This window comes from Aporhodopirellula rubra (assembly GCF_014192335.1).
GTDB classification, from domain to species: domain Bacteria; phylum Planctomycetota; class Planctomycetia; order Pirellulales; family Pirellulaceae; genus Rhodopirellula; species Rhodopirellula rubra.
In genome coordinates, this window is the sequence record NZ_JACHXU010000011.1 from 115343 (window position 1) to 173013 (window position 57671).

Below are 57671 nucleotides of genomic sequence, written 5' to 3' on the forward strand. Positions count from 1 at the left end.
GTGAGAGCTATCTGACGTACGCGATGAGCGTCATCGTCAGCCGTGCACTCCCCGACGTGCGTGACGGGCTGAAGCCTTCACAGCGTCGGATTTTGGTCGCGATGAATGACCTGAACTTGGGCCCAGGCAGTAAACGCGTTAAATGCGCGAAAATCTCCGGTGATACGTCTGGTAACTATCACCCGCACGGTGAAAGTGTGATCTATCCGACGCTCGTTCGGATGGCACAAGAATGGAACATGCGGGCCCTGCTGATCGACAAGCAGGGGAACTTCGGTAGCGTCGCCGGTCTTCCTCCCGCTGCGATGCGATATACCGAAGCACGCATGTCGGCCGTTGCGGCGCAGATGCTCGAGGATATCAAGCTCGACACCGTCGATTTCGTCCCCACGTATGATGAAGCTCGTACCGAACCGACGGTTTTGCCGAGCAAATTCCCGAACCTGTTGATCAACGGTTCCGGTGGTATCGCCGTCGGGATGGCAACCAGTATTCCGCCGCACAACCCGACCGAGGTTTGCGACGCGTTGATCAAATTGGTCGACGAGCCGGATACGAGCATCGACGAATTATGCGAGATCATCCCCGGTCCTGACTTCCCGACCGGCGGTATCATTTGCGGTCGCGCCGGAATTCGTCGCGGCTACAAGACCGGCCGTAGTACGATGGTGGTGCGGGCGAAGTGCCAAATCGAAGAGATGCGTGGCAATCGCAGCCGCATCGTCATCACCGAAATCCCTTATCAGCAGTACCGTGACCGCATTATCGAAAAGATTGCGGCGCTGGTTAACGGCGAACGCATCAAAGGCATTTCCGGAATTCGCGACGAAAGCGATTTGAAGGAACCGGTTCGACTGGTTGTTGAGCTCAAGCGTGGGGAAGACCCCGACGTCATTCTCAATCAGCTCTATCAGTTCTCGCCGCTGCAGGACACGTTCTCGCTGATCTTCTTGGCGCTGGTCGACGGCAAGCCGCGTGAGTTGACGCTGAAGGAAATGTTGGCGGAATTCCTTCGTCACCGAAACACGGTCATCCGGCGCCGGACGCAGTTCTTGCTCGCCCGTGCCCGACGTCGCAAACACACCGTCGAAGGCCTGTTGCTCGCACTGGCTAACATTGACGAAATCATTCAAACGATCCGCACCTCGCGAACGCAGCCCGAGGCAAAAGAACGCTTGATGGCGATCCAATGTCCTGCCGCGATGCTCGAACGGGCACTCGGCGACGACGGATTCAAGCAGTTTCAATCCGAACGCGGCAAAGCGGAAAGCTATTCCCTGACGAGCGTTCAGACGGACGAGATTCTTCGCATGCGGTTGGGCCAGTTGGTCAACCTTGAGCAAGAAAAACTCTCGGGCGAACACGCAGAGTTGTTGAAGGAAATCATCGATTACCTCGATATCCTAGCCAACCCGCAACGCGTCAGCAACATCATCAAGGATGACCTTGAAGAGATGAAACGTCGCTTCGGCGATAAGCGACGCACCGAAATCAGCCACGAAGAACTCGGTAACATCGATCTCGAAGACCTGATCACCGAAGAGCCCATGGTCGTTTCGATCAGTCACCGAGGCTACATCAAACGGACACCGACCAGCGTTTACAACACACAGCGCCGTGGCGGTAAGGGCCTCAAGGGTGCGAAAAGCGATGACGAAGATCCGATCGAACACTTGTTCGTCGCCAGCACGCACGCGTATTTGTTGTTCCTGACGACGACGGGCAAAGTCCGTTGGCAAAAGGTTTACGACATCCCGCAATTGGCGCGTGACGCTAAGGGGCGGGCGATCGTGAACTTGTTGCAGATGGAACCTGATGAGCAGATTGCGCAGTGCCTCGCGGTTCGCGATTTCAATCAACCCGGTCACTACGTTGCCATGGCAACCCGTAGCGGCCTGGTGAAGAAAACGCCTTTGGAACAGTACAGCCGGCCGAAGCGTGGCGGGATTATCGCGATCAAATTGCGTGAAGGCGATGAACTCGTCGATGCGGCCGTTGTCGGACCGAACGACGAAATGCTGTTGGTCACCGCGGACGGCATGGCGATTCGTTTCCGTGAATCCGATTCGCGTCCGATGGGCCGGAATACATCGGGCGTTAAAGGCATTTCGTTGATGGGCGATGACCGTCTCGTCGGCATGGTCGTTACCGACCCCAACGCAACGCTGTTGACCGTGTGTAAAAACGGCTACGGCAAACGGACTCCGTTTGGCCCGAACGCCGCCGATGCGCCTGAGAACGATGACGAAAACGGTGCCGAAAACGCCGCGGACACGTCCACTGACAGTGATGACGAATCGGCATCGACGAACGGTTCGGCACGTTACCGGACGCAAAAACGTGGCGGGAAAGGTCTTCGTGATATCAAGACCAGTGAACGCAATGGCAAGGTAATCGGTATCGCCCGAGTCACGGACGAGGACGAGTTGTTCATGATGACCGCGAAGGGCAAGTTGCAGCGGATCTCGGCCGCTGACATCAATGTCATCGGTCGGAACACGCAAGGTGTCCGCATCATGAGCGTTGACAAAGACGACGAGTTGATTGCCGTTGTCCGTGTTCCCGCCGAAGAGAAATCGGACGAGCCTGCTGCTGAAGCAGCACCAACTCCATCGGAGTAGGCACGTCGATGACGTTATCTAGAGAGAGGTAACCACCGTCGCAACGCGGTGGGCCACTCTCGCGCCAACGCGACCAACCTTGGGAACACATGCGACTTGTGGAAACGCCCAAGGCGACCCGTTGCGAGTGTCATTGCCGCGGTGTTGGGACGCTCAGCGGCGGTTGCCGCCTGACAATCGGCTGGCTTGATCCAGTCGACCAGTCATCCATTGCAGGTAGTTTCGCCAGTCGTCGCGGCTGAACCTTGTCATCTCGTCAAAGCGGTCGTCCCACTGTTCGCCGATGCGATCGAGTACGACGGCCGCTTGGCTGATCAGCATGTCGGCTTCGCGGTCGCGTCCGAGTATGCGGGCCATGCGAGATTGCCCGAGCAAGGCTTCGAGGGCGGGAGGTTCGTTCATGTATCGCAGCGACATGTCTCGGTACGCATCAGCGGCTTCGGCGTAGCGACGCATCGACTTGAGCGTGTCGGCTTGACCTAGCAACGAGTTGCGTAGGATCGCGTTTTGTTTTTCGCTGAGGTCGTCATCACGCTCGGCCATGTCCATGAATCGCACCATTGCGGTGAATCGATCGAGGGCGGATTGGCGGTACCGGTTTGCTTTCTGGCGGAGGTCGCGTTGGGCCGCGTCCAGCAAGTTCTCGCTTTCGAGTTCGGCTTCGGGCAGACGTGACGCGAGCAATTGCCCCCGAGCGAGTTCATAGGCGGCGGCTTGAGCACGCGGCAAGGGCCAGTATCGGTCGACGGCTTCGTTGAGTCGACGCAGTGCTTCGTTAAGATCGGGTTCGATCTCACGGAGCTTTTCGATCTTTTCATCCAGCGGCAACGCCAGTGCGGCGAGCGTTGCGAGATCGCTCTCCGCGTACAGCAACTCACCGAGAGTGAACAGTGAATCTCGCCAGACCGGGCTTTGTGGCGTGAGTTGACCGTCGCTGAGGTTTTCGACGAGAAGACGTTTGGCTTCCTCGTTGTTGTGCGAATCGGCAGCGGCCTGCGCCGCGAGCAGCCGGGCTTCGTAGCGCATGGGGTCACGCGTGAACTCGATAATACATGTTTGCAGCGAATCCATCGCTTCGTCAGGCCGGCCCTCGGCTAACAACGCGCGGCCATGCGCAACGAGGCCGGCGGGTTGTTTCAAGCGTTCTTCGTAGCGGAGGAAATTTTCGAGTAACGGGATGCTCTTGGAAAAGTGTCGGCCACGTTGGTAGGAGTCGATCGCTTGCCAGAGCGTGGGCACATACTCGATCGTGTCGAATTGTTTTTCCGCCGCGCTAGCGAACGCGTCTCCGGCGCCACGGAATCGTGCTCGCGCGGTCGCGAACGCATCGCGTGAGACTTCATCACCGCGTCCGCGCCCTGCCTTCAACGTGGCGTCGCCCCAGTCGCGATATGCGATCGCTTTTTCGATCAACGCGGGCGCTTCACCGAAGAGAGATGGGATCGATTCGGCGATTTCCACCACGGCGGCGTATTCACCGGACTCTCGCAGGACAGCGAGTATTTCGGTGATGCGCGAGCGGAACTCGGCTTCCTTCTTTTGAGTGAAGTTGAGGTGCCGGCTTTGTTGCATCTCTCGAACGAGATATTTTGCAGTTTGCACCGACTCGGCACCTTGGCCGTGGTTGGCGAGCAATTCCATTTCTGACAAACCACCTTCGAGACCGTCTTCGCGGAAAGGCCGTTGTTGTCGGAGTTGAGTCAGTTCGGCGAGAGCGAGATCGGGTTCACCAGCGAGTAGGAATGCCTGCGCCGCGGTCAAACGAGATCGCGACGCGAGAGCAGGTTCGGCTTCGCGTTGCAGCACGGCGAGCTCTTTGAGGATTTTCATCAATGTCTCGCGCTGGGCTTCGCTGATCTGCTCGTTCGCCTTGGCGGGAATGTCAGCGATCAGCCGTTCGCCATGAGCGCGTTGGACGGATGAGAGATATTTTTTGATGACGAGTTCAGCGTCTTTGAGCGAGAGTTCATCGCGGGCGGCGAGTGACCAGCGTGCATGTTTTTGAAGTGCCGGCGCGATGATTTTGTACGACAGTTTGATCGTTGATTCGGCTTCCTTGAATCGCCGCAAACGGATCAACCAATCGATCTTCATCAGGTACGCTTCGATTTGGTGTTCAGCATCGAGGGATTCGCCGTTGAGGTATTCGTCGATCGCAAGAATCGCTTCGTTTAGGTTTTCGTGCGGTCGACGGGCCCGTGCGACCGCGAGCACGGGGACCAATTCGCCACGGAGCGTCAGGTCGACGTCGATCGCGGCTTGCAGGTGTTTGGCGGCGGCTTCGTAATCGCCGACTTGTTGAAACGCGAGACCCAGCATGCGGTGGCCGTCGGCGGATCGGCCTTCGGGGAATCCGGCCTGCTCGGCGCGCAGCAACGGTGGGATGGCGAGTTGCAGTTCTTCCCGTCGGGCGCGAGGCGAATCCAATAGCATCGCCTTTTCGAATTGCCCTGCCCCGAGGAGGAAGGAATGCAGTGGGAGCCATTCCTGCTCCGTCTCGCTTTCTTCGTCGATGACGATAGTGTCAGCTAATTCGCCCGCGACGATTGCGTTGCCAGCGACGTATTGGGCCGATGCGATTTTGAGGGTTTGTTCTGGCGAGATATCACCGCTGCTAGCCCACAGCGAAAATAGGTAGGCAAACCCGGTCATTGTCGCGACGACGGCGGTTCCCGCAGTGGCGACAGACAACGAAAGCCCCGACGATCCGGCATCGGATTCGGCGGCGTCGGAATTCGGTTTATCAGAATCGGGCACAGGCTACTCTCTCGCGTTGTCGTGCCGATATCAAATCCGACCGACTCGTTGCAAGACGTTGCCTCGGTCGAGTCCGTCCTACTGCATCGCGTGAAGTCTGGTAGATTTGGGCGTTTCCGGCGTCGATTGGCCACGAATTCAACCTTCTCGAGCAGACTCATCCTGATGAACGATACGTCCAAACGCAGAAAAATCTTGATCACCGGGGGGGCCGGAAACGTCGGTGGCTCGCTCGCCTGCCGCCTCGTACAAACGCCAACGAACGAAGTGGTCGTTGTCGACAACTTGATCACCGGCGACGTGTCGAAGCTGCCGTCAGTGGATCTGCCTAATTTTCGGTTTATCAAAGCCGACGTGAACGACCTCACGGATCTGTCGCCGATCATGACGGCGCACCAGTTCGATGCCGTTTTTCACTACGCCGCGTTGGTCGGTGTGCAGCGAACGCTCGCCAATCCGGTGGCGGTGCTGCGCGATATCGATGGGATCCGAAACGTGCTTTCGTTATCGAAAAACACGGGCGTCCGTCGCGTTTTCTACGCCAGTAGCAGCGAGGTCTACGGCGAGCCGGTGGAACTGCCTCAGCACGAGATGACCACGCCGCTGAACTCGCGGTTGCCGTACGCGATTATCAAGAATCTCGGCGAGTCGTATTTTCGGTCGTATCACCAGGAGTTCGGCCTCGATTTCAACGTTTTTCGCTTCTTCAACACCTACGGGCCTAAGCAGACGACGGATTTTGTCGTGCCGAAATTTATCGAAGCGGCTCGGGCTGGCCGCGATATCACGATTTACGGCGACGGAAAGCAGACCCGCACGTTTTGCTACGTGGACGACAATCTCGACACGACCGAGAGCGTTCTCAACGACGAATCGTTGTCAGGCGAAATCATCAATATCGGCAGTGATATCGAGGTCACTGTGCTCGAATTGGCGGAGATGATTATCGAGAAAGTCGGCAGCCAATCGAAAGTTGTCCATCTTCCACCATTGCCCGAGGGTGACATGACCCGTCGTTGTCCCGATATCACCAAAATGAGGAAAATCCTCGGTCGCGACCTCACCCCGCTCAGTGACGGGCTCGACAAGATGATTTAAACCCAGTGATCTGAGCCCAGTGATCTAGCTCCAGTGCCGAGAGCTCAGCATCCCGGCCGTTTGGAGCGTCGTCGGCGGCGTATCCGGCGGACATTGCCTCGATTTTCCCGCACGATATGATTATCTCGTGCGTATAATGCGTTTCCCCCCCAACGACGCGGCGTTCTCACCCGCCCCCGCCCGGCCGTCTCCCACCTGCCAAGGCTGTATTTTTGCCGAAAAAGACCACCCCACCCGCACGACGAGGCCCCCTGTCCGCGCACGTCGCCAGAGCCAGTAACCGCCGCGAATTTTTCACTCGCAGCACGATGGCGTTCGGCAGCACGGTGGCGTTGGGTGGCTCGGCTGCGGTCACGGCCGGAGAATCGCTTCTCGCAGGAGCGTCGACCTCACCGCCGTCGTTTCATGTCGGCGGCAGCGATACCCTTCGGATTGGTTTGATTGGTTGCGGATCCCGAGGCCGAGGAGCGGCGATCGAAGCGATTCAGGCGTCGACGGTTTGCCAACGTGGTGGGGAAAACGCGTCGCGAGGGCAAGTCAAACTCGTTGCGATGGCGGACGTGTTCGCCAACCATTTGCAGACCGCGTATCGGACGATCAATGGCCGGCATCGCACGAATGTGGATGTCGGCAACCGCCGCTTTGTTGGCATCGACGGATGGAAGGGTGTGTTGGCCGCGGACGTCGATCTGGTGATTCTCGCGACGCCACCCGCATTCCGCCCGCTGCATTTCGCGGCCGCTATTGAAGCCGGCAAACACGTTTTCATGGAAAGTCCGGTTGCGACGGACATGCCAGGGGTTCGCCGGATCATTGCCGCCGGCAACGTTGCTCGCCAAAAAGGTCTCGCGGTCGCCGTGGGACTGCAACGACGTTATGAAGCGAGAACCCGGGACTGTGTTGCTCGGATCCAAGACGGCGCGATCGGTAAACTCTTGTCCGGTTATGCGACGTCGAGTGGTTTTGCGATCAGTGAAACGTTGGCGAGTGGAACGACTACAAGGCAATCGCGAGACTCGCGGGCACAACCCGATTTAGAAGATCAAATTCGGAACTGGCATGAGTTCGCGTGGGCGAGCGGTGGATTGACCGATGAGCGGCATCTGCACAGTCTCGATGCCTTTCACTGGGTTCTCGGCCAAACCCCGATCTCGGCAACCCGGGACCAGCGCGATGCAAGTCGATGCGCCGGAGTTGGAGCATCGACCGGGACCGAACGTGTTCCGGCCGTCGAATTTCAGTACTCCGATGGATTTCGCGTCGTCTGCGAGCATCGAAACGGACGGAGCACCGATCGCCAACACGGCGAACTGCTCATAGGAGAAAAGGGAACCTGTGATCTTACGCGAGCGATGATCCGAAACCCCGATGGCAAAGTCGTTTGGCAGAGCGACGCCAAGGAAATCCCCGGCAAAGGGTGGCAGCAACAATTCAACGAGTTGATCGCGGGCATGCGTAACGGGCAAACGGCGAACGACTTGAACCTCGGGGTTGCCTGCACGTCGACCGCGATCTTAGAACGAATGGTCACCCAATCTGGCCGATCGATGGGATGGGATCAATTGATGGCGTGCGACCAATCGTTTGCCCATCCGCAGTGCACGCTGTAGTTCGCGTCGAGACCGTAAAGACACTGTGAATTCGGATTCGCGCTGAGACGAGGTGGTGTCAGAGGCGTTGCTCGCGGGGACTTATTCGCGTTGCCCCGCCATCGTCGGCGTGAATCGAGTTATATTGGGGACGTGCCGGTCTGGGATCGGCCGATCACGCACGAACCGTCTGCGAAACTCCACTCCCCCGTCTGCACGTGATGTCTGAATCAGCTTCTCCGTCCGATGATTCGCCCCCGCAGTCAGCCAATGCGAATCCGGCCGACGCCTCGTCCGGCGACGTCAAATCGAATGCGGGCAGTACGGCCGAAACGAACTCTAACGGCGAAAAAAACAGCGAACCGGCGGGCCCGAATCGACGCCAAGAACTCGAGCATCGACTCAAGGACGCGAGGACGGATCGCGAGGCCTACCTCGAACTCGGAGCGATCTACCGAGCCGAGAATCGTCCGATGCACGCGGCCAAAATTCTCAAACAGGGACACGAAGTCTTTCCCGATGACGCGGTGATGTTGTGGGAACTCGAAGAGGCCCAACTCGCTCGATCGATCCAGCAACTCGCTGAGATGCAAGCGATCGTTGCGAAAATGAAAAGCCCGCTCGCTGATCAAGACCTCGAACGCAGCACCGCGGATTGGGCCAACTGCCGAATCAAGGTTTGTAGGGCACGATTGGACCGAGACCCGTCGCTGCATCATCTTCGCCTCGTCCTCGGGGAAGCACTCCATGATCTTGAGCAGCATGAAGACGCGATCAAGACGCTCGAACCGTTGATGTCCAACGACACGCATAGTTCCGCCGCGGCGCTGTTGATCGGACGTTGTCACCTGATTCTCGGTCGTGATATCGAGGCCATGCGTTGGTTGCGGATGGCGTCCCTGCGACGAAGTGTCACGTCGCCGGCGAAAGTTCGTGTTGCCGCGTTGAAGTTGCTCGTTGATTTAGCCGACCGGCATGGATTGACGGCGACGCTCGAGCAGTATCAGACGACGTTGAATTCGGTGTTAGAAGCTGCCAAGCAACACCAAGCGTCCCCGGCCACTTCTTCTGCCTCGACTTCGTAGTTCCTTTTCCCGAGACTATCCCGATGAATCAAGCGATTGGTGACCCCGATCAGATCCGCCAGTTTGCCGCGCAGTTGGCCCAGTTTACGGAAGAATTACGTCAGCGTGGCGGTTCGCTCGCGGCGCAGATGAATCAACTCGAACAAACGTGGCGAGACGAACAGCAACGCAAATTCAGCCAAGAGTTTCAGGATCAACTCAGGCAATTGCAACGACTCATTCAGGCCACCGATCAGCACGTGCCGTATCTGATGCGGAAGGCCGAACAGCTCGATTCGTATCTCGGTCGTTGATTCCGTTTTGGATTGTGAGTCACGACATGAATGCAGCGTGTCTACTTGCAATCTGTGGAGAGAGAAGCCACCTTGTTGGACGTCGAAGGCGGCGTCGGCTTCCCTCGCAAGAGACAGCGTTGTGCCCGCTCCCCGGCATCAAACTGCCTAGATTCGAAACGGTCTAGGTAGGTAGTGTTCCGCGTCGCCGATTACGGCTCCTACCTGCTTCGTAACTCTCCAACGGTCTTCATTCGATGAGCCAGCACCCCAACACCTATCCCAAATTGCATAACGCCGCCTGGCCGGGCGTCGTCGGTAAAGGCGATGACGATGCCAACCCCGTCATTCCGCTCGAAGAGATGCTCGATCTCACCGCGGCGGCTGAAGTGGACGGTCGCAAGTTTGACGGTGTCGACATCTTTCTTTCGACGCCTCACATTTCGATCGACGCCACCGATGAGGAACTCGAACAGGTCGCCGAGCAGGTGAAGAGCCGGAACCTGGATATCGGAACCGTGGTAGCGCCGGTTTGGGAACCGACCGGCGGCGGCAGTGCGGCAGGCGATTCGGATGCGGTCGAGGCATTTCTGAAGCAAGTCCGAAAGGGATGCGAGATCGGCCGTAAGCTACGCCAACTCGGTGTCCGGCCCAACGGTGTCATTCGTATCGACAGCGCCACGCCGACGGCCCAGTGGTATGAAGATCCTGCAACAAATCAGAGCCGGATCGCGGATACTTTCAAAGCCGCTTGTGACATCGCCGAAGAGTACGACGAGCGACTCGCCGCCGAAGGTGAGATTTGCTGGGGTGGTATGCACTCGTGGCGTTCGATGGTTGATTTGCTCGAACGTGTAGGACACCCAGAACGACTCGGTTTCCAAGCCGACATGGCGCACACGCTGTTGTACCTGTTGGGTTACAACGCACCCGAAGACGCGATCCTGCCTGAGGATTTTGATTGGCAGGACAAGGAAAAGAAATCCGCAGCCCTGCACGAGTTGACGCACGCGCTGCGTCCATGGACGATCGATTTCCATGTCGCGCAAAACGATGCCACCGTTCACGGAACGGGCAGCCATGACAAAACCGGACGCCACTGTTTGCCAAATGATCCCAATGGCAAACTCGATATCGCGGTCGATGCCGGTCATTGGCTTCGCGACGAGCACGGTGATGTTTTGCAGGTTTGCAAACACATCTGCTGGGACGGATGCATGTTCCCTAACGACGTGATGCACAAACCGCAAACATGGAACGACATCCTCGCCGCGATGCTCAGTGTTCAGGACGCTCACGGTTGGAACGAGTCCGAAGCGTAGCGTTCGCTTCACTGATTGTTCGGCTGCTGTTCTTGACGAGCGTTTCGAAACGTTCGTCGCGTGAGGTCGCGTTATCGTGGCGGTTCGTTGTTCTTGCCGAGCAACAGCCAATGATGCGATCCCGATCCCACGGGCAGCCGTTTGTTTTGCCCTCCCCAAATCCCTCCTTTTTTAACTCGACAGGAATACAACGTGAAACCGCTTAACATCGGAATGATTGGCTATGGCTTTATGGGCCGTACTCACAGCAACGGGTACCGACAGGCGAACCGGTTTTTTGACTTGGAATACCACCCCGTTCTCAAAGCGGTCTGTGCTCGTAACGAAGACAAAGCGAAAGCGTTTGCCGAGCAACAAGGTTACGAATCGATCGAAACCGATTGGCGAAAACTGATCGCTCGCGACGATATCGATGCGATCGACGTTTGCACGCCCAACAACCTGCATAAAGAAATTTCGATCGCCGCCGCTGAGGCCGGCAAAATGGTGTTGTGCGAAAAACCGCTCGCCATGAATGTCGCCGAGGGCGAGGAAATGTGCGAAGCGGTCGAAAAGGCCGGCGTCGCCAACATGGTCTGGTATAACTACCGACGCGTCCCTGCCGTCTCGCTCGCAAAACAGTTGATCGACGAAGGACGTCTCGGAAAGATCTTCCACTACCGTGCGAACTTCCTGCAGGACTGGACTATCAACGCCGACGTGCCTCAAGGCGGTGCGGCGACATGGCGTCTCGATGCCGAGGCAGCAGGCAGCGGCGTGACCGGTGACTTGCTCGCCCATTGCATCGATACCGCACTATGGCTCAATGGCAGCATCGAAGACGTGTCAGCGATGACGGAGACGTTCGTCAAAGAACGTGTGCACGCCGAAACCGGTGCGAAGCAGCCTGTCACGATTGATGACGCGTGCATGTTTCACTGCCACTTCAAAAACGGCTCACTCGGATTGTTCGAGTCAACCCGATACGCACGCGGTCACAAAGCCCTTTACACGCTCGAAGTGAACGGCGAGCACGCGTCGTTGCGTTGGGACCTGCATGACCTACACCGCCTCGAATACTTCGACCACGCCGACGATTCGATTGTCCGCGGTTGGCGGAGTATCCACGTGTCCGATGGCGACCAGCCATACATGGGCAATTGGTGGGTTCCAGGATTGCAGATCGGCTACGAGCACACGTTTATCCACCAAGTCGCTGACTTCCTGAAGTCATTGGAGACGGGCGAAGCCGCTCACCCGAATTTCCGCGACGCATTGGAAACGCAAAAGGTCTGCGATGCAGTCCTCGCGAGTGCGAAAGAACGTAGCTGGAAAAACATCTAGAGCATTCCCAGCTCTTCTGTATCCACCGTCGCCCGGCGGTGGACTGAATTCTGGATTCTTGGATAGCCACGCAGCTCGGACTCTCGGGACGTGCATCGAATTCCTGACGGAATTCGATGCAAACACGCCCGCAACACTTGTATCCGCAACAGGCCCGGAGGGCCGATAGAACCTTTGCCGGGGCTGTTAAGCCCCGGTTAATGCATCAAGCCAAAATGAAAGGCCTGAAGGGCCGGCACAAAAAACGGTTTCCGCTGCAAATCACTAAAGGTTGTGTCGGCCCTCCGGGCCTATCTGCTTCCTTGACATGGTTCCGGGGGTTGGCACCCCCGGCAGTGGTTGTGTCGGCACTCCGTGCCTTTCGGTGTGCGTGCTTTTCGGTGCGCGTGCTTTTCGGTGCGCGTGCTCAACGGGAGCGAAGTAGCGTGCGACGCTTCCGAGTTCATCCGCAAAGCCTCGCTGCAACTCGCGTGGTGATCCCGGGAACGTGAACTGTATTCCTGACGGAAGTCATTGCAAACAGACTCGCAACGCTTATTGCGGTAACAGGCCCGGAGGGCCGACAGAACCCATGCCGGGGCTGTTAAGCCCCGGTTAATGCATCAAGCCAAAATGAAAAGCCTGAAGGGCCGACACAAAAAACGGTTTCCGCTGCAAATCACTAAAGGTTGTATCGGCCGTCCGGGCCTATCTGCTTCCTTGACATGGTTCCGGGGGTTGGCACCCCCGGCATTTGTTGTGCCGGCACTCCGTGCCTTTCGGTGTGCGTGCCTTTCGGTGTGCTGGCCTTTCGGTGTGCTGGCCTTTCGGTGTGCGTGCTCAACGGGAGCGAAGTAGCGTGCGACGCTTCCGAGTTCATCCGCAAAGCCTCGCTGTGACTCACGCAGTGATCTCCGGTAACAGGCCCGGAGGGCCGACAGAACCTTCGCCGGGGCTGTTAAGCCCCGGTTAATGCATCAAGACAAAAGGGAAAGGCCTGAAGGGCCGACACAACCAAGGGCTTTGCAGCAGATCGCTATAGGTCGAGCCGACACTGCGTACCTAGCCGGTTCCGTATATCGCGTTTATACCGCGGACGATTCGCGTACGAGCATTTGGTCGACCTCGTTGCTGACGATCACGCCGTAGTTGATCGCGCCGAGCCAGCCGCTCATGATGATCCCCACGCTGCCCGCGTGGTACATGCCGTTGACCTGTTGCGACAACGCGCGACTCACTGCCAGTCCTTCGAATTTGGTGCCGAAGCTCGCGCCCGATTCGTGCATCGTGTAATGTTTGAACGTGCGTGGCGTGGCTGCTTCGGCTCGATCGATTTTATCGCGCACGCCAGGTATGTATTTCTCCAGCGCATCGATCGTGGTCTCCACCAAATCCTGTTTGCTGGCGTTGTATTCCTCGGGGCTGAGGTCAGCCCAGTCCGACCAGTTCGCGTTCGTGCTGCTGACGATTGCGTATCGTTCTTTCTTGGTTGGCCGAGTTCGCGGGTAGTAAAAGCTAAACGTTCGTGAAGTGATATCGCGGCTGAGCAACAGGTCCGTCCGGAACTCTTTCGCCGTGCTGGTGAAGAACAGATCGCCGCTCGATTCGTCGATCTCCTCGCCCGGTTTCAGTGCCATGTAAACCTGAGTGCTGGAGTTGTTCAGTCGGACGGCCTCGGTTTGTTCGACAAAACCGCGATCGAGTTTTTCGGTGCCGATCATTTTCAAGATTGTCGTCCGCAGGTTCGCGTTGCTGACGACGGCCCGACACGGGATCCGGCGGCCACGAACGTGTACTCCCGAAACGCGGGTTCCCTGCAGCGGGCTGTCGGAGACTTCGATTTCGTCGACCGGGCAATTGATCCGGATGTCGACTCCGTTGCTGATCAACTCCTTTTTCATCCGAGCGATCAGGTCGTCGGTGCCGCCTTCGTAGATGAACACGCCCTTGCTCATGAAGTTACTGAAAACGATGCCGTACGTGATCGCGGGGTCTTCGAGCGTTGAGCCGTTGGCGTAGGTGATCGGTTCCATCAGCAATCGCACCACGTCGTCGCGACCGGGGAAAAACCGGTCGAACAGTTGACGTGTGGTCGTGGATTGGTCGTCGTAAAAATTCATCCCCCGAGCGGTGTCGAAAAATTCTCGGACAGTCGGTTCGGCGATCCCAAATTTGGACGTCAGCAATCGGGTGAAGTCGTCCCGGTTAAACGTCGTTGTGAGCGAAAACTGTGGGTTATCGAATCGGATGTTCTTCAGTTGAACGATCCGGTCGGCGATATCGCGACTCCAATATCGACGGCACGATTTCACCATCCCGTGTGGGAACCCGTGCAGCGAGATGTCGAACGTGTGCCCACCGGGACGCAAGAACCAGGTTGCCAATCCGCCGAGCTTGTAGTGCTGCTCGAGCAACAGGACGCGGTGCCCGGCACGGCCGAGAATGTTGGCAGAGGTCATTCCGGCCAAACCACTGCCGATCACGACGACGTCGTACTCGTCGGCAATCCCTTTGAGAAAATCCTTGGCCATGTGTTTGCTGAGTCGATCGTGGGTTTGAACTGGGGGTGGTGAGGGCCGCCCTGGATGGGGAAAGGCCGCACGAGGTGTTAATCGCCGCACCGTTTGGCTGTTCGCAGATCGGATGGGATCCACTTCGGCCGGGGCTGAGGTCGGGTAACCGCCATCAACGCGAGCTCGGCAACAACGACGATTGCCCCAGGGCACCGATGTCCTTGGGCATTTACTGTCCTCGGGCATCTACGTCTGGATTACGGAACTCGTCGGGGCGTCGAACTCGACAGCGAGCCGATTTTTGACCGGTGGGCGAACTCGCCTGGCAAATCATTCGGCTGACCATCAGCGGCCGACACTCTTACGGCCAACACAGTGTAGGGATTTTTCGTTCAGCGTCTTGGGTATTGACGAAAAGAGGTCCGAGATTCGCTGGATCTCGCGGTGCGGGGCGTTGAGTGTTTGGACGTCAAACGCTACGTTTTGAGGCTTAATTCATCACCACTCTTGGTTAAATAACACGTGATCGCACCCAATTTGGCATCGAAGCTTCCCGACGAACAGCGGATTGTCATCACGGGCATCGGATTGACGGCCCCCAACGGGAACGACTGGCAGTCGTTTCGTCAGGCGTTGTTGGAGAAACGCAGCGGTGTCCAACCGTACGAGATTCGCTATTTCGGTGAAACTCTGGCGGGTATCTGCGATTTCGACGACAAAAAATATCAGTCGAAAAAAGACATCCGGCGTGGCACCCGAGCGGGCAGCGTCGGCGTTTATACGGCCAACGAAGCGATCGCCCATTCGGGCCTGGATTGGGAAAACGTCGATAAATCACGCGTCGGCATCTACGTCGGCGTCACCGAGCACGGCAACGTCGAAACCGAAAACGAAATCTTCGTGATCAAGGGATTTGATTACGACACGAGTTGTTGGTCGCACCACCACAATCCTCGTACGGTCGCGAACAACCCGGCCGGTGAGATCGCGTTGAACCTGGGCATCACAGGGCCGCACTACACGATCGGCGCCGCCTGTGCGGCCGGAAACGCGGGCATCATCCAGGGGGCTCAAATGCTGCGTTTGGGTGAATGTGACGTTGCGATCGCCGGTGGTACCAGCGAGAGCATCCACACGTTCGGCATCTTCGCTAGTTTTAACAGCCAAAACGCACTGGCCACTCATGCGGACCCGGCCTCCGCGTCACGCCCGTTTGACAAGAAACGCAACGGAATCGTCGTCGCTGAAGGCGGCTGCCTGTACACGCTCGAACGGTTCAGTGACGCGAAAGCACGCGGAGCTCAAATTTACGGCGAATTGGTCGGATACGCGATGAACACCGACGCGACCGATTTTGTTTTGCCCAATCCCGAACGACAGGCGCAGTGCGTCCAGATGGCGTTGGACAAAGCGGGCCTGGAAGCCGACCAAATCGACATTCTCAGCACGCACGCCACCGGTACCATGAGTGGCGATTCGCAAGAGTGCAAAGCGCTCCGGAGTGTGTTTGGAGAGTCCAGCAACGTCCGTATCAACAACACCAAGAGCTACATCGGTCACGCCATGGGCGCCGCCGGTGCGTTGGAGTTGGCGGGCAACTTGGCTGCGTTCAGTGACGGTGTTGTCCATCCGACGATCAACGTCGACGAACTCGATCCCGATTGCGATCTTCCTGGACTCGTTTTGAACGAACCTGAAGAGCGACCACGAATTAACTACATTCTCAACAACTCGTTCGGAATGTTGGGTATTAATTCGGTCGTCATCATCGGTCGGATTTAACCTCCGACGCCGAACCGCGGGGTACCGGAGATTGGCTCCTCGCGGCCTCCGGGGCGACCGTTCGCACGGCTATGGCCTTGTGCGTTTCTGTTTTGGCACCGAAACTATTGTCTTCATGGGATACTGTCCCACATTTTCGCGGGTTTTCGCCCGAATCCTACGTCCACCTGAACCTTCCGTTTTCCTCACCCCCAACCGCGTCCATGACCCCCGCTGAAATCCGCGACGAAATCATTGATATCCTCGAAGACATCTCACCTGATGAAGACCTCGACGGACTCGATGACCAAAAACCTTTTCGGGACCAACTCGAACTCGATTCGATGGATTTCCTCGATATCGTGATGGAACTTCGCAAACGCCACCGGGTTCAAATTCCAGAGGAAGATTACGGCAACCTGGCCAGCATGCATTCGACGGTGACTTACCTCGAACCCAAGATGAAGGATATCTGAGCGAGAGGATAAAAGGTCATCGGTCTCCGGCGCCGGGTGTTTCATTCAAACGCTTCGGCGACCGCGTTACCCTACGCCTGCAACCTTTAACCTCCTTTCCTCATGTACGATACGATCATCATTGGCGCGGGCATGAGCGGGTTGGCGGCCGGGATCCGGTTGGCCCACTTCGATCAACGCGTCTGCATTCTCGAACGACATTACACCATCGGCGGGCTCAATTCGTTCTACCGAATGGGCGGTCGTGACTATGACGTCGGTTTGCACGCGATGACCAACTTCGCCCGCAAAGGCGACAAACGCGGACCGCTGGCCAAATTGATCCGGCAATTGCGATTCGGTTGGGAGGACTTCAAACTCGCCGAGCAAATCGGTTCATCGATCCGGTTCCCCGGCGTCTCTCTCGATTTCAACAACGATATCGAGATGCTCGAAAGCGAGATTGCCTCGCGGTTTCCCGACCAAATCGATGGCTTTCGTACGCTCTGTGGTTCCTTGCTCGATTACTCGGACATGGACGGCGGATCGCCCGAGTTCATGAGAAGTGCCCGCGAGGTGCTCGCCGAACATCTCTCCGAACCGTTGTTGATCGAGATGTTGCTCTGTCCGCTGATGTGGTACGGCAATGCTCGCGAAGATGACATGGACTTCGGTCAGTTCTGCATCATGTTTCGAGCCTGTTATCTCGAGGGGTTCGGCCGGCCGTACAAAGGCGTGCGAGTCATCCTGAAGAACCTGGTACGCAAATTCCGTGGTCTCGGTGGCGAACTCAAACTCCGCCATGGTGTCTCGCGAATCCATGTCGAAGATGGCAAGGCCGTCGGCGTTGTGCTCGATGACGGTACCGAAATCGAAGGCAAACGCATTCTATCGTCAGCGGGCAACATCGAAACGATGCGGATGTGTGACGACATCACGACCCCCGAGGTTGCTCGGGCGGGGAAACTGTCGTTCATCGAGTCGATCAGTATTCTCGATCGCGATCCCAAAGCTCTCGGTTTTGACCGAACGATCGTGTTCTACAACGATTCGGAAAAGTTCCATTGGAGGCGTCCGGACGACGGTCTTTGCGATGCACGCACGGGTGTGATCTGCAGCCCGAACAACTACATCTACGATTCCGACGAAGGCACGCTGCCCGATGGCGTCGTGCGAATCACGACTCTTGCTGACCATGATCGTTGGTGCGAGTTGCCCGAACAAAAGTACTTGGCCGAGAAGGTCACGCAGTACGATGCGGCGGTGGCATCAGCGGTTCGTTTCATGCCGGACTTCCGGTCCAACGTGATCGCCACGGACGTGTTCACGCCCAAGACGATTCGCCGGTTCACGTTCCACGACAACGGTGCCGTTTACGGGGCGCCGGACAAGCAACTCGATGGTTGCACCCATTTGCCGAACCTGTACCTATGCGGTACCGATCAAGGGTTCGTTGGTATCGTCGGAGCGATCGTCAGCGGCATCAGCATGGCGAACCGCCATTGCCTGATGAGTGATTAAAGCCTGATGAGCGATCGAAGAACGTCTCGCGATTACTTTCGCCGCAGTACGTAGACGACATCTTCAGTCGATGAGTCGACTTCGATCGGTTCATCGACGACGTAGCTAAAGTCATGAGTGGCAACGCATTCCCATTTGCCGCTCGCGTCGATCAAACGTTGCATCTGCACGGGCGTGTAACTCCGCAGACGCAGTTCATCGTTGATACGAAAACTGTCGCTCGGTGTGTGCACGTCAAATCGAATGCCGAACCGCTCCAATCGCTTTTTCTTGTCGCGGTCGACCGTCCACATATGCGTGTTGATCGCGAGTTGTCCCCGACGTGCCGACCAGCTTTCGGTTTCGCTTGGAGGAACGGAGGTGGGCGTTAAATGAACGCCGAGCAGGTACAGCCCACGGGGACGCACGATGTCCGCCATGCACTCGAAATGCGCTTTGGCTTCCTTTTCGCTGCCGACGTGCCGGAAGCTGTTGATCGTGTTGAACGCGACCGCGACCGGTCCCGCTTTCTTGCGTGATTTCGGAATGATTCCGGCGAAGTCCGCGCGAGAGAAATCGCACATGTCTTTGCAGATCGCGGACTCGACGTAACCTTTGCGTTTCATCCGGTCATTGCAGAAATTCACGGCCTTAGGATTAAGGTCCAAACCGCAAACATCGAGTCCCTTGCGTGCCAGGGCAAACATCAACCGCCCGGTGCCGCATGCCGGTTCGAAATACCATCCCGGTTCACCACTGCCGAACATGTGCTCGCAGGCGAGGATGTATTTGGTCTCGGCAGCAACATCGGCGCCGAATACGAGGTCGTAGTACTTGGGGTGATCGTAGATCGATTCTTCGATTACCCGCAGACCGTCTTCGATGATTTCGCCGTCGTTGGTTTTCTCGTCAGGAGACGGTTTGACAGTTTGCTTTTTCATCGTACCGACTCCAATCCGAGATGGCGGCGAGTCACGCCGATTTGACCCGCATGAATCGATTCATGCATCGGGCAAAACAGGATCGCACCGAGTTTGCAAGGATAAACCGCGTAAGGCATGTCGACTTCGTCGAGCAATGAATTCGGGTCCAGCGACGCGATCTCATCCATCGCCGTGCGATGCACCAGTTCCAACTTGGCGAGCAACTCCTCGGGGGTTGGTTGGCCGTCGGATGACAAAGGAGGTTTGCCTCCGCGTCCGTACGTTTTGCGGAACCGGCCTGGGATGAGGTCGAGATCCTCGGGACGTCGACCACGGATTCGAAACATCATCAACCCGTATTGGCTGACGGCGAGGTGGCCGACTTGCCAAGCGATGTGGGTGACGCTGCCGTTTGGAATTTCGAACCACCGATCTTGCGGCGTCGCGGCCAGCAATTCGAGCGTGTACTGTCTCGCGAATTGGATTTGTCCAATCGCTGCCTGCAACATCACGGTCGCAGTTTCGACATCAGGAAGGGACGGTCCCGAATCACCGGAAAGAGTATTTGCGTTCATAGCCCATGTTTTAATGGGCTCGCGAGTCACTGTCGACGGAGTGTCCGGCAATGCATCGCAAACGCGTTCGAGAGTTCCTCAGGCTTGGAGCCAATCACTTGTCGAAATGGATCGAGCAGGCGTCCGAGTCGCACGTGTTTCGGGGGCCAAAAAATTTGCGAGAGATCCAATAACGATTGCGTGCGACAATGCTGTACATCCACCGGGACAGTCTCGCGGTTCCGGGGATGTGCATCATCGGGGCGAAGGCCCACAGAATCGGCAACCGACGCGTGAGATATCGAACCGCGTCGGCGCCGCCATGCCGGTTCCCCTCGGTATCGACCACATACATCTGAGCCATCAGGTCGTCGTACGTAAGGTCGGAATACCTCTGCGTCACCCGAGGATCGTGTAGCGACAGGAATGCGAGTCGATCCTTGCCGAAATCCATCTGATGCAGACGTTTCGCCGCTAATGCACACGCATTGCATTGACCATCAAAGATGACAACATCGCGACCGGGGTTCTCATCAGCCCCAGGAAGATCCCTCGCATGAGCCGACGTGGGCATCGCGGGCGACGTGGTTGTCGACGTTGCCGAGGTGACCGTTTCAGCGGTCTGCGTTTCAGCGTCGGGTGTTTCGACGCCGGGGGATACGGGAATGGGCGGCTGGACGGACATTGGATTCAAATTTCGAAATGTGATCGGGCGTGAATCACCCTTATATTAACCGTTCAAGTGCGACGTTAGTTAACACGCCCGTCCGTGGATGATGGAATTGCAGTTTCATTGCGACCAACGCGATCGTGTCGAACGTCCAGTCGTCGCGTTTTGGCGGCGTGCAGTTCGTCGAACCGTAGATCGGATCGCTCAAGATCGCATGCCCTCGCGCGGCGGTCTGGAGTCGCAATTGGTGCATTCGACCGGTGAGAGGTGACAACTCAATGAGAGAGCAATCCGCATTCCCATCGTACTCGAGAACGGACACATCCGTTTCGGCGAGTTTTGCCCCTGCGTCTTCCGCCCGGCAAATCTCGCCTTTGGCAACGTCTGGAATTTTTCGCAGATAATCCGTCCAACGCTGAGTCGTTCTCTCCGAAGACGGGGATTCGGCCGACGCATCGATATCGACTCGTCCCTGCACCCAGGCATGATAAGTTTTGCGTACTTTGCGGATCGCAAATTGTTCCGAGAGCAATCGGGCTGTTTTCTTGGTCAACGCGACCAAGACCACGCCGCTGACGTCTCGGTCGAGTCGATGCACGGCGGCCAGGAATCCGCGTTCCGCTGCGAGTTGATCGCGCAGTCGAAATTCCAGCGAATCAGTGCCCGGCGGTGACGTTGTGCTCAATCCCGCGGGTTTGTCTACCGCCACCGCGGAGTCGCACTGCCAAAGGATTCGAATCAATGTCTCAAGTTCACCGAACCGCCCCAGCCGAGTTTTTCACGCAGGGTGCGATAGTCGTTTTGCCCCGGCACGCGGAGCATTCGGAACGATACCGGGGCACGGTTCACACGCACCCGGTCACCGTCTTCGAGTTTGCCGAGAATCCGACCGTCGACCAGGATGCAGGTCGTTTCTTGCGGTTCCGTCACGGTGAATTCGAGCGAAGTGTCGGCCGATTCGACGACCGGACGGTACGTCAGCGTGTGGGGGCTGATGGGAGAAATGACGATCGCTTGCAATTGCCGGCGAACGATCGGTCCGCCCGCCGACAAACTGTGCGCGGTGGACCCGACGGGGGTTGCGATAATCAGACCGTCGCAGCGGTACTGCGTGGCGAGTTCGCCGTCGGTATAGAAATCAATGTCGAGAATTTGAAACGGCGGCCCCGACAGCACAGCGGCTTCGTTGAGGGCGAGTTGTTCGGCAATCACCGTTTCGCCACGCACGATCTCGACCTGCAACATCAGGTGATCGATGACGGCGAAGTCACCACTGCAAACTTTCGGCCATGCGTCGAGGAAATCTTCGGGGGACAATGCCGCGAGAAAGCCGAGACGGCCACAATTGATTCCCAGCACCGGAATTTGGTGTGACCCCATTTGCCGTGCTGACTGCAAAATCGATCCGTCGCCTCCGAGGACGATGACGAGGTCCGCGTCATCGCCGGTGAATTGATAATCGAAGGCAAAGTCTTCCGCGATGAGCGTTGCACTGCCCGAGACGACCGGACGCAATCGACGCCATGCGGATTGGACACGTTGTCGTTCGGGCGTACCGATGACGATGATCCGAGGCGGTTTCCCGCACTTGCACCAGTCCAGATTATTTTGGGTCACGTTCGTTCGATTCCCGTGGTCGGAGTTGGGCTGGCCGATTCGATCATTGCTGACTTGATTTGCATCCGTCGGGCCGTCGTCAGCATCATTATCGTTTCGGGCGGCCTTGGTCATCCCACGCTCACGTTGGATGCGGCGTTGCGACAGACGTTCGCGATTCCCTCGGCTGACAAAGACGAGTCCGCCAACAAGTCCGAACGATCGCCGTGTTCCACGAAGACATCCGGCAGAGCCAAACGATGGATCTGACGCGTATCGAGACGTTGGTCGGCAGCCGATTCCAGGAATGCCGATCCGAATCCACCGACAATGGTGCCTTCTTCGAGCGTCACGACGAATCGGCCGTCGGCCATTGATTTCTCGACCATCTCGTGATCGATCGGTTTAACGAATCTCGCGTTGACGACGCCCACGCTGAGTTCGCCTTCGAGTTTTTCGGCTGCCTCGATCGCTTGTTCGAGCATTGCACCGTAGGCCACGATCGTTCCGTCGTCGCCTTCGCGAATCCACTCGGCTTTGCCCATCTCGATCGGAGCGGGGGTGTGAGTGGCTTCCAACGCGGACGCTTTCGGGTAGCGGATACCGGTGGGGTGATCGTGAGCAAGACACGCGTCGAGCATCATTGGTAACTCGGCCGCGTAACCAGGAGCCATCAGGACCAAGTTCGGGAACAACCGCATGTAGCCGATGTCATAAACGCCGTGGTGCGTCGGTCCATCTGGGCCGGTCAGTCCGGCACGGTCCATCATGAACACAACCGGTAGATCTTGGAGAACGACCTCCTGGAAGATTTGATCGTAGCTGCGTTGCAAGAACGTGCTGTAGATGTCGACGATCGGACGCATTCCCGTTTTGCATTGCCCGGCGGCAAACGCGACGGCGTGCGACTCGCAAATTCCGACGTCGAAGAACCGTTCGGGAAATTGCTCACGCACGGGTTCGAGTTTGTTGCCTTGGCACATCGCCGCAGTGATGACCGTGACCCGATCGTCACGCTTCATCGCTTCGCCGATCGCATCACGGGCGTGCGTTGTGTACGGTGGGCATCCGTCGCTGCCGCGGGTGACCGGCGTTCCGCCACGATCTTCAAACGCGGGTGGCGTGTGGAAGAAAACGGGGTCCTCGGCTGCGGGTTTATAGCCGTGTCCCTTTTCGGTGACGACGTGCAGTAGCACCGGACCTTCGATTTCCTTGCACAGGTTCATGTACTTGCGAAGCAGTGCGATGTTGTGTCCGTCGATCGGGCCGATGTATCGGATGTCGAGCTCTTCGAACAACATGCCGCCGAGCAAACCGGCTTTGACGCCTTCTTTCATCTGCGCCAGCAACCGTTCGGCCGGATCGCCAAACATCGGCACGTGGTCGAGCAGGCGAACGACTTCGTGTTTCAGGCCGGTGTAGAACGGGTTGTTTCTCAAACGATCGAGATAACTCGCGACCGCACCCGTGCGATGACAGATCGACATTTTGTTGTCGTTGAGAACGACGGTCAGGTCCTCTTTCGACGCACCCGCGTTATTGAGTGCTTCGAAGACAATTCCGCTCGGAAAGGCGCCGTCGCCGATCACGGCAACGGTGCGGCGATCGGGGTGACCAGTGAGGATATCGCCGCTGCGGAGTCCGACGGCGGTGCTGACACTGCTGCCTGCGTGCCCGGTCATGAACAGATCGTAGGGGCTCTCCGCCGGATTCGGATAACCCATCAATCCGCCGCGTGTGCGGATCGATTCGAATTGGCTGTAGCGACCGGTGACCAATTTGTGCGGGTAGATTTGGTGTCCGGTGTCCCAAATCAATCGATCGTTCTGGAAATCGAACTCGGCATGAAGTGCCAGGCAAAGCTCCACAACGCCGAGGTTGGATGCGAAGTGGGCGGTCCGGGTGGCCAGCAGGTTGCATAAGACGTCGCGAATCTCCACGCCCATCTTATTGAGTGTTTCAGACGGCATTCCCGCCAACGGTCTGGCATCGGGCAAAGCAGCGAGCAACGGGTGCCGGGGCCCGCCGGATTGCTGTTGAGGTTCGGTGTTCGTCATGATGTTCGCTCCAAAATGTAGTCCGCCATCCGTGCTAACCGCTGTCCAGACGCTCCGAATAACTCGAGCGACTGGTGAGCGGACCGGATCAACGCCGCTGCATGCTGTTGTGCCATTTCGATTCCGACGCCGACCTGCGTGGTGGTCGCGACCTTGGAATCGTCAAATCCGGCATTTCCAGACTTAGGATCGGCATCGTGGGGGATCTCCGCCAGCCCTAATTCTAATCGAGAAACATCGTCACGCTGAGCGGCCATCAGATCGGGGAACGTAAATTTCCCGCGTCCGCTGTCCTTTCCGGTGCGTTTGCCGAGCTCTTCAGCGTTCGATGTGAAATCCAGGACATCGTCAGTGATTTGAAAAGCGAGACCGAAGGCGTCGGCGAATCGCCCCAGTGCATCGACTTGCTCCTCGTTGCCGCCAGCGGCAATGGCTCCCATTTTCGCACAAGCAATGAACAACGCACCGGTTTTCCTACGGTGAATCGATTCGAGATGCTGCTGAGCGAGAAACGGAGATTCAAACGAATCCAAATCGATCTTTTCGGCCGCTAAATCGTCTTCTTGACCACCGACTAGTCCCGCCGGGCCCGATGCGATCGCCAGCTCGCCCATCAATCGCGCTGCCAAAGCGGGGTCAGCAATTTGGGTATAAAGATGAGCGTAGGCTTGGGCCTGCAACGCATCACCGGCGAGAATCGCGGTCGCCTGCCCAAAGGTGATATGTGTCGTCGGCCGGCCGCGACGCAAATCGTCGTCATCCATCGCGGGCAAGTCGTCGTGAATTAGCGAGTATGCGTGGATCATTTCCACCGCGACGGCTGGGGCGAGCACGTCTTGGATCGATGCCCCGCACGCTTCGGCGGACATCATGACGAGTGCGGGACGCAGCCGTTTGCCAGGTGCGAGCAACGCGTACCGGATCGCTTCGGCGAGTTTTTCGGGGCATCCGTCTCCGAACTGACACGCTCGGTCCAGTTCGCCCTCGATCGCATCACGATACGGTCGCAGTAATTCGGCCACATCGATCACGACCAATCCTCCGAATCCGACTCGCTATTGTCGGTCGCTGAGACACCCCGTCGCTGGCCGCGCGTCTTTTGCTTTTCGATGAGGGACTCGGCGTCGTTACCTCGGCCGTCACCGGCGTCATCGAGCGGATGGGTAACGGGATTCCCGTCGGCGTCAAAACCCGACAAAACGCTGACCCGTCTCTCGGCAATTTCGAGAAGCTCATAGCACTGCCGCATTTTTCCCACGGCGGCTTCGTACTGACGCAATGAGTCGTCGAGCGACAATTCGCCACTTTCGAGCTTGCTCACAATCAATTCGATGTCAGATAGCGTCGCTTCGAAATCCGGCTTCTCAGACGGTGAATCCGATTGGGAGGTTTCGGCGGATTGATCGGGCCTAGCGGCGGTCTTCTTTTTGGCCAAACGGACGCTCTGTTGTCGTAAATCGTAATTTGCGGCGGATACTTTTGTAACCTACGTTTTGGGTAGGCCTAAAAGCCCTTTTCGACCGACGTGCATGAGTGCAGCGTGGGCGTGGGGGCTGCAGGACTATAACACGACGGCCAGCCATCCGAACAGATCCGGGCACACCGGATGGAATGGGCCATCATGACGATTCACGGTGATGAATTCGCCGATTTTCAACAAACAACATTTGCACGCTAGTCGCACGGTATGTCACGCTCGAGTCGAAGAAGGAGTCGCAAGAAACAGCCCGCCCAAGCTGCCGCTGCGCCTCAATCGTCCAAGACCGAAGTTCCGAAAAAGGGCCGCGATGAAGTCGCCGTGCTCGAAGAACACAAGGAAGAAACGAACGCAAACGAGGAGACGTTCGAGAATTCCGTCACGGCATTGGCAGACGCAATTGCCAATAATCTCGCCGAAGAAGCCGGCCGATCTGGCGCAGCCGATTCGTCATTCGACGATGCTGCGTCGCTGTATCCATCCGCGGACGAGTTATCGGCTGATGATTGGTCGGCTGAGGATTTGCCTGCCGGCGGTGATTTGCCTGCCGGCGGTGGAGCGGAGGCTAGTGAGTTCTGGACGCACGATGAATTGTCGTCGGACAGCGAGCCCCAGCCCGAAGCGGATGCGTACGGCGTAACGCACGCGTATCAGCACGACACGGATTACGCCGCCGTTGACTACGGCGAATCAGACTACGGCGAACCGGAAGACTCCTATTCGGAGCCAACGCCCGCGGTCCCTGCGTGTTCATCTCCGAATGAGAACGCGTCGGCTGAAATTCTGGATTCGTTGCAAACGCTGCTTCAGCGGTTCGACCAACTCGATGGTCGGCTCGATGGATGGGCCATTCATGGCATCCAGGTTCCCGGCGGCCACGGCGGCAATTGCGATGACGGCGGCGACGGGTTCGATGTCAGCGGTTTGGCGCCCGCGAACGGCAATGAAGACGAGCTTCGCGAAGACCTGCTGCATCTGCAAACGACGCTTGATGAAGCATGGCGAGCCAACGAGGAGCTTCGCCACCAAAACGAAATGCTGGCCGCCCAAGTCGCAGAAACCAGCGTTCGGCAAACGGTGCAATCAACACACGGCAACGACGAATCATTGTCATGGGAGGAACGCAAAGCGTTAATCATGCGGCAGATGGAGGAAGAAACCTTCGATGCCGACGAATTTGTCAGCTCGTTGTCGAGCGGTGCGGGGAATGCCGTTGGCTCCTCAGTGCCCGAACCCGAAGACGCAGAACCGGTTCCGCCTCAGAGTCCGCAAGAGTTCGTGGAATCGTTGATCGAGAAGATCGAACGGGCCGAACGCACCATTCAAAAACGAGACGAGGAAATCGGCGAACTGAGAATGCTGCTCGAAAGCCAATCGGGCACGCGTACCGACGGAACCGCTATCGGCGCCGCCGCGATCGCCAGCATGATTGATTCGGACGAACTCGTGATGGAAGAACGTGAACGTCTGCAACAACTCAAGAACGATTGGGAAGACAAGTTCCGCCAAGCCGAAATTGAGGCGTCGTTGGAGCGGGCAAAACTCTCTCGGGAACGTCAAGAACTCGCCAAACGCACTCAAGAACTCGAGGAGCGTCTCGAGGAAATGCAGCGCGAAAAACGCGACAACCCCACGCCCGCGAAGTCCGGTCGCCGCTGGCTCGCCGAACTCGGACTCGGCGGTAGCGACGATTCCTGATCGAATCGAGTTCCAGACCGATCCAAGGTTGGCGGCATGTGCTCGTCGTGTCGCCGTTTCTCCTCAGTCTCACCTATTCTTCTTAAAAGTGGTCGTTCGAGGAATCGTCGAACGGCTTTTCTCGCCCTGTATCGATACCGCGGCAATGCCTCCAGGGGAAAGCCTGTTGCGAACGGGTAGGTAGATATTTGCGTGCGGCACACGTATGAGTGGGGGCAAGACTCGTCGTAAGCATGGTTTGCGACGCCGTACCTGCCCCAGCGGTGCTCCCGAGAGCCTATAATCGCTGCACGCCGCTGTCGACGAAATTCGCCTTTTCGTTGATCAGGTCGGACCCGCCTTCCCCACTCTCCCCACAAGCGATCACATGAAAGCCCTTGTGTTTGTTTTCGCCGTCGCACTCTTTTGCCCGTCGATCGCAGTTGGTGATGATGGCTCGGCCGCCGCAGACACGCCCAACATCGTTTTTGTCATCGCCGACGACTGTACCTTCCGCGATATCGGATGCTATGGAGGTCAGGCCATCACGCCGAATATCGACAAACTCGCCACGCAGGGCATGCGATTCACGCGATGTTTTCAAGCCGCGCCGATGTGTTCTCCCACGCGGCACAATATCTATACCGGTCAGTATCCGGTCAAAAGTGGTGCCTATCCCAATCACACCCATGTCGAGGCCGGGACACAGAGCGTGGTGCAGTATCTCGGCGACCTGGGATACCGCGTCGCGCACAGCGGCAAATCGCATGTCGGTCCCGCCTCTGTATTCGCGTGGGAGGAGATACCAGACAAAAAGAATCCGGACTTTGCACGTGTGGACGGATTCATCGCCGAATGCGAATCGCAACAAACGCCGTTCTGTTTGCTGCTTTGTTCGAACGAGCCGCACTCGCCGTGGAATAAGGGCGACGCGTCACAGTATCCGCCCCGCGAGGTGCAATTGCCGGAGTACCATGTCGATACACCGGAGACGCGGAGGGCGATGTCGAATTACCTCGCCGAGATCACGTACTTCGATGGTCAAGTCGGTGAAGCGATGGGGCTGATCGAAAAACATGGCCTCGCCGAAAACACGCTCTTCATCGTTGTCAGCGAGCAGGGCAATTCGATGCCGTTCGCAAAGTGGACGTGTTACGACAACGGATTGCAGTCCGCGATGATCGTACGGTGGCCCGGAAAGATCGAACCGGGCAGCGTCAACCCTGCCATGATCGAATACGTCGATCTGTTGCCGACGTTCGTGGAAGCGGCGGGTGGGGATCCGGCTCCGGTGCTCGATGGGAAAAGTTTGTTGCCCGTGTTCGCGGGGAAACAGGAACACAAGCAATTTGTTTTTGGCGAAATGACAACGCGTGGCATCATCAATGGCTCAGACTATTTCGGGATCCGTTCGGTTCGATCGGAGCGGTACAAGTACATCTGGAACTTCACACCCGATGTCGAGTTCCAAAACGCGTGCACGAGTTCGCCCGAGTTCCGTAGTTGGGAAGCGAAAGCCGATGCGGGCGATCAACGGGCCGCGGATCTCGTCATGCGGTATACTCGGCGACCTGAAGTTGAACTCTACGACGTTGTGGAAGATCCGTTAGAGATGAACAACCTCGCTGAAAATCCCGAGTACGCAACTGTCATGACACAATTGCGTTTGGAACTCGATCAATGGATGGTTCGTTGCTCCGATCGAGCGCAACAGACGGAACTCGAGGCTTTGGAACACATGGGCGCGAAACGGAATGCGAGAGCCAAAAAAGGAAAAGGGCAAAAGAAGAAGGAATAGCAATAGCAGCGGGCCGCCGGTTCGGACTGCGTTTTTCCTGAGTCCTCACTTCGTTTTTCAATATCCCATTTCTTAATCGTTCTTTCCCCACAACGAGCACCTCACCATGAGTCGTCTTCTTCTGTTGTTTTGCGTTTGTATTTCGGCGATACCCGCCATCGCGGACGACAAGCCGAATGTCTTGCTGATTTCGATTGATGATCTGAATGACTGGGTCGGCTGTCTGGGCGGACATCCGCAAGCTCTCACGCCCAATATCGATCGCTTGACCGAATCGGGCGTTCTGTTCGGAAACGCTCATTGCCAGTCTCCGGTTTGTAACCCGTCGCGTGCGAGCATGATGACGGGGCGGTACCCTCACACGACCGGGATCTATTTCCTGTCCCCTGATTTGAAGCAGGCTCCGGCGCTCGAGGGCGTGCTCACTTTGCCTGAAGTTTTTGCAGCCAACGGTTACAAGACGATGGCGAGTGGAAAGATCTTTCATGGCGGTGATAAGCGTTTCTTTCAGGAATACCACCGCTCGGGTGGTTTCGGTCGCAAACTGAAAGAGAAAATCTCTCAACCGCACGGACATCCGCTTTGGGATTGGGGAGCAATCCCGGTAACCGATGACGAAATGTCCGACATGGTCTGTGCAAAGTGGGCGGCCAACAAACTCGAGAAGACGCATGACCAACCGTTCTTTATGGGGGTCGGTTTCTATCGCCCTCACGTTCCGATGTACACTCCACCGAAGTGGTTTGACATGCATCCGCGTGAGAAGATTCAGTTGCCTTTGGTGCGTGACGACGATCGTGATGACTTGAGTCTGTATGCGATTGACCTCACGAATTTGATGCACGTTTCGCCGACGCATCAATGGGTTACCGAGGCGGGGCAGTGGGAGCACGCGGTGCAGGCGTATCTCGCGTCGGTCACGTTTGCCGATCACTGCGTCGGTCTGGTGCTCGACGCATTGGAATCGAGTCAGTATGCCGACAACACCATCGTAGTACTGTTCTCGGATCACGGTTTCCATCTCGGTGAGAAACAACGATGGGCGAAACGGTCGCTTTGGGAAGACGGCACACGTGTCCCGTTGGTTATCTCATCGCCCGGTTTCGACGGGGGACAGCGGACGGATCGACCGGCCGAGTTGATTGATGTCTTCCCAACGTTGTTGGAGTTAGCCGGTCTTCCGAACGATCCGAGCCAGGAGGGGCAGAGTCTCGTGCCGTTAATGAAGGACCCGAACAAAGCATGGGAGCACCCGGCGATCACAACCTTCGGGCTCGGCAACGTCGCGATCAGGTCGACACGATATCGCTTCATCGAATATGTCGACGGCTCACGTGAGTTTTACGATCTGAGCAAAGATCCGCACGAGTGGACGAATCTGGCGGCGAATCCGGAGTACGCCGAACTGATCGCCCAACACGCCGCGTTTCTGCCTAAGGATCAACAACCAATTTTGGAAGGCGAATCGACGGGGCACAACGCCTACAAGGCGGCGGCTGAGAATCTCACGCGATAGCAGGTTGGCAGGCCGGCACAGAGAAATGCGATGCCCGCCCTTTGCTCAAAATCGGTGACGTTAGAACTTCAAGCCGGCACGCGGTTCAAACGCGTTCTGGCTTTCGAACTGTTTCAACAACTCGACGCCCTCGTCCGAGATCTCATCGGGCAGTTGAATCAGCAGTTCAACAATCATGTCTCCGGGATCACCCTTGGCGGATTGGACGCCCTGTCCTTTCAGTCGCAAACGTTTACCGCTGCGGCTGCGTGGTGGGATCGAGAGTGTGACGGTTCCTTTCGGTGTTGGGACGTCGACCTTCGCACCCATGGCAGCTTCACCGATCGTGATCGGAAGTTTGAGTTCGAGGTTTTTCCCTTTGCGCTCGAAAAACGGATGCGAGTCGATCTTGATCGTTAGGATCAAATCGCCGGGTGTGCCTCCGGGAACCGATTGGCCCTGCTCGCGAAGCCGAATTTTCGCTCCGTCGTCGACGCCCGCGGGAATCGTGACGGACAGTTTTTCGTTCTTGCCGGTGCCGGTCGGATAGAACTCCGCCTTGCCACCCAAGACGGCCTTTTCGAAAGGGATCGACAATTCATAGCGGATGTTTGATCCGCGTTGGGGAGGTGCCTGTTGAGCTGCCCGTCCACCGCCGCGTCCGCCGAAGCCCGCACCACCACCGAGGATCTGCTCGAAGAAATCGTTGAAGCCGTTTTCGAAACCGCCACCTCCGCCGCCACCGCCTCGACCTGCAGCACGGAAGATCTCCTCCATATCGAGGCCGTCGAACGTCGGACCGCCGCCCGAACCAGACGCTCCTGGTTGGTAGCCGCCGCGGATCTTTTCGAAATCGGGGCCATAGCGGTCGTAAGCTGCCCGTTTTTGCTCATCCCCCAAAACCTCGTACGCTTCCTGGACTCGCTTGAATTTCTCCTGAGCGGCTTTGTCGTCAGGATTCATGTCCGGGTGGTATTTGCGAGCCAATTTGCGATAGGCTTTTTGCAGATCGGATTTGTCCGCGTCGCGAGAAACTCCAAGCGTTTGATAAAGGTCTTCGGCCACAGTGAGTCATCAACAGGGTAGGAAACGTCGCAGGTGCGAGAATACAGTTTATTGCCGTGGATTCCTGCGCGAGCGTCAAAACGGCAGTGCCGACGGCAGTCGAGACACTGTAGCAAACGCCAAACCAATTACCGAGTGGACTGCCAACGCGAAGTCGCGCCGCGGCGTCCGGTTCGGGATAACGTTTGCTTTTTTTGCATTAATTTTTTCTCCGCTCGACGCAGCGGAGGGGACGCTGACGTTCACCGCGGTCGACGAGGCCAGCGGAGCGCCCCTAGCCGCACGCATTGAGTTGACTCGTCCCCGGATGGTCCGTGGCAACGGACGAACGGCCGCCCGCGCCGCGACCCGACCTCTGGCCGGGCGAACGGATGTCGATACCGGTTACGGGTTTGTGATCGACGGCGAAGCACCCGTTGATCTGCACGAGGGACCCTACGAATTCCGTGTTTCTCGCGGCCCTGAGTCTCGGATCATCGTCGGCAATTTTGAAATCGAGAAGACGAGCGAAGACGAGCACATGCTCGCCGTGCCACGCATCCTCTCAATGCGAAGCCAGGGATGGACGAGCGGCGATTGTCTCGTTCCACCTTCGCGTGAGAGTCTACCGATTCGGATGTCGGCCGAAGATTTGCATTTGGCCATGGTCGCGACCGGTGGTACGTCTGAAGTCGTTGAGACCGATGCGGATATCGAGGCGTTGCGATCACGTCGTCAGCGCAAAGAGCAACCCGATTTGAGCGATCCGATGTTTATCGGAGACGGGGCTGAGGTCATTGCCGGGCTGGCCTTCTATCACGACCAGGCGTCAACGCCGACCGAGGAGGATTCTGAAACCACAGAACAACGCGACGAGCAGCTCGCCGCCTTCTACCGGTTGGCAACGCTCGCACGACAGAGACGCGCCGAACAACCAAACGCTGCACCTGAGTACGGCGCGACTCCGGCGAGCATGCTCTCGGCGAAGGTCGCGATTGAAGACCCGTTCGCGTGGTCGTTGCCGATCTTGCTCGCCAGTGGGCAGATCGATGGGTATTTCATTCTTGGTGATTGGCTGCGTTTGGATCGTAAGATTCTGCAAACCAAGTCTGGTCGTCCGCTCTCAACCGAACCCGCTCGCAAACCCACGACGCTAGGTCGAGAGGCCGAGCAGATATATTGGGAAACGCTCAATGCCGGTTTTCACCTTGCGCCATTGGCGGGCACTGGCGACGAGGGAACGTTGCATCCGGTCGGCTACAACCGGTTGTACGTCGCCGGACCGCCATCGGAGTCCCCCTACGATAATTCGGGGCAATCACAGCTCGCGGGAACACCCACTGCTGTGACGACGCAGGAACAGTGGTGGGCGAGGGCGTGGGCGGGTTGCAGTTTTGCGACCAACGGGCCGCTTTTGCAGGCGACCATTGACGGCAAACAGCCGGGACACGTGTTCGAAACGCCCGAAGGCGTGCCGATGCGGTTGACGCCAGAGTTGACGCTAACGGTACGCGACCCCGTCGATTACTTGGAGGTCATCCATAACGGACAAATTCATTACTCGGCCCGGCTCGACGAGTATGCCAAAGCGGGCGGGCGGATCCCGCCGCTCAATATTACCAAACCCGGGTGGGCGTTGATCCGCGTCGTGACGCTCCACGAGGATCACTTCCGAGCCGCGACGACGGCGCCGTGGTATTTCGAAGTCGATGGAGAGCGCCGAGTGTCACGCGGCGGCGTCGAGTTCTTTCAAAAATGGCTTGCGGATTACGAAGAACACCTGCGTTCGCGTCGAGATCTTGACCTCGCAAAGTACGCTCCCTTCATCCGCGCCGCCCGAACATTTTGGCAATCACGGCTTGATCAAGCCAACGCACGATAAGTAGCGGACACTCACCACGACGAACCGGAAAAGGAAGCGTTCAATGGAAGCGAGCGTCAAACAGAAAGCCAGCGTTAAACACTCGAAACGAAATCGTGTCGTCGTGATCAGCCGCCTCGAACTTCATGCAGTTCGACTTTGAAGTGCAGCGTTGCATTGGGCGGAATGGATCCCGGCATTCCCATCGGGCCATACCCGAGTTCGGATGGGATCTCGAGTTCGATCATGCCACCTTCGTTGACCAATTGTAAACCTTCAGTCCATCCCGGGATGACGCTGCTGAGGTTGAACTTGGTTGCTTCGCGACGCCCGTAGGAACTGTCAAATTCCGCGCCGCTGTCGAGCCATCCCGCGTAATCCACCGTCACAAAACTCTGCGCTCTCGGGTAATCGCCGCTGCCCTTTCGCAAAATTTTGTATTTCAATCCCGATTCAGTGGTTGTGAACTCTTTCGGTGCATCGGCATCTTCCGGACCGGGGCGACCGTCTCGCTGTGAGGGCGAGCATCCGACCGACAAGAACAGCATCAGTACGACTAGGAGCGAGAGAGAACGATTCATGAATCCGATCGCAGAGAGAGGGATGAGGAAAAGACGACCCGAGTTTAGCACAGTGTCCCACCGGGCGACCATCGGACGGGCAATCCACGGTTCGACACGCCGTGAATGGCCGATCTCCGTTTCTGGAACGCTATGCGATCACGATCGGCAAAGCGTTTAGGAACTCGCGCTGCGGTAGCTGCCCAGAGCCGTTCGGAACACCCACCGGCTCGCCAGCACACTCAAAACTGTTGCTACCAACGCCCAGCCGACCAACCACCATTCCGAATCGCCGCGGGGTTCGACTGGTCGCGCGATCAGCCGCGCGGGAACGTTGACGACGACCAACACCGGAATCACAAACGTGAACAATCCGTAGAGTGGCTGACCCCATCCACGGTTGTAAATTTCCATCGGGTAGCGGCTGAAGTTTGTGATGTAGAACCAAAAGTTGTACAGCGTTTGATTGCGTCCCAGCCAAATGCTCGTCGCCGACAAGCAAATCATGAGGCTGTACATGATCGCCACACCGCAACCGCAGAACAGCACGTAAAGAACGAACGACATCGCCGATGGGACGTACGGATCGATCTCGCGAGTGGCGAGCTGCCACAGCGAAACGACGGCGATGACTAAACCCGCACCGAAGTTCGCCAGCGAACTCCAACTGACCCTCCGAAACGAAATGAGGAACTGCGTGTCGATTGGTTTCAGCAACGCGAAATCCAAACCTCCCGTTCGAATCAGTTCGCTGAACTCTTCCGCGTTGGGCATGAAAAACGCTTGGACGAGCGAATTGATAAACCAGGTTGTCGCTAGAAACAGAAAGAACTTTTCACGGTCCCAACCGCTATCCGCACCGATCGAATTGGTGTGTTCGAAAATGATCAGGTAGAAACCGACGTTCATCAACGTCCATCCCAAACTGCTCAAGCATTCGATCACAAAGTTGGTGCGAAACGTCATGTCTCGCACCAAACTGTTTTGGGCGAACGTCAGGAAGACACGCCGATATCGATTGATTTCTGACCACATGATTTAGCCTCCATACCCGCTGTATCGAGCCACACCACGCGAATACGCGAACCGGCAGACGACAATGAAGAACACTAACCACGCGGCCTGAATTGCCATTTCCATCGGCAGTTCATCTTCGGGGATTTTTCCGAGGAAAACCGCCGCAGGGAAATACGCGAGATATTTCAGTGGTAGGAAATTGACGAACGGTTCGATCCAATCCGGCAGCAGTGGCAGTGGAAACATGTGTCCGGAAAGAAAGAAACTGAACAGCATGTAGAGAAACAGCAGCGACGAGACTTCGAGGAACCAGAAACCGATCATGCCGATCGCGGCTTCCAAAAAGAACCCGATCAAGAAACCCATGATCAGCGACGCGAGAAAGCACAGGAACAAATGCGTCGGGGGGAATCCGTCGACGAAGTAATCGCGGCAAAGATAGAACACGAGGGCAAAGGGCGCGATTGCAACGGCGTAGTACGCGCACTTATGCGCGACGCGATTGAGTAACAAGAAACCGATCAAGTCGATCGGTTGGATCATGTAGCGTTTGATTTCGCCCTCGCGGATCTGCAACGCGATTCCCGATGCGAGCCCCGGCATGCTGGAGAACGCGCGAGCGATCATCGTTAAAAGGTAATACGCAACCATCTCGCGAAACCCATAACCGCCAATCGTGACCGATTCGCTGGCACCACCGGGGGCGTCTTCTTGCGAGATCACCCCCGATTGAGCGATCGAATCAAAAATCGCCCACCACAGGAAGATCTGCGTGATGATAGGCAGGAATCGCATCAACGTGCCCAGCGCGAAGTCGCCGCGATAGACCAATCGCTCAGAGAACGCGGTGGCGAAAATCATCTTCCAAATCCGCAGACGCCCCATCACGCCAATCGGGGCGTGGTGCGACGTTGTGGGTTGAGAAACCGGGATGGTTGACATAAATGGCGGTAACGCGGGGGCGATGGACAGATGGCGAAAACGAACGAAAGACTACAGTTCGATCGTTTTGCCGGTGCGAGCACTTTCGTAAATCGCACAGATCAGCTCGATGCTGCGTCGTCCTTCCACGCCATTGACCAACGGTTCGCGGTCGTTTTGGATCGCGTCGAGGAAGTCGTTGAAGACTTCCGTGTGACCATGGTGCCCGATCGCGGCAGGATCCGATGCGCCGCCACCGGTTTCGGTCTTACCGGCCATGCGTTCACGGATCGACGCGTCTTCGTCTGATTCGTTGGCGAATGTCCACTGCGTCAGGTCTTCTTCTTCGAGGACCGCGCTACCTTCGCTGCCGGCGATTTCGACTCGTTTGAGGGCACCTGGGAACGCCGTCGTGGTGGCTTCGATAACACCCAACGCGCCGTTTTCGAATTGGATGTTGGCGATCACGATGTCTTCGACTTCGATTCGTTCGTGGGTCAGCGTGTCCATCATCGCGTGAACTTTCTTCGCCGGACCCATCAACCACAGCAGCAAATCGACGCTGTGGATGGCTTGGTTCATCAACGCGCCGCCGCCATCGAGGGCCCACGTTCCTCGCCACGCACCGCTGTCGTAGTACTCTTGGCTGCGGTACCACTTCACGTATGCGTCACCCATGGTGATCTTGCCGAATCGCCCGGCATCCACGGCCGACTTCATTAACTGCGACGATTCATGGAAACGGCTTTGGAACGTTGCGGCCAACTTTACATTCGACGCATCGCAGGCGGCGATAATTTCATCACACTTTTCTTTGGTGACTTCCAAAGGTTTTTCCACCATGACGTGCTTGCCCGCTTTCGCTGCGGCGACGGCGGGTTCGAGGTGAGCGCCGCTGGGGGTGCAGATCGCGACGGCCTGAACGTCGGGATCGGCCAGCATTTCTTCGAGGGTTGCGTAGGCACGGATTCCGTTGGCTGAGGCGAACTGTTCGGCACGCTCGACGCTGCGGTCATAGCACCCGATGAGTTTTCCGTCCTTGGTGTCTGCGATCGCTTTGGCATGAAAATTGGAGATCATTCCTGCTCCGACGATACCGATTCCGATGCTCATGAATTCTTTCATTACGAGTGGTGTGAAACGAGCTGAACTAGGCGAGTTCGAGCGATCAAGATACGTTTTCAGCTTGCACACCGCCACCGCCGACCGCTTTGGAGGGCTGCCCAGCGTGCCACCCGAGACGAAACCCAAGTCAAAACCGCAATCGAAAGCCCGGAAAACGGGGGCAACGAAACGCAAAATCCAATTGCGATCGTTGCATGATGTCCCTGCGGTCATGGACTCTCATGCCGGTGTCGGCAAGGCGATCAAGAAAACCGGCCGCGACACACCGCTCGCCTTTTCGGGCGTTTGGGGGGGGATTCGTGGGCTCCTCGCGGCCACGTTGACGCGTCACACACCACACGTCTTGGTGTTGTTGCCCCAAGCGGTTGATGCCGACATTGTCGCTGGAGACGTGAGGGCATTTGGCGTGAAAGATGTCGTCGCACTGCCGCTGTCCGCGGGTGACGGCACGGGTTCCTCAATTCGTGACGCGGACTACGCCGCCCGGTTGCAAGTCCTGCAGGCGTTGCGGGGGCGAGACAACGATTCTCCCGAACCGCTGGTCGTGACGGCGTACATCGGTGCCGCGATCCAGCGTGTTCCGTCGGCCGATCGACTTTCGCGTGCCACCCGAAAACTCAGCATCGGTGACGAAGTCGCTCCCGAGGACCTCCGCCGCTGGTTGACCGAAGCCGGGTTCGCGGCGACCACGGCGGTTCACGTTCCCGGTGAGTTTGCGTCGCGCGGCGGATTGCTCGACATTCATTCGCCGGACCAGACAACCCCGATCCGCATCGAATGGTTTGGCGACGAAATCGAATCGATCCGTCGGTTTGATGCCGCAACGCAGCGAAGTAGCGAAACGTTGCAAAGCGTCGAGATTGCCGCGATCGGAGCCGATGGTGTTTCGAGCGACATGATTCTGGGGACACTCGCCGAAGACGAATTCGACGAAGATGCTGAGGCAGAACCACCGCCGCCGAAGAACGCTCGCGTGAAACGTCGATCGAAAAACGCACACGACGTTGACGTGGATGACGAGTTGACACCGGTCGACGACACCGTCGGTGCCGAGGCGACGGTGGTCGATTATTTGCCCAGCGACACGGTCGTGTTGGTCGTGGATCCCGCGGAGTGCGCCGCTACGAGTGCAGCGTTGTTGGCTCGCGTATCGCGGACGGATCGATTCGTTACGATGCCTGAACTTCTCGCCGAACTGCACGGACACCGTGTCGTCACGGGAACGCAGATCGCCGATGCCGCCGACTCTGATCATGTCGATCTGCATACCGCAGGGGCCGATAGTTTTGCCGCGTCACTCGATGAAACCAAAGTACGCGTCGACAGTGTCGCGGCCGGGCATGAAGTCATCGTCGTTGGCGACACGCCGGCCGATGGGCAGCGCTTGACTGAATTACTCAGCGACACCGATGCGGCCACGTCGGGACGATTGCACATGACGGTCGCTGCACTGAGCGGCGGTTTTCGCCTATCCGGTGCCGAAGTGTTGGTATTGACCGGCGCGGAATTGTTTCACCGCAGTCCGGTGCGCCGCGTCAGTTCGCGGGTTCGTGGCAAACCCATCGACAGCTTCCTGCAACTGTCGCCTGGCGATTTGGTCATCCACCTTTCGCACGGCATCGGTCTGTACCGCGGTCTCAACTCGATCGAAAAGAATGGGCTGCATCAAGAACACCTGACGATCGAATTCGACGGCGGCACCAAAATTCATGTGCCGGCGACGCGGATTCAACTAATTCAGCGTTACGTTGGCGGTACGAAGACGCGTCCTCGGTTAGCCAAGATTGGTGGGATCTCGTGGACGAATCAACGCAAGGCGGCGGAGTCGGCGGTCACGGACATGGCCGACGAGTTGCTCGAACTGCAAGCCAAACGGGCGACGCGTCGCGGGATCGCGTTTGACCCTGACAACGAATGGCAACGTCAATTCGACGCAAGTTTTCCGTATCTCGAAACGCCCGACCAGCTTACTGCCATCGAAGCCATCAAGGCGGACATGGAATCGCATCAGCCGATGGACCGTCTCATCTGCGGTGACGTCGGGTTCGGGAAAACCGAAGTCGCGATGAGGGCGGCGTTCAAAGCCGTCACGTCGGGATACCAAGTCGCGGTGTTGGTGCCGACGACGGTCCTCGCCGAACAACACTATCATTCGTTCTGCGACCGGATGGCGGAGTTCCCCGTCGAGATCCGCAAGATGTCGAGATTCTGTACGCCGGCCGATCAACGTCAAACGGTGAAAGATCTGCGCCGCGGCAAAGTCGACATTGTTGTTGGCACTCACCGGGTCGCCAGCAAAGACGTTGATTTTAATAACCTCGGTCTTGTCGTGATCGATGAAGAACAACGCTTCGGCGTCGCGGTCAAAGAACGCCTCAAAACACGACACACCAACGTCGACGTGTTAACGTTGTCGGCGACACCGATTCCGCGAACGTTGCACATGGCGCTCGTTGGTGCCCGCGATATCAGTAACCTCGAAACGCCACCCGCCGAGCGGATGCCCGTTGAAACGAAGGTTACCCGGTGGGATCCGAAAATGATCCGGTCTTCGATCGTTCGAGAACTCAACCGCGGCGGACAAATGTATTTTGTCCATAACCGTATCGGTGACATGCAAGACCTCGCGGCCAAGATTACCGAAGTCGTTCCCGAAGTCCGAATCGGTATCGGGCACGGGCAGATGGGTGAAGGTGAACTCGAGCAAGTCATGGTCGACTTTATCGATCACAAGTTTGACATGTTGCTCGCCACGACGATCATCGAGAGCGGTCTGGATATTCCCAACGCGAACACGATGTTCATCGACGAAGGCAACCGGTACGGGCTCAGCGATCTGCACCAGTTGCGTGGTCGTGTCGGCCGATACAAACATCAGGCGTATTGCTATTTGCTGGTGTCACCGACGAAACACCTCACCCCGGAAGCGAGCAAACGGCTGCGCGCGATCGAGGAGTATTCGCAAATGGGAGCAGGATTCGCGATCTCGATGCGTGACCTCGAAATTCGCGGTGCCGGTAACCTTTTGGGCAGTCAGCAGAGCGGACATATCGCCGCGGTCGGTTACGAGTTGTATTGCCAATTGCTCGAAGAAGCCGTTCGTCAAGCGAAGAAACTGCCGCCGAAGTTGTCCGCGGATGTCGATATCGATTTGCCGATCGAAGCGTATCTGCCGGATGATTATGTGCCGGACCTGCGACACAAGATCGACTTGTATCGTCGAATGACGCGAATCAATCACGCCAGCGAAGTGGTGCAGTTCCAGGAGGAGTTGAAAGATCGTTTCGGTCCGCTGCCGGATGCGGCGGTTCGAATGATTCAAATCAGCGAACTGCGTCTCGATGCGGCATCCTGGGGCATTCAGGCGATCACGAATAATGACCGGTTCATCGTGTTGCAGTATGCCAACCGACGCCGGATGGAACAGTTGGTTGAGAACGCCTCGGTGCCGGTTCGGATTGTCGATTCACGCAAAGCCTATATCCCTGTGAAAGGGTTTGACATGAGCAATCCGACCGGCGAAGCGTGGTTGCAACTGGCCCGTGCTGCGCTGTGGATCGGATAGCGAACCGGTTTCCGTTTTCACTCAGCCATAACGTTGAGTGATATTGATAATGTCGTTGCCGTTGGCTTCACGCAAAACTCCACGTTCGATCACATCCGCTATGATTCGTCGGTCTTCTTCGATCGACTGTTCCACCATTCGACTTGCGTCGATCGGACGCGAGGCGTGTTCGGCGAGATTCTTGCGATGACGATTGAGAAGTTTCTCGAGCGACTTTGTTCGCAGACGAGTCATGATTTGCCAATCGGTCGGTCGAGGTTCCGGCATCTTGCTCGACGTGATCAGACTGCGGTCGCCCGCCAATCGGCTGTAGAATCCACGCCGTGTTTCGTCTAAACGCGCGACGCCGTCGAGCGTGATCAAGCGGTGAAACGTGAGTTGCACGCGGCCATCGGGAGTCGTCATTAACATCTCGACGCTCATTCGCGGGCCGACTGTCGGCGAGGTGATGTATCGAGGGTCCACGAAACCGAGTGCGGCGGCTTCGGCACGTGCGGTCTCGAAGTCGGCGACGAAGATTTCGGGAATCTCCTGTTCGCTAATTTCACGTTGGTCGAGAAGTGCCGCCGCCCAAGAGGGGCGACTCGGAAAACGCAGGATTTTGAAAACCAAAACCACGATTGCGAATTCAAACGGATTGCGAGTCATCGTTCGCAAATCACGCAACGCGATTCGTTTGATCGGGACCACCGTCCAAAGACGCTCGTCTCCACCGGGTAGGATCAGGTCATCGGCATCCGGCAAAGACGCGTTGGTTGGCGAGTCAGAGAGCCCTGGCCATGTCGGCTCCGGCGGAACCGGTGGGCTGGCGTATGGATTCGAGTGGATTTCGTTTCCAAAATCACTCGCCGAATTTGGCGGATAACTCGGTGGCATGGGCGGTTACGGCAAACAGAGTGACGGGCATCCCCTTCCCCAGTGTTTGAGCCAACGCGGCCGATGTCCGACGCGTTCGATCTCCCTGGGAAACCGCCTCTTACTTTACTCGGTTTGGCCGGCCGGCGTGGGCAGTTCCAGGTCGCTGCCGATCGGATCGATCAACACGGGGCCCGGGAGTTCGAGCATTTCGGCGTCATCGAACTCCAACGCGTTGTCGAGTGAGCGAAGTTCGGGCTGCGGTAATAACTCGACATCGCCGTCGCGCTCATCCGTGACGGGTTTCGGGTTCTTGCGAGGCCCGACGGCTAAGACTTCCCAAGGTTTGGGATAGAAGTAATGTTGCTCGACACGCTTTGGTGGGCAGTGCTTGCCCGCGAGTGCCCCTTTGACGCCGTTGTTGTCATACAACCCGAGTTCCTCGGCGCGGTGAAACGCCATCGCTTCTTGGCTAGACGGTTCGATCTTAGCTGCGAGCTTTCCGCCGAGATAAGTCGGCCGGTTGTACTGTCGACGGTAGGATTCTGGCAAACGGTTGCCAATCGGTCCGATCACGTCGATGCGACGCGAGCCTTCGTACTTCGACCAGGGCCACGGTCCGCCCCATGGCGATCCGGCGTCGGCGCTGGAGGCGACGGCACCTACTGCTATCAGCGAAACGAGCAAACTGTTTCGAATCTTCCTGATCGTTTTCAATCGCATCCTGCAATCTCTCCCGTCATGTGACCATGGCACTTGATGGCGGCATCCTTCCGCACGTCCGTATTCATCGGCGGTGTGGTAGCGGGTGTGTCAGAGAAAGCGATTAATCGCACGTTGCTTGAGTGACACGTCGTCGTGGTGATTCCGATTGGGTAAACCCTGCCGGTTCAATCGACGTGCATTACCGAATCGATCAGTGACGCCATTTCACGACCGGCGTAACAGGTGTGTTCGTAGTAACGCTTTTCGCTGTGATGATTTCCAACCGTTTGTGCACAGTCGCGAGCCCGAATCGGCAGCGGCGTTCCATCATGGCGAGGGGCAAAGCAACGGGGTCCGGTGTAACCGAGGGCTTGCGCATCGGGGGTCGTCGAAATCAGTTTGAAGTATTTGAGCGCGATGTCACGGTGGTTGTAAAGCATCACCATGCGATTGATGTTTTGAGTGGCCAAGCGATGGTAGCCGCCGGAACTCATCCACGTCGAATCAACGGCCGGTGCGAGAAGTCCGACATCGATATTGGCGCCCGTGATCGCGGGTTCGCCGATCGTGCGTCGACCTAACGAGCCGCCCGCCAACGCGTGCAGACTGCCGGAAACGATTCGTCCACCGAAACTGAATCCGATCAGACCCGAGGGTTGCGATCGAAGGGTGTGTTCACGTAATAACCATGCCAAATAGAGGCCTTGTGAATTGGTGCGTTGGGCTTTGTCGCGAACGTCTGAAAGAAAAATCGAGTTCGCGTCGCTCGGCCAACTCCAAATGACCCAATCCATCGGTTGGTCCGTGACACGATTTCTCGCGAGTTGTTGGTAGACGAACAGGCCTTGCTTGATCGCTGTTTGTGCATCGCGGCGATTGCCGTGAACGTAAATGATTCGCGGACGTGACGAATCCATCGATGAGAGATAATCGTCCAGATTGGACGGCGAACGTCGCCCGCAACGATCGAGACGGTCAATCCGGAAGTTCGGCTGACTCAAGTTCATGCGGCATGTGTTGCAGGTGATGTGCCGCGTATTGATGAGCCAAAAGCGATCGCACCGCAAATCAGCAGACAATGACTGGGGCATCGCGGGCATGCCAGGAATCGCCGGAACGATTTGGCTGGATTCGATCGAGACCGCAATGTCGTCTTCGAAATCCGGGGTGGTTTCCGAGTGAGCGACCGTTTTCGCGGTGGTTTCGAACAATGAGGAGGGCGTTGGTAAGAAACCGTTCGCGGCGTCCGTCCACTCGCTCGGTGTTTGCGACGGTTCGGCATGAACCGTTGCTGTCATGATTGTGATGAGTATCCATGTTGCGGCGAACATGTTTCTTCTGCCTGTCCACGTATTCACTTTTAGCCCGGGCATTGAGGCATTCCGTAACTCGTCGTTTCGGGTCAGAAGGTGCAGCATGGCGACGATCAGACGTTTATTAAGGAAGGGTGAAAGAGAGGGCGTGTTAGAGACAGCAAATAGAGGTGATGCAAATTGTCACACCTGAATCTCTATCGGCGCATCCTGAGCGGGGGGCGTGCGTGTTGCACCCCAACAACCAATTGTTGCAGAAAAAAAACGATGATGCGTTTGCACAACACGAAACGCGCACTACTTTTCAGTGGTCACCCGTCGGAGGCCAACGTTTACGCTTGCTTTGCTTTTGAAGGAAACTTTGATGACTATCCGATCTTTCACACTTGTAACGCTCGTGATGGTCATGGGCAGCGCGACCGGTTGCGGTGGAATGCGAAACTTCTTTTTCGGACGTGGCGCTCGCTGCGGACTATGCAGTCGCATCGGTGCAGTTGGAACCGCGATCAATCCACTCGCTCCTCCACCGAACGCGGCACCCGCTGCACCAGGTTGCGGAACTCCACGCTGCGGACTGTTTGGTCGCAATCCTGCACCGACCTACGCACCACCCGTCGCGGCCGCACCGATGGCACCATGCCAAACGCCATGCCAGGACGTTTGCCAAGGCGGCTATGTCGGCAACGGTTACGTCAATAACGGTTATGTCGACGGAGGCTATTCGGTTGGCATGGCTGGCGATTGCGGTTGCGGTTCATCCTGCGGCGGTGATTGTGGCGTGACTCAATATGGTGGCGTTCAATACGACGGCGGAGTCGTCGATCCCTACCTCGGCAGTGGCGTGTATGATGGTGGTTACAATGGTGGCGTGATTCAGGGCGATGGGTTCCAACCACGCACGTATCAATCCAATCGTTTCGATCCCGGTCAATACGATTCGCAAGGTGACCGCATCATCAGTGCCGATCCATTGCCACCGGGTGCTAATATTTTGAACTGAACGTGACTGGTTGTGCTCGGTCGCAAGAATCGGGATGATGTGATTCCCACATTCGTTAACGCCAGCGTTCCAATTCACTCGAATCAGGCGTCGCACGTGCTCCGCCGCGTGCCGCCTGGAGTTATCGCCCCTTGATGTTCCCGCTTCGACGCTCAACGAAAGAACCGGAGATCGATTGGCCGGCGCTGCTCGCACTTCTCGAAGACGATGATCGTCGTGCGACCATCGCTCGATTGGCGCCCACGCAGGGCCGCGAAAGTTATCTGATGGCGTTGCGGAGGATGCAGTCCTGCATCGTCGCGGAAACCCTAACCGCCGGACGCCGCCTCGATACCGCGGGACGATTGGTCGACCGACCGACGATCGCGGTCGCGGGAATGCTCAACAGCGGCAAGACCAGTTTGGTCAGTTCGTTTCTTAGCCCCGCCGGTCAGGCACGCACGCTCCGCGGAACGAGTAACCGCGAAGGCACCCATCGTTTCGTTCTTTGGTTGCCCCAGTCCTGGCGCATTGATGTCGAATTGTGGAGTCTACTGGTTTCTCGCATCGGTGATTCTCTCGGGCATCCTCCCGAGGACCTTTCTGAAGATCCGGCCGAGGCCGCCGCACAGTACAACAACCGAACAGGTGATCAATCTCAGCTGTCGGTTGCGTTGTTAGCGACCGATCCGGCGCTCGATGACATCGGTGTCGGCTTGCTAGATTGTCCCGACATCGTTTCGGATGAGGAACTCGGGTTAGGTTCGCCCCAACAACGCAAAGATTTACTCGGCCGCGCCGCAACGTTGTGTTCGGCGTTTCTTATCGTGACCGACGCGGCATCCTCACGTGATACTACTCTCGCGGATCTGATGCGGATCGCTTCAGATTTGATGCCCGGTGTGCCACGGATGCTGGCGGTCAATAAAGTCCGACCACGTCAAACGCCTGATCAAGTCCATGAGACATTCACGCCACTGAGTCAGAAGCACGGCGTGGCGTCAATTTACGCGGCGTACGATTATGACGTTCCCGCGAGTCGTCCGTTCATTCCCCATCGAGACGACGCGAGTTCGGATCGCCGGTTAGCGACATCGGTTGAATCAGGTGGGGCAACGCCGGACGCGACAGAGAACGCAAAAGATGTCGAGCCATTGCCGGTGTTCTTCGAAGTCTCGCCCAACCCGGACGAGAACCCACCCGCATCGATCAATGAACAACGTTTCCTGATGTCGTTGCCGTTAAAGCTCGATCGCGGCGTGTTGTTCGCGCAATTGCATCGGGCGTTGCGAATCAATCTCGAGAAAGTCATCTGGGATCGTGGGCTGGATGCGATTCGAAAGAACGCCGACGCATCGTTCGCGAAAACACGAGAGTGCCATCGTGTGTTGTTGGACGCATCGTTGGAATTCTTCGCGCACCGCAAAGTCGGTGGCGAGGTCATGGAACTTCGGTTGCATCAGAGCGAAAGGATTCTTCGGCAACTCTCTGAATCCTTTGCAGCGACGGCGCCGTGGTACGCCCGATGGGGTGTGAGATTGAATTCGACCATTCGCCGCTTCGTTGGAGGTGCTGGTGATCTGGTCCGGTCGTTAACACCGTCGGCGTTATCGCAAAAGGCCGCCGACGATATCAAAGGTCGGTTTCGTAGTGGCGAGTATGGTGGACTGATTGCTCCGGAAGGTTTGCTCGCCGAAATCGAACGGCACGGCGGGACGGTGGTCTTGTCGCATTATCGCGATCATCAAACTGATGCGGAACCAACGCCTCGGCAAGTTAACGATTCGGGGTTGTCGCTTGAGGCACCGGGTGCTGACACGCCGCCCGTGGACACAAATTATGCGAATTTGGCGAACGATGAAGCGTTGTTGATGCCGCCGATCGAGCGGGCGGTATTGCGTTTCGAGCAAGATGATTTCACGACCCTCGATCCGAGGCGGCTCGATGAAGCGATCCGGATGATGTGGTCTGAAATTCCGATGCACAAAAAGCTCGCTCACGGGCTCACACCGCTGGCAACGATCTTGGCCGCCTTTGGTGCGGCGTTAATGATTCCGATCGATTTCGGGCACAGCTTTATCTTGGCTGCGTCGATACCCGAACTTCTCGCTGCGGCGGGCCTCGGTGCTTTGGCGGCAATGTGGGCAGGGAACCAGGGGGCTCGCGAAGTCGGCCAACAAGCCGCCCGGCAACAGCTTTCGGACTTTCTCGCCGTGTTGTGTGATGAACTCGGTGTTGCCCGGCCGGACCCACCGATGAAGGTTCGCGTGGCCGGTCACGAGATCGCGCTGCCTGCGTCACGCATCAGCCGCAGTGAAACGAGTGGTCCGACGATGCCTGTCTATCGGGTGCGTGATGAATTCGTCAACGAACTTAACAAACTTCTGCCGCGAACATCGGGGATCAAAAAATGAGTGTCAATGATCCTCTTCCCAAAGGTGCAAACATCAGCGGCAGTGACGCCGGCGATCAGTTCGCCCAACACGTCCAGCGCGCCGCCACCCGTGTTCTCGGCGATAGTGAAGCGGGGATCGAAATTGTCGAGCTTTGCCGCCATCACCAAGAGGCTCGGTCGATGGTGATCGCCGATCGCGCCGACAATGCGACCGTCGTAGCGATTGTAGGAACGACCGGTCAGGGGAAATCGTGGTTAGCCCGGCAACTCATTTCGGATGCAACAATCTCCGCTGCGATCCGCAGTGGAAACAACCTTGACGAAGCCACCGAGAAACTCACGTGGATCGGTCCTCGTCCTCCGTCGGATCTCGATTCGCGACACGAGCGTTATTTGGCTTGTGATGCGTCCAAGATGCAATCGATCGGCGGTCCGTATTTGATCGTCGATGCTCCCGGCGCAACGGATGATCGACGTGCGATTGCGGGCGTAGCCGAACGTGCATTGTCTCTCGCGTCGGTTTTGATACTCGTCGTCCGACGTGATCAGCTTCGCAGCCAACGTGTCACCGGTCTCGCGTCGGCCTCCGAGGGCACGATCGTGATTCCGGTCGTGAACATGGTTGACGTCGACGAGTATTCTCCGGCGCAGTCGAATGTTGGTAGGGCTGATGTTGGTAAAGCGGAGGTGGACAACGACTTGGTCGCCGACATCGAGACTCTCGTTTCGAGACTCCGGTCCGTCGCCCCACAGAGCAACATCGCATCAGCGGTGATGATCCGTGATTTCGAAATCGATCCGAGAGGCGAAGATGTGATCGGTGGCGAGGCGGCTGAGCAAGTCGCCAAGGCGATCTCCGAATCGCTGCTGGAATCCGGTGGCGGCGACCATCGACGAGCGACTCGTTTGTCGGCCCTCGATGCGAGGTTCACCGCTGCGGTCGGTTCCGTTTTGACGAGCCAATTGCCGGAGTTGACCGCTGCGGTCGATCGACTTGATGCGGAAGCACGCCGGTTGCCGTCGCAAATCGCGGGCACACTGCTGGGAGGTGAAATCCCGTTGAGAGCAGCGATTCGCAGTCGTTTGCGGTTGTCGTTGTTGTCCGAGACGGCGGCGATCTGGTTTCCGTATCGGACGGTGTTGTCGGTATTGAATTTGACCCACGGAGCGTGGGATCGCGTTTTGTTATCGTTCTCCGGTTCGATCCCGTCACTCGTCGGTGCGGTTTATACCAGCGTCCAAAACATACGCGGCGGGCACGAGACGGCATTGGATCTGCGTAACGGACTGCGGCAGCGTGCCTCGACCGCGGTGGCCGAACGCCTCGGCCCGATGGCATCGCGATTTCGTCGCGAATTGCGTGGGCTGCAACGTTCCGGTGCCACCCTCGGCGACGCAACCACAGATGACGATTCACCGGTCGCGACGCTCGCGGGCGTCGACGCCTTGCAGGAAGGATCGCAAGCAGCGTTTGATGAAACGATCGAGCGAGAGAGCGTCTCGGGCGCGTTCGCATTTGTATCTGGCTTGATCGGTACCGCAATCTTTTGGGCGTTGATGGCAGGCCCTCTGGTCGCGCTTTACCGAGGTTACCTCGACGCGAGTTTCATCGCGATTGGTGACGTCACGGGTGTCTATGAGTCGAGCGGATCAGTGTCACCAGCAGAGGCAACGGACGCTGTCGCAACGTCAACGGCAACACACACGAACGATTGGTTGGAAAAGTTTCCGCATCCGAGTGCTGGGATGTTGTTGACGAGTGTGTTGTTGTCTCTGTTGCCGATGGCCATTTTTTCCATGATCGTGTTGTCGATCTGTCAGGGTCGCCGACGTATTGAAAAGATCGCTCGCTCCTTGAGGAATCAACATGACACGATGATTGACAAGCTGCAACGTGATGGTGTGTTGCGTCTGCGTTGGAGTGATCCGGTTTTGGCCGATGCGGAGTTTCTGTTGTCGATCGGGCGGATGGCGAAGTCATCCAATCATCAAGAGTCGCCCGCGATCACGCCGGGGGATCCTAGCTAATGCGGTTCGTTACCGAATCATTGTTGTTCTCGCAAACCAACACGACGCCGCCGCCACCGGCGACCGCGTCGATGTGGGAAATCGTAACCAGCGGCGGATGGCCCGGTCTGGTCATCCTGTTGGTATTGGTCTCGCTCAGTATCGCGGCTGTGTATTTGGTGATCGATCAGTTTCTCTCGCTCCGTCGTGCCGACATTCTTCCCGATGGTTTGGCAAACGAAGTCGCCTCGGCACTGCGTGAATCCCGTTGGGCGGACGCGGAGTCGGCGCTGCGGAATCGTCCGAGTGTGTTGGCGGGAGTGATCTCGTTGGCGCTTTCGAACCGTGAATTCGGATGGTCGGAGATGGAAAAATCGGTCGAGGATTCTCTCGTCGATCGTTCGGCTCAAATGCATCGACGGATCGATTATCTGTCAATGATCGCCAACTTGTCTCCCATGGTCGGGCTGCTCGGAACGGTAACAGGCATGATTTTCGCCTTTCGTCAGGTCGCCGCGACGCGGGGAGCGGCGGGCGCCGGAGACCTTGCCGAAGGGATTTACCAGGCTCTCGTAACGACCGTCGGTGGACTCATTGTCGCGATTCCAGCATTGGCGGCCTCGGGGATCCTACGGGCCCGCGTCGATGAATTATTATCAGAGGTCACGCGGCAAACCGAACGAGCGCTCTCACCGCTCCGGCGACGAACTTCGCCCGGAAACGCCACCGCGAGTCCGACGAGCCGGATCGTTCCGGTCGCTCCGGCGCAAATGAAAGGGACCAAAATCAGCTCGCCTGATCAAGCCGCCGCGCCGCCTCCGGGCGTTCCTTCCGATTCTCAACCCGTCATTAATCCTCGCACCCGATCACGCAAACAATAATGAATGGATTCTTCTGTGTTCCGATGAAAGCCTGCGAGCGATTCGAAATTGGCAAACTGGTTTTCGCGGGCTTGATGGTTCTCGTGACGCTGTGCGGCACCGTGGGAGCACAATCTCCTTCAATTGATTCACGCGCGAACGAGTCACCCAGTGCAGACGAACCCGGGGTGGGACCACCCGCGGCCGTCTCACCGGTGTTGACGCAATCGTCCGTACCCTCCGAATCGCCGACACCGCCCTCGCAACCTGCCGAGATTCCTGCTTCCGGCGATGTTCCACTTTCAGATATTCCTGAACCGATTTCACCGACGCCCGATCCTGACGCGGCGGAAATGATACTGAAGACGTTGAAAGGTGAGACGCCGCCCGCGGCACCCGGCGTGCTCAGCGACGTGCTCGATGTCATTCGCTCGCAGGGCAGTGTCCTGGACGGATCGAGTTTGGATATTGACGTGAACGCACCGTTAATCGAACCTCCGGTAGCCTCGCGCGGGGCATCCGATTTCGCACCGTCAAGTTTGTATGGTTCGCCACCAACCCAAACGGCATCTTCCTTCGTAGAGACGGCCGAGTCCCTTTTGCGTTCGGCGAGGATGCTCGAGTCGCTCGCCCCGATGCTCGAGGTGCCGGCCGGTCGCGAACACGTACCCGCCGGTCGCGAACCAATCCTGCCTTCACACTCCTTTCGCCACGAATCGGTGCACTCCGTTACCGAACTCGTCCGCCGCATGAGACTCCAAGCGACCCAGTTGTTGTTGCGTGAGTTCCCCGATGCGATCCAGCCCCGATAACAGCGTTCATGCCCAAACATTCTTCCCGATCCATTTTCACTCGTCGTCCTTGGACTGTGGCCGCGGTTGCCGTCGGTGTCCTCATCGCGGGCGGTGTGATGGCGGACTACTTTCGCGGGTTGCCCGCCGACGCTGTTGCGACGTACGTTGGACGCGAGGCGTGCGTGCAGTGTCACGAAACGGAGGTCCATGCGTTCACGGGATCGCATCACGACCTTGCGATGGATATCGCGACTGACGAAACGGTGCTCGGCGATTTCAATGATGTCACGTTTGTGAACGATGGCATCGAAAGTCGTCTGTATCGCGACGGCGAAAAGTTCATGGTGTACACGGAAGGCCCGACGGGCGAGATGGAGAATTTCGAGGTCAAGTATGTCTTTGGCGTCGACCCGCTTCAGCAATACATGGTGGAGTTTGATCGCGACGAAAATGCCGCCGAGGACGAAGTCGGTCGCGTGCAAGTCTTGAGAATCAGTTGGGATGTCAATCGTAAGGAGTGGTTCTATCTACGTCCGCCGGATGTGAGTGAAAAACTCAAACCAGGCGACCCGTTGCACTGGACCGGTATCGCCCAACGTTGGCAAACGATGTGTGCCGAATGTCACAGCACCGACCTCAAACGCAATTTTGATGTCGCGACTCAACGTTATCACACCACGTTTTCGGAGATCGACGTCAGTTGTGAGGCGTGTCATGGACCGGCGAGTCTGCACGTGGAGTTAGCGAACAGTAACTCACTCTTCTGGGATCGTCATCGTGGATTCGCGCTCGTTAATCTCAAAACAGAAGATTCCGCACCGCAAATCGAAACGTGTGCGCCATGTCATAGTCGGCGTGGTGTCCTCGACGGAAAAATGAGCCCCGGTGCGTCTTATACCGATCATTACAATCTCGAACTGCTGCGCAGCGATACCTACCACGACGACGGACAAATCAAAGACGAAGTCTACGTTTATGGTTCGTTTGTCCAGAGCAAGATGTATCACCAAGGGATTCGGTGCACCGATTGTCACGACCCTCATTCGCTCGAACTCAAACATCCTGGTAATGAGACCTGTACCTCGTGTCATCAACACGCGGCCGGAAAATACGATGTCCCGTCGCACCATCATCATGCCGTCGGTACCGAAGGGGCGATGTGTGTGAATTGCCACATGCCACATACGACGTACATGGCCGTTGACCCTCGTCGTGATCACAGTTTCCGCATCCCGCGTCCCGATCTCTCGGTCGAACTGAACACGCCGAACGCGTGCAGCGGTTGTCATGTCGAGGACCGGCGCAAAACACTGCCCGCAGAAGTTTCCGATGAACTGAAGCTCTATCAGGATTGGTTGCTCGCCGCGGCGCAAGGTAATGAATCGGTTGCGAAGGTGATTGCCGAGACGAACCAGTGGTGCGACGACGCGTGCGACAAGTGGTATGGCGATCAACGATTGAAACCGCCGCACTTCGCAGAGGCACTCGCCCCACTCAGAGCAGGCGATCGGTCGGGCGTCAGCAAGACATTACGTTTGATCGCCGGTTCGAGTACGCCTGCCAAGGACGCACTCACGCCTGTGATCGCTCGCGCCACCGCGTTGGACGAATTGGTGATGCAAGGTCATGGCGAAGCCGCCAAGGCGGCCCAGGTGTTGATAGCGGAGGGAGAACAGACTCCGGGGTCTGTCCATCCGATCCTTTTGGCGACGGCGGCCCGTGCGATCGGGATGCTCGGCGGAGGCGGGGCGATCGATCCGGGGGACGTTCAAAAGAAACTGTATCCGCTGATTTCGCATTCATCGCGTCTCGTGCGTAGCGAAGCGGCGCGTGGGATCGTCAATGGTGGTGCCTATCAAAGAGTTTCGGGACAAAAACGCAAAAATCTCGATCGCGTGCTCGACGATGTGAAAGACGAATTGATGTATGCGTCCGATCGTGCCGGTGCGCACATGGGATGGGCGATGTTGAGCGAACAACGGGCCCAATGGGCGGACGCGATCCGCGCTTATAGCAACGCCATGCGAGTCGAACCCGGCACTACGGGGCCACGCACCAATTTGGCGGCACTACTCGATCGATTGATCGAAATGTCCCATCAAGACAATTCGGTAATGGAGGTTCTGCAAGCCGTCGGGGGGGATGAAGGGGTCGCGGGCGCGCAGAAGAAGATCGATCAGTTGCGACGCGAGGAACTCCCGCTTCTCGCCCGTGATGCCGCACTCGCGCCGGGGATTGCTGACCTACAGTACCGGTACGGTCTCGCGTTGTATTTGTCAGGTGATTTGCCAAATGCCAGAAAGCAATTACAACGGGCTGCAGAGCTGGCTCCTGATGTTGAGCTTTTTAGTACAGCATTAAGAATGCTCGACGAACATATGAAGAATCAGTAGAGACTTCGCTTACACGACTCCTTCTATTCACTCTCACTGCAGAACACACATGCTTCACGCGATCATTATGGCAGGCGGCAGCGGCACACGATTTTGGCCCGCATCACGCCGGGCGACCCCGAAACAATTGTTGCCGCTCGCGGGCGAACGCTCGATGATTCAGGCCACCCGCGATCGTCTCGGTGCGGTCTCTTCGGCCGATCGAACTTACGTGATCACGTCAAAGGCTCTCGTCGATCCGGTTTGTGAACAATTGCCTGAACTCAATGCTGCGAACGTCGTCGGTGAACCTTGTCGCCGTGATACCGCTCCTTGTGTTGGATTGGCGGCGGTTTTAGTCGCCGCGGAAGATCCTGACGCGGTCATGTTGGTCTGCCCATCGGACCATGTGATCGAGCAACATGATCGATTCGCCGAAGCGGTCCAGCGTGGCGAAGCGGTGTTGAAAGAAAGCCCCGATGCGATCATTACGTTCGGGATTCGTCCGTCGTATCCGGCCGAATCGTTCGGCTATATCCAGCAAGGCGAGAAACTCGCCGGCCACGATGCGTTCGCGGTCAAATGTTTTCGCGAAAAACCCAATGCCGAAACCGCTAAGGAATACGTCGACGCGGGAACGTTCCTCTGGAACAGCGGTATTTTTATGTGGCGAGCGCAAACGATTTTGGATGCGTTGGCCAAACTCGAACCGGAGATGTATTCGCATTTGCAAAAGATCGCCGATGCAATCGGGACGGATTCCTACAGCGAAACGCTCCAACGCGAATTCGAAGCGATCGACGGCAAATCGGTCGACTACGCCGTGATGGAACGTCACAAGGAAGTCGTGGTGATCGAGGCACCGTTCGATTGGGACGACGTCGGCAGTTGGCAGGCGGTCTCGCGATTGCACCCCCATGACGAAGACGGCAACGCGGTTGTCGGGTCCCATATCGGAATTGACTCGAAAAACTGCATCATTCATGCCCGCCCCGGCCACACGATTGTGACCATCGACACTGAAGATCTGATCGTCGTTCAGACGCCCGACGCGACCCTCGTGGCGCCGCGAACGAGCGAAGAACGGGTCCGAGAAGCCGTCGCAGAGCTCAGTCGCCGAGAAATGACTGAATTGATGTGATTCGAGCCTTGGTGACACAATCCCCGGATGCGATACACTTAGCTATTCTCGATCGCACCGGGCGCGTCTGTTCGGAACGATCAATTAATCCAAATCAGTATTAAAAGTACGTTCGAATTGTCTGATCACCCCCCTGAAAACCCGGAAACGCCAGAAGACTCTGCCTCTGACGAACGAGCCGCTGCGGCCGAAAAGTACTCACCGCGTGGCAATCCGATGGAAACCCAGAGCCGCGCGATTCGGCCCCACGGGCTCGACGACGCGAGAAAACTCGCGACTGAGGCTGCTCGCGTTGCGATCGAAAACAACGGCAGCGACGTCCTCGTTCTTGACATCAGCGGCCAATCCGCTGAATTCGATTTCTTCGTCATCGCTACGGGAACCAGCCGCCGTCAATTGCATGCGATCAGCGAGCAGATCGACGACGCCCTCGAAAAAGGCCTCGGCGACCATCGCATGGGGATCGAGGGGTATCAAGAGAGCAGTTGGATCGTTCTCGATTACGGCAGCCTCGTGGTCCATCTCTTTGACGAAGACACTCGCGAATACTACGACCTCGAGTCGTTGTGGGCCGACGGAGTATCGATCCCTTTGGAAGATCTCGGTCTGACGCCAAACGAATAACGAGACGGCGCGAACCTCTTTCACTTTTGGCTCGATTCGACACTCCGGATCGCGGGGATCCCCTCATTGGGATACCTCCATGTCGGGTGAACCTTCTGTTCGATCGGGCGTTTTCTAACCTCTTCAACGCAATCACGTATTTACGATGAATCTATCCGTGTTACTTCGGAAGCGGTTCCACGCCGCGCTCACTGAACTCACCGATCAACCTGATGAGTACGCCGGCATGATTCGCGTCGCCGCCGACGCGAAATTCGGTGACTATCAGTCCAACGCGTGTATGCCGCTGGGCAAGAAAACCGGCCAATCACCTCGCGACGTTGCCACGAAACTCGTCGAGTCGCTCAAGATCGAGGACCTCTGTCAAACCCCCGAGGTCGCGGGGCCCGGATTCATCAACCTCAAATTGCGTGATGAGTTTCTATCCAACACGATCGCCGACATGCTCGGTGACGATCGCGTCGGCGTGGGAGTAACACCCAATCCGGAAAAGATCGTCATTGATTATTCGAGCCCGAACGTTGCCAAGCCGATGCACGTCGGCCATATCCGCAGCACCGTGATCGGTAACGCGTTGGCAGAGACGTTCCGCTTCGTCGGTCACCACGTCATTACCGACAACCATCTCGGCGACTGGGGAACCCAGTTCGGCATTATCATTTATGGATACAAACACTTCGGTGATCCTGATGTGGTTGCGGCTAACCCCGTCCCAGAACTCGCGAGCCTCTACCGGCTTACCAATCAGTTGATCGAGTATCAGAAAGCCAAAGCGTCACTACCAAAACTGAGCGAAAAACTCGCCGAAGCGGAATCGAACGCGAAAGAAGAAGCCGCGGCTGCCGAAGCAGTTGAAAAGGATGAAAAAGCATCCAATAAAGAAAAGAAGAAAGCTCGCAAGTCGGCCGAGTCGGCGCAGCGAAGAATCGAATCGGTTCAATCAGACATCGCGTCGACCCAAGCCAAGATCGCGGACGTCGACAATGATCCCAAACTCTCCGCACTCTCGGCCGAGCATGAAGATGTCCCCGCCGCGGTGCTGCGTGAGACGGCGAAACTCCATGAAGGTGATGCCGAAAACCGAGAGTTGTGGGAGAAGTTTCTGCCTCACTGCAAAGACGAAATCAACCGGATCTACGACCGACTCGGCGTCACGTTTGATCATACGCTCGGCGAGAGTTTCTATCATGACCGGTTGCCCGGCGTCGTCGAGATGCTCGATGGACTCGGCCTGACGACCAAGAGCGACGGCGCGGTCTGTGTGTTCTTGGATGGGTTTGATAGCCCCATGATTATCCAGAAACGCGACGGTGCCTATCTGTATGCCACCACGGACTTGGCAACATTGCAGTATCGCCATGAGGTGTTTGAGTGTGACCGAATTCTCTATGTAGTGGACTCACGCCAAAGCGAACACTTTGAGAAGTTCTTCGCGATGGCAGGACCGCTCGGAATGGACAATATCGAATTGGTTCACGTCTCATTCGGTACTGTTTTAGGCAAGGACGGCCGTCCGATGAAAACCCGCAGTGGGTCGTTGATCGGTCTCGAAAGCCTGCTCGATGATGCGGTAGCCCGTGCGAAAGATGTCGTTTGTAATCCCGAACGTTTGGCCAACATGTCCCCGCCTATGGGGGAAGACGAGCAAAACCAGATTGCCGAAGTAGTAGGTATGGGGGCCATCAAGTATGCCGACCTATCGCATCACCGAACCAGCGACTATCGGTTTGATGTCGACAAAATGGTTGCACTGGAAGGAAATACGGCAACCTACATGCAGTATTCGTATGCCCGTACACAGAGCATTCTGCGGCGTGTTGCGGAAGAGCAGAACATTGATGATATCGAAGATTGGGTCATTAAGAATGTGACCGCGGATGAAATACAGCTCCGCGAACCCGCCGAACGAGCACTCGCAATCGCGTTAATTCGGTTTGAAGAGGCTATTGAGGGAGCAATTGGTGCCTATACCCCCAATCAGTTGTGTGATTATTTGTTCGATACAGCGAAGTCATACAGCACGTTTAATGATGCGTGCCGTGTATTGGGAAATACAGATCCGGTAATCCTTAAAACCCGACTTGCGTTGGTGGTTGTCGCCGGACGCGTCATCAAACAAGGGTTGCGATTACTCGGAATTGGCGTCTGTGATCGCATGTAAAGGTGAACGTTCACACTCGGTTTATATATTAGGTAATTGACAAATGTCATGGTTTGCCTATTTTAACCGCAGTTCATCTCTACTAAGGGAATGTTGCGTGACGGCACGAATGCTATGTGAACGCAAACCCTTGCAAACTACAGACTGAAAGAAAACATGGCCAAAAAGAAAAGCGACGGCGTTAACAAGTCACAAGCGATTCGCGACTACTACGCCGCGAACCCAAAAGCGAAGCCGATGGAAGTTGCCGAAGCGATGAAGGCACAAGGCATCGACGTGACTGCTCAATTCGTCAGTACTGTTAAGTCCAACTCGAAAAAGAGCAAAACGACCTCGACTCGCGGTCGCGCCTCCTCACGGAAAGCCGTTTCGAAGAAAGCGGTTAAGAAGGCGACACGCCGTGGACCTCGCGCCAGCAAGGCGACTAGCGAAGTATCGCTGGATTCGCTTCTCAACGCGAAGAAGCTGGTTGAAGAAATGGGCGGCGTTGAAGGCGCTCGCAACGCACTGAGCGTTCTCGAACAATTGATGGACTGAGTTCGTTCTCATTCCGGGGCATACCGATCAAGAGCGAAAAGCGGAGACAAGTGTCTCCGCTTTTTTTATTGCATCATCAAACCGGCGATCGCACCGGTCATGCAACATGCCAGCAGCCCGCCGAACATCGCTCTTAAACCGAGTTGTGCCAATTCGGCTTTGCGTCGGGGGGCGAGCCCACCCACACCACCTACCTGAATGCCGATGGCGGCGAAATTACTAAAACCTGCTAACGCATATGTCAGCACGTGAGCCGTACGCACGCTAATCGGAGGATTTTCCGATTGCATCAGCTCGCCGAGTTGTTGGTAGG

44 protein-coding genes (2 of these 44 running past the window's edge) are annotated in these 57671 nt (G+C 57.1%); 25 read left to right on the forward strand and 19 right to left on the reverse strand.

Annotated elements, in window-relative coordinates; genetic code table 11:
- Positions 1 to 2621, forward strand: partial view of a DNA gyrase subunit A gene (gyrA, locus tag FHS27_RS15895; RefSeq protein WP_184305896.1) — the 3' portion only. Its footprint begins 274 nt before the window's first position; 2621 of the gene's 2895 nt are visible here — the last part of the coding sequence; its start codon lies beyond the left edge, outside the window; it ends in the stop codon at positions 2619 to 2621.
- A gap of 153 nt (positions 2622 to 2774) precedes the next feature.
- Here the strand turns inward: gyrA and FHS27_RS15900 are convergent, their stop codons facing one another.
- The gene (locus FHS27_RS15900) at positions 2775 to 5378 is read right to left on the reverse strand and encodes a hypothetical protein (RefSeq protein ID WP_184305897.1); all 2604 of its coding nucleotides are present in this window, start codon (positions 5376 to 5378) and stop codon (positions 2775 to 2777) included.
- 165 nt (positions 5379 to 5543) lie between these two features.
- Between FHS27_RS15900 and FHS27_RS15905 the strand changes: the two genes are divergently transcribed.
- The 6 genes from FHS27_RS15905 (at position 5544) to FHS27_RS15930 (ending at position 12067) form a co-directional block, all read left to right on the forward strand.
- On the forward strand, positions 5544 to 6476 hold the full coding sequence (locus FHS27_RS15905; protein ID WP_184305898.1) for an NAD-dependent epimerase/dehydratase family protein: 933 nt from the start codon (positions 5544 to 5546) through the stop codon (positions 6474 to 6476).
- A gap of 212 nt (positions 6477 to 6688) precedes the next feature.
- Positions 6689 to 8086, forward strand: coding sequence for a Gfo/Idh/MocA family protein (locus FHS27_RS15910; protein ID WP_184305899.1), 1398 nt, complete (start codon positions 6689 to 6691; stop codon positions 8084 to 8086).
- A 200-nt stretch (positions 8087 to 8286) separates the two neighbouring features.
- Positions 8287 to 9150 (forward strand): tetratricopeptide repeat protein, encoded by an 864-nt coding sequence (locus tag FHS27_RS15915; protein WP_184305900.1) that lies wholly within the window; start codon positions 8287 to 8289, stop codon positions 9148 to 9150.
- Between the two features lie 23 nt (positions 9151 to 9173).
- Positions 9174 to 9443 (forward strand): WXG100 family type VII secretion target, encoded by a 270-nt coding sequence (locus FHS27_RS15920; RefSeq protein ID WP_009095388.1) that lies wholly within the window; start codon positions 9174 to 9176, stop codon positions 9441 to 9443.
- Positions 9444 to 9679: 236 nt separating this feature from the next.
- On the forward strand, positions 9680 to 10744 hold the full coding sequence (locus FHS27_RS15925) for a sugar phosphate isomerase/epimerase family protein (protein ID WP_184305901.1): 1065 nt from the start codon (positions 9680 to 9682) through the stop codon (positions 10742 to 10744).
- Positions 10745 to 10936: 192 nt separating this feature from the next.
- Positions 10937 to 12067: a Gfo/Idh/MocA family protein gene (locus FHS27_RS15930; protein WP_184305902.1), complete on the forward strand. Its 1131-nt coding sequence runs from the start codon at positions 10937 to 10939 to the stop codon at positions 12065 to 12067.
- 1064 nt (positions 12068 to 13131) lie between these two features.
- Here the strand turns inward: FHS27_RS15930 and FHS27_RS15935 are convergent.
- Entirely contained in the window at positions 13132 to 14577 is a 1446-nt protein-coding gene (locus tag FHS27_RS15935) for a phytoene desaturase family protein (RefSeq protein WP_184305903.1), read from the reverse strand.
- 504 nt (positions 14578 to 15081) lie between these two features.
- On the opposite strand from FHS27_RS15935, the gene FHS27_RS15940 reads away from it, so the two are divergent.
- The 3 genes from FHS27_RS15940 to FHS27_RS15950 all read left to right on the forward strand — a co-directional run bounded on the left by FHS27_RS15940 (position 15082) and on the right by FHS27_RS15950 (position 18296).
- Positions 15082 to 16341 (forward strand): beta-ketoacyl-[acyl-carrier-protein] synthase family protein, encoded by a 1260-nt coding sequence (locus tag FHS27_RS15940; protein ID WP_184305904.1) that lies wholly within the window; start codon positions 15082 to 15084, stop codon positions 16339 to 16341.
- A gap of 203 nt (positions 16342 to 16544) precedes the next feature.
- Positions 16545 to 16796, forward strand: coding sequence for an acyl carrier protein (locus FHS27_RS15945; RefSeq protein ID WP_008677096.1), 252 nt, complete (start codon positions 16545 to 16547; stop codon positions 16794 to 16796).
- 102 nt (positions 16797 to 16898) lie between these two features.
- Entirely contained in the window at positions 16899 to 18296 is a 1398-nt protein-coding gene (locus FHS27_RS15950) for a phytoene desaturase family protein (RefSeq protein WP_184305905.1), read from the forward strand.
- A 32-nt stretch (positions 18297 to 18328) separates the two neighbouring features.
- On the opposite strand, the gene FHS27_RS15955 is transcribed toward FHS27_RS15950, so the two are convergent.
- The 8 genes from FHS27_RS15955 to xseB form a co-directional block, all read right to left on the reverse strand.
- A complete protein-coding gene (locus FHS27_RS15955) occupies positions 18329 to 19216 on the reverse strand; it encodes a class I SAM-dependent methyltransferase (protein ID WP_246419890.1) in 888 nt (295 codons plus the stop codon).
- On the reverse strand, positions 19213 to 19773 hold the full coding sequence (locus FHS27_RS15960; RefSeq protein WP_184305906.1) for a DinB family protein: 561 nt from the start codon (positions 19771 to 19773) through the stop codon (positions 19213 to 19215). The genes FHS27_RS15955 and FHS27_RS15960 overlap by 4 nt, the downstream gene beginning before the upstream one ends.
- Before the next feature lie 94 nt (positions 19774 to 19867).
- The gene (locus FHS27_RS15965) at positions 19868 to 20437 is read right to left on the reverse strand and encodes a thiol-disulfide oxidoreductase DCC family protein (protein WP_246419892.1); all 570 of its coding nucleotides are present in this window, start codon (positions 20435 to 20437) and stop codon (positions 19868 to 19870) included.
- A 40-nt stretch (positions 20438 to 20477) separates the two neighbouring features.
- A complete protein-coding gene (locus FHS27_RS15970) occupies positions 20478 to 21164 on the reverse strand; it encodes an RluA family pseudouridine synthase (protein ID WP_221225147.1) in 687 nt (228 codons plus the stop codon).
- A complete protein-coding gene (locus tag FHS27_RS15975; protein ID WP_246419894.1) occupies positions 21161 to 22153 on the reverse strand; it encodes an NAD(+)/NADH kinase in 993 nt (330 codons plus the stop codon). Before FHS27_RS15975 ends, FHS27_RS15970 begins: the two co-directional genes overlap by 4 nt.
- Positions 22150 to 24075, reverse strand: a complete 1926-nt coding sequence (gene dxs / locus FHS27_RS15980) for a 1-deoxy-D-xylulose-5-phosphate synthase (RefSeq protein ID WP_184305907.1) — start codon at positions 24073 to 24075, stop codon at positions 22150 to 22152. Before dxs ends, FHS27_RS15975 begins: the two co-directional genes overlap by 4 nt.
- Positions 24072 to 25106: a polyprenyl synthetase family protein gene (locus tag FHS27_RS15985; RefSeq protein ID WP_184305908.1), complete on the reverse strand. Its 1035-nt coding sequence runs from the start codon at positions 25104 to 25106 to the stop codon at positions 24072 to 24074. The genes dxs and FHS27_RS15985 overlap by 4 nt, the downstream gene beginning before the upstream one ends.
- Positions 25103 to 25510, reverse strand: a complete 408-nt coding sequence (xseB, locus tag FHS27_RS15990) for an exodeoxyribonuclease VII small subunit (RefSeq protein WP_184305909.1) — start codon at positions 25508 to 25510, stop codon at positions 25103 to 25105. Before xseB ends, FHS27_RS15985 begins: the two co-directional genes overlap by 4 nt.
- Positions 25511 to 25762: 252 nt before the next feature.
- Here xseB and FHS27_RS15995 point away from each other — a divergent pair, with 252 nt between their 5' ends.
- The 3 genes from FHS27_RS15995 (at position 25763) to FHS27_RS16005 (ending at position 30543) form a co-directional block, all read left to right on the forward strand.
- On the forward strand, positions 25763 to 27250 hold the full coding sequence (locus tag FHS27_RS15995) for a hypothetical protein (protein WP_184305910.1): 1488 nt from the start codon (positions 25763 to 25765) through the stop codon (positions 27248 to 27250).
- A 367-nt stretch (positions 27251 to 27617) separates the two neighbouring features.
- Complete coding sequence (locus tag FHS27_RS16000) at positions 27618 to 29027, forward strand: sulfatase family protein (RefSeq protein ID WP_184305911.1); 1410 nt, start codon at positions 27618 to 27620, stop codon at positions 29025 to 29027.
- Positions 29028 to 29133: 106 nt separating this feature from the next.
- Positions 29134 to 30543, forward strand: coding sequence for a sulfatase (locus FHS27_RS16005; protein ID WP_184305912.1), 1410 nt, complete (start codon positions 29134 to 29136; stop codon positions 30541 to 30543).
- Positions 30544 to 30603: 60 nt separating this feature from the next.
- Here FHS27_RS16005 and FHS27_RS16010 read toward each other — a convergent pair whose 3' ends face one another.
- A complete protein-coding gene (locus tag FHS27_RS16010; RefSeq protein ID WP_184305913.1) occupies positions 30604 to 31587 on the reverse strand; it encodes a DnaJ C-terminal domain-containing protein in 984 nt (327 codons plus the stop codon).
- Position 31588: 1 nt separating this feature from the next.
- Here FHS27_RS16010 and FHS27_RS16015 point away from each other — a divergent pair, with 1 nt between their 5' ends.
- Positions 31589 to 33448: a hypothetical protein gene (locus FHS27_RS16015; RefSeq protein WP_184305914.1), complete on the forward strand. Its 1860-nt coding sequence runs from the start codon at positions 31589 to 31591 to the stop codon at positions 33446 to 33448.
- 107 nt (positions 33449 to 33555) lie between these two features.
- Here FHS27_RS16015 and FHS27_RS16020 read toward each other — a convergent pair whose 3' ends face one another.
- The 4 genes from FHS27_RS16020 to FHS27_RS16035 all read right to left on the reverse strand — a co-directional run bounded on the left by FHS27_RS16020 (position 33556) and on the right by FHS27_RS16035 (position 37050).
- Positions 33556 to 34008: an FKBP-type peptidyl-prolyl cis-trans isomerase gene (locus FHS27_RS16020; RefSeq protein ID WP_246419896.1), complete on the reverse strand. Its 453-nt coding sequence runs from the start codon at positions 34006 to 34008 to the stop codon at positions 33556 to 33558.
- Between the two features lie 156 nt (positions 34009 to 34164).
- A complete protein-coding gene (locus tag FHS27_RS16025; protein WP_009095351.1) occupies positions 34165 to 35022 on the reverse strand; it encodes an ABC transporter permease in 858 nt (285 codons plus the stop codon).
- 3 nt (positions 35023 to 35025) lie between these two features.
- Positions 35026 to 35946, reverse strand: a complete 921-nt coding sequence (locus tag FHS27_RS16030; RefSeq protein WP_184305915.1) for an ABC transporter permease — start codon at positions 35944 to 35946, stop codon at positions 35026 to 35028.
- Positions 35947 to 35997: 51 nt separating this feature from the next.
- Positions 35998 to 37050, reverse strand: a complete 1053-nt coding sequence (locus tag FHS27_RS16035) for a Gfo/Idh/MocA family protein (RefSeq protein WP_009095349.1) — start codon at positions 37048 to 37050, stop codon at positions 35998 to 36000.
- Between FHS27_RS16035 and mfd the strand changes: the two genes are divergently transcribed.
- Positions 37037 to 40615, forward strand: coding sequence for a transcription-repair coupling factor (gene mfd, locus FHS27_RS16040; RefSeq protein WP_390853694.1), 3579 nt, complete (start codon positions 37037 to 37039; stop codon positions 40613 to 40615). The two genes, FHS27_RS16035 and mfd, sit on opposite strands and share 14 nt — an antisense overlap.
- Positions 40616 to 40636: 21 nt before the next feature.
- Here mfd and FHS27_RS16045 read toward each other — a convergent pair whose 3' ends face one another.
- From FHS27_RS16045 to FHS27_RS16055, 3 genes are all read right to left on the reverse strand, one after another.
- Positions 40637 to 41491 (reverse strand): hypothetical protein, encoded by an 855-nt coding sequence (locus FHS27_RS16045; RefSeq protein ID WP_184305916.1) that lies wholly within the window; start codon positions 41489 to 41491, stop codon positions 40637 to 40639.
- Between the two features lie 105 nt (positions 41492 to 41596).
- Complete coding sequence (locus FHS27_RS16050; RefSeq protein ID WP_009095343.1) at positions 41597 to 42193, reverse strand: hypothetical protein; 597 nt, start codon at positions 42191 to 42193, stop codon at positions 41597 to 41599.
- Positions 42194 to 42360: 167 nt separating this feature from the next.
- Positions 42361 to 43506 carry a hypothetical protein gene (locus tag FHS27_RS16055; RefSeq protein ID WP_246419898.1) on the reverse strand — a complete coding sequence of 382 codons (1146 nt, stop codon included), beginning with the start codon at positions 43504 to 43506 and terminating at the stop codon, positions 42361 to 42363.
- Between the two features lie 382 nt (positions 43507 to 43888).
- Here FHS27_RS16055 and FHS27_RS16060 point away from each other — a divergent pair, with 382 nt between their 5' ends.
- The 10 genes from FHS27_RS16060 (at position 43889) to FHS27_RS16105 (ending at position 57358) form a co-directional block, all read left to right on the forward strand.
- Positions 43889 to 44488, forward strand: coding sequence for a hypothetical protein (locus FHS27_RS16060; RefSeq protein ID WP_184305998.1), 600 nt, complete (start codon positions 43889 to 43891; stop codon positions 44486 to 44488).
- A gap of 134 nt (positions 44489 to 44622) precedes the next feature.
- A complete protein-coding gene (locus FHS27_RS16065) occupies positions 44623 to 46881 on the forward strand; it encodes a hypothetical protein (RefSeq protein WP_184305918.1) in 2259 nt (752 codons plus the stop codon).
- Positions 46878 to 48890, forward strand: a complete 2013-nt coding sequence (locus FHS27_RS16070; protein ID WP_184305919.1) for a hypothetical protein — start codon at positions 46878 to 46880, stop codon at positions 48888 to 48890. The genes FHS27_RS16065 and FHS27_RS16070 overlap by 4 nt, the downstream gene beginning before the upstream one ends.
- Positions 48890 to 49750, forward strand: a complete 861-nt coding sequence (locus FHS27_RS16075) for a MotA/TolQ/ExbB proton channel family protein (RefSeq protein WP_184305920.1) — start codon at positions 48890 to 48892, stop codon at positions 49748 to 49750. The genes FHS27_RS16070 and FHS27_RS16075 overlap by 1 nt, the downstream gene beginning before the upstream one ends.
- Positions 49750 to 50541 (forward strand): hypothetical protein, encoded by a 792-nt coding sequence (locus tag FHS27_RS16080; protein WP_184305921.1) that lies wholly within the window; start codon positions 49750 to 49752, stop codon positions 50539 to 50541. Before FHS27_RS16075 ends, FHS27_RS16080 begins: the two co-directional genes overlap by 1 nt.
- Before the next feature lie 8 nt (positions 50542 to 50549).
- Positions 50550 to 52916, forward strand: coding sequence for a multiheme c-type cytochrome (locus tag FHS27_RS16085; protein WP_184305922.1), 2367 nt, complete (start codon positions 50550 to 50552; stop codon positions 52914 to 52916).
- 49 nt (positions 52917 to 52965) lie between these two features.
- Positions 52966 to 54036: a mannose-1-phosphate guanylyltransferase gene (locus FHS27_RS16090; RefSeq protein ID WP_184305923.1), complete on the forward strand. Its 1071-nt coding sequence runs from the start codon at positions 52966 to 52968 to the stop codon at positions 54034 to 54036.
- A 117-nt stretch (positions 54037 to 54153) separates the two neighbouring features.
- Positions 54154 to 54660: a ribosome silencing factor gene (rsfS, locus tag FHS27_RS16095; RefSeq protein WP_009095325.1), complete on the forward strand. Its 507-nt coding sequence runs from the start codon at positions 54154 to 54156 to the stop codon at positions 54658 to 54660.
- Between the two features lie 145 nt (positions 54661 to 54805).
- The gene (argS, locus tag FHS27_RS16100; protein WP_184305924.1) at positions 54806 to 56821 is read left to right on the forward strand and encodes an arginine--tRNA ligase; all 2016 of its coding nucleotides are present in this window, start codon (positions 54806 to 54808) and stop codon (positions 56819 to 56821) included.
- Between the two features lie 156 nt (positions 56822 to 56977).
- Entirely contained in the window at positions 56978 to 57358 is a 381-nt protein-coding gene (locus FHS27_RS16105) for a hypothetical protein (RefSeq protein WP_009095322.1), read from the forward strand.
- A gap of 65 nt (positions 57359 to 57423) precedes the next feature.
- Here the strand turns inward: FHS27_RS16105 and FHS27_RS16110 are convergent, their stop codons facing one another.
- Positions 57424 to 57671, reverse strand: partial view of a NupC/NupG family nucleoside CNT transporter gene (locus FHS27_RS16110; RefSeq protein ID WP_184305925.1) — the final stretch only. 1126 nt of this gene lie beyond the right edge of the window; only the last 248 of its 1374 coding nucleotides appear in the window; its start codon lies beyond the right edge, outside the window — the gene reads right to left on this strand; the stop codon is at positions 57424 to 57426.

What these genes read in the sequence shown, in the direction of transcription:
- FHS27_RS16045 (WP_184305916.1), bottom strand. Translation starts at nt 41,491, where the DNA reads ATGCCACCGAGTTATCCGCCAAATTCGGCGAGTGATTTTGGAAACGAA.
- FHS27_RS16105 (WP_009095322.1), top strand. Translation starts at nt 56,978, where the DNA reads ATGGCCAAAAAGAAAAGCGACGGCGTTAACAAGTCACAAGCGATTCGC.
- FHS27_RS16050 (WP_009095343.1), bottom strand. Translation starts at nt 42,193, where the DNA reads ATGCGATTGAAAACGATCAGGAAGATTCGAAACAGTTTGCTCGTTTCG.
- FHS27_RS16030 (WP_184305915.1), bottom strand. Translation starts at nt 35,946, where the DNA reads ATGTCAACCATCCCGGTTTCTCAACCCACAACGTCGCACCACGCCCCG.
- FHS27_RS15905 (WP_184305898.1), top strand. Translation starts at nt 5,544, where the DNA reads ATGAACGATACGTCCAAACGCAGAAAAATCTTGATCACCGGGGGGGCC.
- FHS27_RS15960 (WP_184305906.1), bottom strand. Translation starts at nt 19,773, where the DNA reads ATGAACGCAAATACTCTTTCCGGTGATTCGGGACCGTCCCTTCCTGAT.
- FHS27_RS16000 (WP_184305911.1), top strand. Translation starts at nt 27,618, where the DNA reads ATGAAAGCCCTTGTGTTTGTTTTCGCCGTCGCACTCTTTTGCCCGTCG.
- FHS27_RS16065 (WP_184305918.1), top strand. Translation starts at nt 44,623, where the DNA reads ATGTTCCCGCTTCGACGCTCAACGAAAGAACCGGAGATCGATTGGCCG.
- FHS27_RS16025 (WP_009095351.1), bottom strand. Translation starts at nt 35,022, where the DNA reads ATGTGGTCAGAAATCAATCGATATCGGCGTGTCTTCCTGACGTTCGCC.
- mfd (WP_390853694.1), top strand. Translation starts at nt 37,037, where the DNA reads ATGAATTCTTTCATTACGAGTGGTGTGAAACGAGCTGAACTAGGCGAG.
- FHS27_RS15955 (WP_246419890.1), bottom strand. Translation starts at nt 19,216, where the DNA reads ATGAAAAAGCAAACTGTCAAACCGTCTCCTGACGAGAAAACCAACGAC.
- FHS27_RS16075 (WP_184305920.1), top strand. Translation starts at nt 48,890, where the DNA reads ATGCGGTTCGTTACCGAATCATTGTTGTTCTCGCAAACCAACACGACG.
- FHS27_RS15915 (WP_184305900.1), top strand. Translation starts at nt 8,287, where the DNA reads ATGTCTGAATCAGCTTCTCCGTCCGATGATTCGCCCCCGCAGTCAGCC.
- FHS27_RS16090 (WP_184305923.1), top strand. Translation starts at nt 52,966, where the DNA reads ATGCTTCACGCGATCATTATGGCAGGCGGCAGCGGCACACGATTTTGG.
- FHS27_RS16060 (WP_184305998.1), top strand. Translation starts at nt 43,889, where the DNA reads ATGGTCATGGGCAGCGCGACCGGTTGCGGTGGAATGCGAAACTTCTTT.
- argS (WP_184305924.1), top strand. Translation starts at nt 54,806, where the DNA reads ATGAATCTATCCGTGTTACTTCGGAAGCGGTTCCACGCCGCGCTCACT.
- FHS27_RS16085 (WP_184305922.1), top strand. Translation starts at nt 50,550, where the DNA reads ATGCCCAAACATTCTTCCCGATCCATTTTCACTCGTCGTCCTTGGACT.
- FHS27_RS15995 (WP_184305910.1), top strand. Translation starts at nt 25,763, where the DNA reads ATGTCACGCTCGAGTCGAAGAAGGAGTCGCAAGAAACAGCCCGCCCAA.
- FHS27_RS15920 (WP_009095388.1), top strand. Translation starts at nt 9,174, where the DNA reads ATGAATCAAGCGATTGGTGACCCCGATCAGATCCGCCAGTTTGCCGCG.
- FHS27_RS15925 (WP_184305901.1), top strand. Translation starts at nt 9,680, where the DNA reads ATGAGCCAGCACCCCAACACCTATCCCAAATTGCATAACGCCGCCTGG.
- FHS27_RS15945 (WP_008677096.1), top strand. Translation starts at nt 16,545, where the DNA reads ATGACCCCCGCTGAAATCCGCGACGAAATCATTGATATCCTCGAAGAC.
- FHS27_RS16055 (WP_246419898.1), bottom strand. Translation starts at nt 43,506, where the DNA reads ATGTTCGCCGCAACATGGATACTCATCACAATCATGACAGCAACGGTT.
- dxs (WP_184305907.1), bottom strand. Translation starts at nt 24,075, where the DNA reads ATGACGAACACCGAACCTCAACAGCAATCCGGCGGGCCCCGGCACCCG.
- FHS27_RS16005 (WP_184305912.1), top strand. Translation starts at nt 29,134, where the DNA reads ATGAGTCGTCTTCTTCTGTTGTTTTGCGTTTGTATTTCGGCGATACCC.
- FHS27_RS16020 (WP_246419896.1), bottom strand. Translation starts at nt 34,008, where the DNA reads ATGAATCGTTCTCTCTCGCTCCTAGTCGTACTGATGCTGTTCTTGTCG.
- FHS27_RS15965 (WP_246419892.1), bottom strand. Translation starts at nt 20,437, where the DNA reads ATGTCCGTCCAGCCGCCCATTCCCGTATCCCCCGGCGTCGAAACACCC.
- FHS27_RS15975 (WP_246419894.1), bottom strand. Translation starts at nt 22,153, where the DNA reads ATGACCAAGGCCGCCCGAAACGATAATGATGCTGACGACGGCCCGACG.
- FHS27_RS16080 (WP_184305921.1), top strand. Translation starts at nt 49,750, where the DNA reads ATGAATGGATTCTTCTGTGTTCCGATGAAAGCCTGCGAGCGATTCGAA.
- FHS27_RS15935 (WP_184305903.1), bottom strand. Translation starts at nt 14,577, where the DNA reads ATGGCCAAGGATTTTCTCAAAGGGATTGCCGACGAGTACGACGTCGTC.
- FHS27_RS16035 (WP_009095349.1), bottom strand. Translation starts at nt 37,050, where the DNA reads ATGAAAGAATTCATGAGCATCGGAATCGGTATCGTCGGAGCAGGAATG.
- FHS27_RS15950 (WP_184305905.1), top strand. Translation starts at nt 16,899, where the DNA reads ATGTACGATACGATCATCATTGGCGCGGGCATGAGCGGGTTGGCGGCC.
- FHS27_RS16070 (WP_184305919.1), top strand. Translation starts at nt 46,878, where the DNA reads ATGAGTGTCAATGATCCTCTTCCCAAAGGTGCAAACATCAGCGGCAGT.